48 protein-coding genes (1 of these 48 running past the window's edge) are annotated in these 57,671 nt (G+C 68.3%); 24 read left to right on the forward strand and 24 right to left on the reverse strand.

Annotation, left to right across the window (positions count from 1 at the left end):
• Window positions 1-80: 80 nt before the first annotated feature.
• The 7 genes from S2M10_RS10835 (at window position 81) to S2M10_RS10865 (ending at window position 6,758) form a co-directional block, all read left to right on the forward strand.
• Entirely contained in the window at window positions 81-1,727 is a 1,647-nt protein-coding gene (locus S2M10_RS10835) for a carboxyl transferase domain-containing protein (RefSeq protein ID WP_211090991.1), read from the forward strand.
• Window positions 1,728-1,851: 124 nt separating this feature from the next.
• Window positions 1,852-2,379: a nuclear transport factor 2 family protein gene (locus S2M10_RS10840; RefSeq protein ID WP_168846066.1), complete on the forward strand. Its 528-nt coding sequence runs from the start codon at window positions 1,852-1,854 to the stop codon at window positions 2,377-2,379.
• On the forward strand, window positions 2,376-2,687 hold the full coding sequence (locus S2M10_RS10845) for a DUF3088 family protein (protein WP_168846067.1): 312 nt from the start codon (window positions 2,376-2,378) through the stop codon (window positions 2,685-2,687). The genes S2M10_RS10840 and S2M10_RS10845 overlap by 4 nt, the downstream gene beginning before the upstream one ends.
• The gene (locus S2M10_RS10850) at window positions 2,684-4,612 is read left to right on the forward strand and encodes an acetyl/propionyl/methylcrotonyl-CoA carboxylase subunit alpha (RefSeq protein ID WP_168846068.1); all 1,929 of its coding nucleotides are present in this window, start codon (window positions 2,684-2,686) and stop codon (window positions 4,610-4,612) included. The genes S2M10_RS10845 and S2M10_RS10850 overlap by 4 nt, the downstream gene beginning before the upstream one ends.
• Window positions 4,609-5,073, forward strand: coding sequence for a GNAT family N-acetyltransferase (locus S2M10_RS10855; RefSeq protein ID WP_348770578.1), 465 nt, complete (start codon window positions 4,609-4,611; stop codon window positions 5,071-5,073). The genes S2M10_RS10850 and S2M10_RS10855 overlap by 4 nt, the downstream gene beginning before the upstream one ends.
• Window positions 5,074-5,523, forward strand: coding sequence for a MaoC family dehydratase (locus S2M10_RS10860; RefSeq protein WP_168846069.1), 450 nt, complete (start codon window positions 5,074-5,076; stop codon window positions 5,521-5,523).
• A complete protein-coding gene (locus S2M10_RS10865) occupies window positions 5,484-6,758 on the forward strand; it encodes an NAD(P)/FAD-dependent oxidoreductase (RefSeq protein WP_247650749.1) in 1,275 nt (424 codons plus the stop codon). Before S2M10_RS10860 ends, S2M10_RS10865 begins: the two co-directional genes overlap by 40 nt.
• Here S2M10_RS10865 and S2M10_RS10870 read toward each other — a convergent pair.
• The 7 genes from S2M10_RS10870 to S2M10_RS10900 form a co-directional block, all read right to left on the reverse strand.
• Window positions 6,755-8,221: an NAD(P)/FAD-dependent oxidoreductase gene (locus tag S2M10_RS10870; protein WP_168846070.1), complete on the reverse strand. Its 1,467-nt coding sequence runs from the start codon at window positions 8,219-8,221 to the stop codon at window positions 6,755-6,757. The two genes, S2M10_RS10865 and S2M10_RS10870, sit on opposite strands and share 4 nt — an antisense overlap.
• 53 nt (window positions 8,222-8,274) lie before the next feature.
• On the reverse strand, window positions 8,275-12,492 hold the full coding sequence (locus tag S2M10_RS10875) for a translocation/assembly module TamB domain-containing protein (RefSeq protein ID WP_168846071.1): 4,218 nt from the start codon (window positions 12,490-12,492) through the stop codon (window positions 8,275-8,277).
• Window positions 12,492-14,693, reverse strand: coding sequence for a BamA/TamA family outer membrane protein (locus tag S2M10_RS10880; RefSeq protein WP_348770579.1), 2,202 nt, complete (start codon window positions 14,691-14,693; stop codon window positions 12,492-12,494). Before S2M10_RS10880 ends, S2M10_RS10875 begins: the two co-directional genes overlap by 1 nt.
• A 103-nt stretch (window positions 14,694-14,796) precedes the next feature.
• A complete protein-coding gene (locus S2M10_RS10885) occupies window positions 14,797-16,788 on the reverse strand; it encodes a malate synthase G (protein WP_168846125.1) in 1,992 nt (663 codons plus the stop codon).
• Window positions 16,789-16,911: 123 nt separating this feature from the next.
• Window positions 16,912-17,358, reverse strand: a complete 447-nt coding sequence (locus tag S2M10_RS10890; protein ID WP_168846072.1) for a MarR family winged helix-turn-helix transcriptional regulator — start codon at window positions 17,356-17,358, stop codon at window positions 16,912-16,914.
• Window positions 17,359-17,563: 205 nt separating this feature from the next.
• Window positions 17,564-18,361, reverse strand: coding sequence for an A24 family peptidase (locus S2M10_RS10895; RefSeq protein WP_168846126.1), 798 nt, complete (start codon window positions 18,359-18,361; stop codon window positions 17,564-17,566).
• A complete protein-coding gene (locus tag S2M10_RS10900; protein ID WP_348770580.1) occupies window positions 18,357-18,617 on the reverse strand; it encodes a hypothetical protein in 261 nt (86 codons plus the stop codon). Before S2M10_RS10900 ends, S2M10_RS10895 begins: the two co-directional genes overlap by 5 nt.
• A 90-nt stretch (window positions 18,618-18,707) precedes the next feature.
• Between S2M10_RS10900 and S2M10_RS10905 the strand changes: the two genes are divergently transcribed.
• Window positions 18,708-19,895 (forward strand): acetyl-CoA C-acyltransferase, encoded by a 1,188-nt coding sequence (locus tag S2M10_RS10905; protein WP_168846073.1) that lies wholly within the window; start codon window positions 18,708-18,710, stop codon window positions 19,893-19,895.
• Between the two features lie 132 nt (window positions 19,896-20,027).
• Here S2M10_RS10905 and S2M10_RS10910 read toward each other — a convergent pair whose 3' ends face one another.
• Window positions 20,028-20,510 (reverse strand): SH3 domain-containing protein, encoded by a 483-nt coding sequence (locus tag S2M10_RS10910; protein ID WP_168846074.1) that lies wholly within the window; start codon window positions 20,508-20,510, stop codon window positions 20,028-20,030.
• A gap of 73 nt (window positions 20,511-20,583) precedes the next feature.
• On the opposite strand from S2M10_RS10910, the gene S2M10_RS10915 reads away from it, so the two are divergent.
• Complete coding sequence (locus tag S2M10_RS10915; protein WP_168846075.1) at window positions 20,584-21,582, forward strand: D-glycerate dehydrogenase; 999 nt, start codon at window positions 20,584-20,586, stop codon at window positions 21,580-21,582.
• 131 nt (window positions 21,583-21,713) lie between these two features.
• Here S2M10_RS10915 and S2M10_RS10920 read toward each other — a convergent pair whose 3' ends face one another.
• The 3 genes from S2M10_RS10920 to S2M10_RS10930 form a co-directional block, all read right to left on the reverse strand.
• The gene (locus tag S2M10_RS10920; protein WP_168846076.1) at window positions 21,714-23,117 is read right to left on the reverse strand and encodes a nitronate monooxygenase; all 1,404 of its coding nucleotides are present in this window, start codon (window positions 23,115-23,117) and stop codon (window positions 21,714-21,716) included.
• Window positions 23,118-23,196: 79 nt separating this feature from the next.
• Window positions 23,197-24,330 (reverse strand): glycosyltransferase family 4 protein, encoded by a 1,134-nt coding sequence (locus tag S2M10_RS10925; RefSeq protein ID WP_168846077.1) that lies wholly within the window; start codon window positions 24,328-24,330, stop codon window positions 23,197-23,199.
• 186 nt (window positions 24,331-24,516) lie between these two features.
• A complete protein-coding gene (locus S2M10_RS10930; protein ID WP_168846078.1) occupies window positions 24,517-25,383 on the reverse strand; it encodes an alpha/beta hydrolase in 867 nt (288 codons plus the stop codon).
• 18 nt (window positions 25,384-25,401) lie between these two features.
• Here S2M10_RS10930 and S2M10_RS10935 point away from each other — a divergent pair, with 18 nt between their 5' ends.
• The 6 genes from S2M10_RS10935 (at window position 25,402) to S2M10_RS10960 (ending at window position 32,306) form a co-directional block, all read left to right on the forward strand.
• Window positions 25,402-26,751, forward strand: coding sequence for a protein adenylyltransferase SelO family protein (locus S2M10_RS10935; RefSeq protein ID WP_168846079.1), 1,350 nt, complete (start codon window positions 25,402-25,404; stop codon window positions 26,749-26,751).
• Between the two features lie 61 nt (window positions 26,752-26,812).
• Window positions 26,813-28,228 carry a succinylglutamate-semialdehyde dehydrogenase gene (gene astD, locus S2M10_RS10940; protein WP_168846080.1) on the forward strand — a complete coding sequence of 472 codons (1,416 nt, stop codon included), beginning with the start codon at window positions 26,813-26,815 and terminating at the stop codon, window positions 28,226-28,228.
• A gap of 89 nt (window positions 28,229-28,317) precedes the next feature.
• Window positions 28,318-29,259, forward strand: a complete 942-nt coding sequence (locus S2M10_RS10945; RefSeq protein ID WP_247650750.1) for a PilZ domain-containing protein — start codon at window positions 28,318-28,320, stop codon at window positions 29,257-29,259.
• Window positions 29,260-29,300: 41 nt separating this feature from the next.
• Entirely contained in the window at window positions 29,301-30,482 is a 1,182-nt protein-coding gene (gene glp / locus S2M10_RS10950) for a gephyrin-like molybdotransferase Glp (RefSeq protein ID WP_168846082.1), read from the forward strand.
• 57 nt (window positions 30,483-30,539) lie between these two features.
• The gene (gene lexA / locus S2M10_RS10955; protein ID WP_168846083.1) at window positions 30,540-31,217 is read left to right on the forward strand and encodes a transcriptional repressor LexA; all 678 of its coding nucleotides are present in this window, start codon (window positions 30,540-30,542) and stop codon (window positions 31,215-31,217) included.
• 180 nt (window positions 31,218-31,397) lie between these two features.
• Complete coding sequence (locus S2M10_RS10960; protein WP_168846084.1) at window positions 31,398-32,306, forward strand: hypothetical protein; 909 nt, start codon at window positions 31,398-31,400, stop codon at window positions 32,304-32,306.
• A 14-nt stretch (window positions 32,307-32,320) separates the two neighbouring features.
• Here the strand turns inward: S2M10_RS10960 and bla are convergent, their stop codons facing one another.
• Window positions 32,321-33,181 (reverse strand): subclass B3 metallo-beta-lactamase, encoded by an 861-nt coding sequence (bla, locus tag S2M10_RS10965; RefSeq protein ID WP_168846085.1) that lies wholly within the window; start codon window positions 33,179-33,181, stop codon window positions 32,321-32,323.
• Entirely contained in the window at window positions 33,178-35,292 is a 2,115-nt protein-coding gene (locus tag S2M10_RS10970) for a ComEC/Rec2 family competence protein (RefSeq protein WP_211090996.1), read from the reverse strand. Before S2M10_RS10970 ends, bla begins: the two co-directional genes overlap by 4 nt.
• A 79-nt stretch (window positions 35,293-35,371) precedes the next feature.
• On the opposite strand from S2M10_RS10970, the gene gltX reads away from it, so the two are divergent.
• Both gltX and S2M10_RS10980 read left to right on the forward strand, forming a co-directional pair.
• Window positions 35,372-36,796, forward strand: coding sequence for a glutamate--tRNA ligase (gene gltX / locus S2M10_RS10975; protein WP_168846086.1), 1,425 nt, complete (start codon window positions 35,372-35,374; stop codon window positions 36,794-36,796).
• 27 nt (window positions 36,797-36,823) lie between these two features.
• Window positions 36,824-38,107 carry a citrate synthase gene (locus S2M10_RS10980; RefSeq protein WP_168846087.1) on the forward strand — a complete coding sequence of 428 codons (1,284 nt, stop codon included), beginning with the start codon at window positions 36,824-36,826 and terminating at the stop codon, window positions 38,105-38,107.
• 138 nt (window positions 38,108-38,245) lie between these two features.
• On the opposite strand, the gene S2M10_RS10985 is transcribed toward S2M10_RS10980, so the two are convergent.
• The 5 genes from S2M10_RS10985 to S2M10_RS11005 all read right to left on the reverse strand — a co-directional run bounded on the left by S2M10_RS10985 (window position 38,246) and on the right by S2M10_RS11005 (window position 44,986).
• Window positions 38,246-38,716, reverse strand: coding sequence for an RICIN domain-containing protein (locus tag S2M10_RS10985; RefSeq protein ID WP_168846088.1), 471 nt, complete (start codon window positions 38,714-38,716; stop codon window positions 38,246-38,248).
• Window positions 38,717-38,882: 166 nt separating this feature from the next.
• Window positions 38,883-40,736 carry an ABC transporter ATP-binding protein gene (locus S2M10_RS10990; protein ID WP_168846089.1) on the reverse strand — a complete coding sequence of 618 codons (1,854 nt, stop codon included), beginning with the start codon at window positions 40,734-40,736 and terminating at the stop codon, window positions 38,883-38,885.
• Window positions 40,737-40,896: 160 nt separating this feature from the next.
• Entirely contained in the window at window positions 40,897-42,849 is a 1,953-nt protein-coding gene (locus S2M10_RS10995; RefSeq protein ID WP_168846090.1) for a glycoside hydrolase family 97 protein, read from the reverse strand.
• A complete protein-coding gene (locus tag S2M10_RS11000; RefSeq protein WP_168846091.1) occupies window positions 42,846-43,571 on the reverse strand; it encodes a GDSL-type esterase/lipase family protein in 726 nt (241 codons plus the stop codon). Before S2M10_RS11000 ends, S2M10_RS10995 begins: the two co-directional genes overlap by 4 nt.
• Before the next feature lie 86 nt (window positions 43,572-43,657).
• Window positions 43,658-44,986 (reverse strand): MFS transporter, encoded by a 1,329-nt coding sequence (locus tag S2M10_RS11005; protein ID WP_168846092.1) that lies wholly within the window; start codon window positions 44,984-44,986, stop codon window positions 43,658-43,660.
• A gap of 159 nt (window positions 44,987-45,145) precedes the next feature.
• Between S2M10_RS11005 and S2M10_RS11010 the strand changes: the two genes are divergently transcribed.
• Together S2M10_RS11010 and S2M10_RS11015 are read left to right on the forward strand one after the other, a co-directional pair.
• The gene (locus tag S2M10_RS11010; protein WP_168846093.1) at window positions 45,146-46,789 is read left to right on the forward strand and encodes a L,D-transpeptidase family protein; all 1,644 of its coding nucleotides are present in this window, start codon (window positions 45,146-45,148) and stop codon (window positions 46,787-46,789) included.
• A 22-nt stretch (window positions 46,790-46,811) separates the two neighbouring features.
• A complete protein-coding gene (locus tag S2M10_RS11015; RefSeq protein ID WP_168846094.1) occupies window positions 46,812-47,135 on the forward strand; it encodes a hypothetical protein in 324 nt (107 codons plus the stop codon).
• A 25-nt stretch (window positions 47,136-47,160) separates the two neighbouring features.
• Here S2M10_RS11015 and S2M10_RS11020 read toward each other — a convergent pair whose 3' ends face one another.
• Window positions 47,161-47,547, reverse strand: coding sequence for a hypothetical protein (locus S2M10_RS11020; RefSeq protein ID WP_168846095.1), 387 nt, complete (start codon window positions 47,545-47,547; stop codon window positions 47,161-47,163).
• A gap of 309 nt (window positions 47,548-47,856) precedes the next feature.
• On the opposite strand from S2M10_RS11020, the gene S2M10_RS11025 reads away from it, so the two are divergent.
• Both S2M10_RS11025 and S2M10_RS11030 read left to right on the forward strand, forming a co-directional pair.
• Complete coding sequence (locus S2M10_RS11025) at window positions 47,857-49,359, forward strand: DUF885 family protein (RefSeq protein ID WP_168846096.1); 1,503 nt, start codon at window positions 47,857-47,859, stop codon at window positions 49,357-49,359.
• 82 nt (window positions 49,360-49,441) lie between these two features.
• Complete coding sequence (locus tag S2M10_RS11030) at window positions 49,442-49,714, forward strand: hypothetical protein (RefSeq protein ID WP_168846097.1); 273 nt, start codon at window positions 49,442-49,444, stop codon at window positions 49,712-49,714.
• A 4-nt stretch (window positions 49,715-49,718) separates the two neighbouring features.
• Here S2M10_RS11030 and S2M10_RS11035 read toward each other — a convergent pair whose 3' ends face one another.
• The 5 genes from S2M10_RS11035 to S2M10_RS11055 are packed head-to-tail and all read right to left on the reverse strand — an operon-like array spanning window position 49,719 to window position 55,122.
• Complete coding sequence (locus tag S2M10_RS11035) at window positions 49,719-51,143, reverse strand: ATP-binding protein (protein ID WP_348770581.1); 1,425 nt, start codon at window positions 51,141-51,143, stop codon at window positions 49,719-49,721.
• Entirely contained in the window at window positions 51,140-52,204 is a 1,065-nt protein-coding gene (locus S2M10_RS11040) for a DUF2336 domain-containing protein (protein ID WP_168846098.1), read from the reverse strand. Before S2M10_RS11040 ends, S2M10_RS11035 begins: the two co-directional genes overlap by 4 nt.
• A 35-nt stretch (window positions 52,205-52,239) precedes the next feature.
• A complete protein-coding gene (locus S2M10_RS11045) occupies window positions 52,240-53,433 on the reverse strand; it encodes a hypothetical protein (RefSeq protein ID WP_168846099.1) in 1,194 nt (397 codons plus the stop codon).
• 11 nt (window positions 53,434-53,444) lie between these two features.
• On the reverse strand, window positions 53,445-54,641 hold the full coding sequence (locus tag S2M10_RS11050) for a DUF1343 domain-containing protein (RefSeq protein ID WP_168846100.1): 1,197 nt from the start codon (window positions 54,639-54,641) through the stop codon (window positions 53,445-53,447).
• 1 nt (window position 54,642) lies between these two features.
• Window positions 54,643-55,122: a DOMON-like domain-containing protein gene (locus S2M10_RS11055; RefSeq protein WP_168846101.1), complete on the reverse strand. Its 480-nt coding sequence runs from the start codon at window positions 55,120-55,122 to the stop codon at window positions 54,643-54,645.
• A 155-nt stretch (window positions 55,123-55,277) separates the two neighbouring features.
• On the opposite strand from S2M10_RS11055, the gene S2M10_RS11060 reads away from it, so the two are divergent.
• From S2M10_RS11060 to S2M10_RS11070, 3 genes are all read left to right on the forward strand, one after another.
• On the forward strand, window positions 55,278-55,994 hold the full coding sequence (locus tag S2M10_RS11060) for an MgtC/SapB family protein (RefSeq protein WP_168846102.1): 717 nt from the start codon (window positions 55,278-55,280) through the stop codon (window positions 55,992-55,994).
• A gap of 49 nt (window positions 55,995-56,043) precedes the next feature.
• On the forward strand, window positions 56,044-57,273 hold the full coding sequence (tyrS, locus tag S2M10_RS11065; protein WP_168846103.1) for a tyrosine--tRNA ligase: 1,230 nt from the start codon (window positions 56,044-56,046) through the stop codon (window positions 57,271-57,273).
• A gap of 85 nt (window positions 57,274-57,358) precedes the next feature.
• On the forward strand, window positions 57,359-57,671 hold the 5' portion of the coding sequence (locus S2M10_RS11070) for a PilZ domain-containing protein (RefSeq protein ID WP_348770582.1). The gene runs 8 nt beyond the window's last position; the window shows 313 of its 321 coding nt (coding positions 1-313); it begins with the start codon at window positions 57,359-57,361; its stop codon lies off the right edge, out of view.

Consider the following 57,671-nt stretch of genomic DNA (forward strand, 5'->3'; position numbering starts at 1 on the left):
AGATCGACAAGCTGGGCATGCGCGGCTCGCCCACGTCGGAGCTGGTGTTCACCGATTGCGAGGTGCCCGAGGCGAACGTCATGGGCCCGCTCAACGGCGGCGTCGCGGAGGAAGCGTTCGACCGGCCAGTCCTTGGTATAGCCCCCACCGCCGTCAACCCGGACAGCGACCCGTTCCGCGCCCAGGCCGCGCATCACCGCGCGCTCGCGGAGAAGCTCCGCGCGGATGTGGCGCAGGCCGCGCTCGGCGGCAGCGAGTCCGCGCGTGCCAAGCATGTCGCGCGCGGCAAGCTGCTCCCCCGCGAGCGGGTCGAGCGGCTGCTCGATCCCGGTGCGCCTTTCCTCGAGATCGGCCAGCTCGCCGCCTGCGACCTCTATGACGGAGAAGTCCCCGGCGCGGGCGTGATCGCCGGCATCGGCCGCGTCTCGGGCCGCATGGTGATGATCGTCTGCAACGACGCCACCGTGAAGGGCGGCACCTATTACCCGATGACGGTGAAGAAGCATCTCCGCGCGCAGGAGATCGCCGAGGCCAACCGCCTGCCCTGCATCTATCTGGTCGACAGCGGCGGCGCCAACCTGCCCCACCAGGCGGAGGTGTTTCCGGACAAGGAACATTTCGGCCGCATCTTCTTCAACCAGGCCAATATGTCGGCCAAGGGCATCCCCCAGATCGCCTGCGTGATGGGCAGCTGCACCGCCGGCGGCGCCTATGTGCCCGCCATGTCCGACGAGAGCGTGATCGTCCGCAACCAGGGCACGATCTTCCTCGCCGGCCCGCCGCTGGTGAAGGCGGCGACGGGCGAGGAGATCAGCGCCGAGGATCTGGGCGGCGGCGACCTCCATGCCCGCCGCTCGGGCGTGGTCGATCACCTGGCCGAGAATGACGAACATGCGCTGACCATCGTTCGCGACATCGTCAGCCACTTGCCCGCCGATCGCGTGCCCGATGTCGCGCTGAAGAATCCGCGCCCGCCCAAATACGCGGCCGAGGAGCTGTACGGCATCCTCCCCACCGACGTCCGCGCGCCCTATGACGTGCACGAGGTGATCGCGCGTCTGGTCGACGGTTCGGAATTCCACGAGTTCAAGGCGCTCTACGGCAGCTCGCTGGTCTGCGGCTTCGCGCATATCTGGGGCATGCCCGTGGCAATCCTCGCCAACAACGGCGTGCTGTTCTCCGAAAGCGCACAGAAGGGCGCGCATTTCATCGAGCTCGCCTGCCAGCGGCGTATCCCGCTGCTCTTCCTCCAGAACATCTCTGGCTTCATGGTCGGTGGCAAGTACGAGGCGGAAGGCATTGCCAAACATGGCGCCAAGCTGGTGACGGCAGTGGCGACGGCTACCGTGCCCAAGCTCACCATCCTGATCGGCGGCAGCTTCGGCGCGGGCAATTACGGCATGTGCGGCCGCGCCTATTCGCCGCGCTTCCTGTTCAGCTGGCCCAACAGCCGGATCAGCGTGATGGGCGGCGAGCAGGCGGCGAGCGTGCTGGCGACGGTCCACCGCGACGCGGGCAAGTGGTCGCCCGAGGAAGCGGAAGCCTTCAAGGCGCCGATCCGCCAGAAATATGAGGACGAGGGCAATCCCTGGCACGCCACCGCGCGGCTGTGGGACGACGGCATCATCGATCCGGCGCAGACCCGCGACGTGCTGGGCCTCGCGCTGGCAGCAACGCTCAACGCGCCGATCCCCGAGCGGCCGCAGTTCGGCGTGTTCCGAATGTGAGCGGGTCCCAGTTTCCTTCCGCCGGCGCCCGACACCCGCGCTTCGCGCGCCCCTCCACCATGCTACGCATGGTCCCTCTCCCCCCGCCAAGCTGGGGGAGGATCTAAACGCCGAAGGCTGAACCATGCTCCTCTCTCTCCTCGCCCTCACGTTCATCGCGCAGACCGCCGGCCTGCCCCCGCCCGCCGCCAATCCGACGCGCAGCGTCCCCGCGCCGGCCAAGCTGCCGCCCGCCAATCCGCTCGCCCCGCCCGACGGCAGCGACGAGCGCGCGGTGCTCGCGACGGTCGACAAGCTGCTGGGCGGGATCAACACCCGCGATGCCGCTGCGATCGGCGCGACGCTTCGCGCGGCGGGCAGCGCTACCGTGGTCACCGAGGCCGAAAGCGGCCCCGCAACGGTGCGCACCCTGCCCTGGCCCGAGCTGCTCGCCCGCTTTCAGCCGGGCCCGGAGACGTTCGATGAGGGCATCTCCAGCCCCGCAGTGGAGATCGACGGCGACATGGCGATGGTCTGGGCGCCCTATGTGTTTCGGCTGAATGGCAAGGTCCATCACTGCGGCACCAACCATGTCAGTCTGGTGCGCGAGAACGGCGCCTGGAAGATCGCCAGCCTCGCCTGGACCTCGCGCACTATCGGGTGCCCGGCATGACCCGCGACACGCTGTTCGTGCTCGACACCGACTGGGCCGATCCGGCCTATGGCGGCACGCGCCGCTTCTACTGCAAGGACTGCATCACCGTGGAGGGCCTGCTCGCCGCCTTCCCGGAGCGCGCCACAAAGATCGACGTAGTCCGCATTCCCTGGCCCCGCCCCCGCGCCGCGGTGGTGGCGCGGCTGGGCGCGGAAAACCAGAACCTCCCTGCGCTCGCCTTTGCCGAAGGCGGCTTCGCGAACGACATCGAAAGCGTGCTCGCCGCGCTCCACACCCGCCACGGCTTTCCGGAGCGCCACCCGTGATCCAGTCCCTGCTCATCGCCAATCGCGGCGAGATCGCCTGCCGCATCATCCGAACCGCCCGCGCGATGGGCATCCGCACCGTCGCGGTCTATTCGGACGCCGATGCGAATGCACTGCACGTCCGCCAGGCCGACGAGGCCGTGCATATCGGTCCCGCCCCGGCGCGCGAGAGCTATCTGCTCGGCGAGAAGATCATCGCCGCCGCGCATGCTACCGGCGCCGAGGCGATCCACCCTGGCTATGGGTTCCTCTCCGAGAACGCAGAGTTCGCCGAGGCGGTGATCGCTGCGGGGCTGGTCTGGGTCGGGCCGAAACCGGACAGCATCCGCGCAATGGGCCTCAAGGACGCCGCCAAGGCGCGGATGATCGCGGCGGGGGTGCCGGTCACCCCGGGCTATCTGGGCGAGGACCAGTCGCCCGAGCGGCTCCAGGCCGAGGCGGATGCGATCGGCTATCCGGTGCTGATCAAGGCGGTGGCCGGAGGCGGCGGCAAGGGCATGCGGCGGGTGGAAAGCGCCGCCGAGTTTGCTGATGCACTCGCCAGCTGCAAGCGTGAGGCCGCCTCCTCCTTCGGCGACGATCGGGTGCTGCTGGAGAAGTATATCCTCTCGCCCCGGCATATCGAAGTACAGGTGTTCGGCGACACGCACGGCAATGTCGTCCACCTGTTCGAGCGCGACTGCTCGCTCCAGCGCCGCCACCAGAAGGTTATCGAGGAAGCCCCCGCCCCCGGCATGGACGCCGAGACGCGCGCGGCGATCTGCGCGGCGGCGGTGCGCGCGGCCAAGGCGGTCGACTATGTCGGCGCAGGCACCATCGAGTTCATCGCCGATGCCAGCGAAGGCCTGCGCGCCGACCGCATTTGGTTCATGGAGATGAACACGCGGCTTCAGGTCGAGCATCCGGTGACCGAGGAGATTACCGGGCAGGACCTTGTGGAGTGGCAGCTCCGCGTGGCGAGCGGCGAGCCGCTTCCCCGGCGGCAGGAGGAGCTGGCCATCCATGGCTGGGCTATGGAAGCGCGGCTCTATGCCGAGGATCCGGCCAAAGGGTTCCTGCCAAGCGTCGGGCGACTGGAGATTTTCCGTCCCTCGCCGGACGTACGGTATGAAACGGGCGTGTACCAAGGCGCGGAGATTACCGGCTTCTACGATCCGATGATTGCCAAGATCGTGGTGCATGCCGATAGCCGCGACGAAGCCTGCGAAGCACTGGCACAAGCCTGTGCCGCAACGGACGTCTTCCCTGTCAAGACCAACGCGCCCTTCCTCTGGCGGGCGCTGGATGACGAGGATTTCCGTGCGGCGCGCATCAATACCGGCTTCATTGCCGACAAAGGCGATGCGTTGCTCCCGCCGACAGAGCCGTCGGACGACATGATCAAGCAAGCCGCCGCCGCGCTGCTCGTTCAGGAATATCACGGGCACCCTACGATGCTGTCCGGCTTGGATGACGACCTGTTGGGGGCATCCCAGCCAAATCCGTGGCGGGGCGCCCTTGGCTTCCGGTTGAATGCCCCGCAGAACTGCCGCGTCGCCGTCTCCGTTGACGGGAAGGTTCACGTCACCGAATTGCCGGCCAACTGGCGGAGAGCCGCGGTCGTCGCCGAGCCGGTCGCCGATGGGGTTGCGGTGAATGATGACGGTTTGTCCTTCCTGGCATCGCTGCCGCGCGTCGGCCCGACCATCGGTGGCGCCGCCGCCGACGGCGCCTTGCTCGCCCCCATGCCCGGCCGCATCAGCGCGGTGGACGTCGCCCCCGGCGCGCAGGTCACCAAGGGCCAGCGGCTCGTCACGCTGGAGGCGATGAAAATGGAGCATGCGCTTACCGCACCGTTTGACGGCACTGTCGCCGAACTGCCGGTGGCCGCCGGCGGGCAAGTCACGGAAGGCGCGCTACTCGTCCGCGTGGAGAAGGCCGCGTGATCTTCCGCGACGCCAGCTTGGCCGACTTGCCCGAGATCGTGGCGATGCTCGCTGACGACGATCTGAGCCGCGGACGCGAGAACGCCTCGCTGCCGCTCGATCCGCGCTACGAAATGGCATTCGCCGACATCAATGCCGATCCCAATCAGCGGCTCATTGTCGCAGAACGGGACGGCGCGGTGATCGGGACGATGCAGCTGAGCTTCCTACCCGGCATCGCCTTTCGCGGTGCCTGGCGCGGGCAGATTGAGGCCGTGCGCATCGCGACTTCCGTGCGTGGCCAAGGGCTTGGCGGCCAAATGATAGATTGGGCTGTAGCAGAATGCCGTGCGCGCGGCTGTCGGTTGGTGCAGCTCACCTCGATGCGTGACCGCCTGGATGCGCATCGCTTCTACGAAAAGCTCGGCTGGACCAAGAGCCATTTCGGCTTCAAGCTGAAACTGGATCAGGACGAAGGCTGAATGGCACGCTTTTTCGACGAATGGCAGCTTGGCGACCGTATCGAGCATGCGCTGCGGCGCACCGTGACGGAAACCGACAACCTTCTGTTCACCACCCTCACGCACAACACCCAGCCGCTGCACCTCGATGCAGAGGCTGCCCGTGCCTCCGAATTCGGCCAGATCCTGGTCAACGGCACCTATACCTTCAGCCTGATGATCGGCATCACCGTGGCGGATACCACTGCGGGTTCGCTGGTCGCCAATCTCGGCTATGACAAGCTGACGATGCCCAAGCCGGTCTTCCTGGGCGATACGCTTCGCGCGAGTTCGGAGGTGGTGGAGCTCCGTCCCAGTAAGTCGCGGCCCAGGCAGGGCATCGTTAGCTGGCGCCACCAGATGCACAATCAGCGCGACGAGATGGTGTGCGAATGCCTGCGATCGGCGTTGCTGCGCAGCCGTTCGGCCTGACGCGCGTTTCGCGACGGATGCAACAGTTCGACGTGATCGTCATCGGCGGCGGCGCCGCCGGTATCGGCGCGGCCCACAGCCTTGCGGAGGCCGGCCGCGAAGTTCTGCTGGTCGAAGCTGACGCCCGGCTGGGTGGCCGCGCGCGCACCGAACACGTCGACGGTATGGCGCTCGACCTGGGGGCCGGCTGGCTGCATTCGGCCGAGCATAATCCATGGGTCGAACTCGCGGCGCTGCACGGCTTCGAACTCGACCGCACCCTGCCGCGCTGGCGGGAGCAGTGGCGCGAACTCGGCTTTTCCCCCGCAGAACAACGCGATGCGGCCAAGGCCTACGAAGCGTTCGAAAACCGGTTGCGACAGGACCCGCCCCCAGGCGATCGCGCCGGCGCGGCCCTGCTGCCGGGCAGCGCGTGGAGCGTGTGGATCGACACCATCAGCGGCGTCGTCAACGGCGTCGATACCGCCAAGCTCTCGATTGCTGACTATCTCGCCTATGAGGATGCCGCGACCGAGACCGACTGGCGGGTGCCGGCCGGCTATGGTGCATTGGTGGCTGCGCAGGCGAGCGGGCTGCGCACCGCCATGTCGACCCCGGTAACCGCGATCGACAGCACGGGCTCCCGGCTGAAGCTGGAGACGCCGCGCGGAACCTTGGAGGCGGCGCACGCGATCATCACCGTGTCGACCGACATTCTCGCCCGCGGCGACATCACGCTTACCGGACATGACGAGATATTCCACACCGCCGCCGCGCTGCCGCTGGGCTTGGCGGACAAGCTGTTCCTCGCGGTCGACCAAGGCGTCGATGAACTCGAGGCCAACGCCCATCTGCTCGGCGATCCGCGCAACACGATCACCGCAAGCTACACGCTGCGGCCCTTCGGCCGCCCGATCATCGAGGCGATGTTCGGCGGCGAAGGCGCACGCGAAATGGCAACGCGCGGGCTGCACGGAGCGGCGGATTTCGCTATAGAGGAGCTGTGCGGCCTGCTCGGCGGCAAGTGGCGGCGGCGGCTGCGACTGCTGGCCGGCTCGTCGTGGAGCCGCGAGACGCATGTGCGCGGCGGGTACAGCCACGCGCTGCCTGGTCGTGCCGCGGCACGGCAGGTGCTGGCGACGCCGGCCGATCCGCGCATCCGCTTTGCCGGCGAGGCCTGCTCGCAGCATGAATTCTCGACCGTGCACGGCGCTTACAAGACCGGCGTCGCCGCCGCCCGCGCCCTGCTCGGCTAGGCAGCCTGCGGCACGGCGGGCTCGGGATTTGAGAATATCATCTCATCATCGATGCTTCCGAACTTCAGCGCAAGCAGATCGCGCGTGTAGCTCTGGTGCACCCGCCAAGGCTTGCGATGTCCCTGCCGGGGCAGCAGGCGAAGCGCGCGCTGCACATAGCCCGAGGTAAAATCGAGGAATGGCTCCGGCTCCACGGGCCCGACGGGCTGCGGCGTCACCTGTCGCATGCCCCGCTTCGCCATCGCCCCCAGCAGCCGGGTGACATAGGCGGCGGTCAGGTCGGCCTTCAGGGTCCAGCTGGCATTGGTGTAACCGAAGGCGATCGCGAAGTTCGGCACGCCGGAAAACATCATTCCCTTGTAGGTGAGGCGCTCCGACCAGTCGACGGTCTCGCCATCCACCGCCACCGGCACGCCCCCCATGAGTTGGACCTCCAGCCCAGTTGCGGTGACAACCAGATCCGCGTCCAGCGCGCGGCCGGATTGGAGCTTTAGGCCGGTCGGGGTAAAGTGGTCGATCCGATCGGTAACCACCTCCGCCCGGCCGTCGCGTATCGCGGCGAAAAGATCGGCATCCGGCACCAGGCACAGCCGCTGGTCCCAAGGATCATAGCGCGGCGTAAAGTGGGTCGCGACGTCATAGTCGTGGCCGAGCTCGCACCGAACCATCTCCACCAGGCGCGCCTTCGCCTTGGCCGGATGCTTACGGGCAAGCGCATAGAAATACTGCCCGATCAGCACGTTCTTCCAGCGGGTGAGCGCATAGGCCGCCTTGGCCGGCAGATGGCGTCGGAGCCAGTTGGCGATGCCGTCCTGCGAGGGGCGGGCCACGATATAGGTGGGAGAGCGCTGTAGCATGGTGACGTGCGCCGCCTGCCGGGCGAGTTCGGGCACCAGCGTCACCGCCGTCGCGCCACTGCCGATCACGACCACGCGTTTGCCGGCATGATTAATATCGGGGGTCCAGAATTGCGGATGGACGATACGGCCCTGGAAATTGGCGCGGCCGGGAAAGTCCGGCAGATGACCGCGCTCATAGTTGTAATAGCCAGCGCACAGAAACAGAAAACTGCAGCTGAACTGGCGCGTGCGACCTGCCGCCTCTACCGTAACTGTCCACAACGCCTCGCTGCTCGACCATTCAGCACCGATGACCTTGTGGCGATAGCGGATATGGCGATCGATTCCGAACTCGTGCGCGGTGTCTTCCAGATAGCGCAGGATGGCGTTGCCGTCCGCAATCGCCTTAGCGTCCGTCCAGGGGCGGAACGAAAATCCCAGCGTGTACATGTCCGAGTCCGACCGGATGCCGGGGTAGCGGAACAAGTCCCAGGTTCCCCCCAATCGATCGCGGCCTTCCAGGATCGCATAGGTGCGCCCGGGGCAATGCGTCTGCAGGTGATACCCCGCACCGATCCCCGACAGCCCCGCGCCCACGACGAGAACGTCGAAATGTTCGCGCATCTTCTTTGCCTCTCCGGGAGGCATGGTTGCACGACTATTAGGCGGACGCCACCTTAATAATCCCGCGAGTAGCGCAGCGTCGCACCCGAGCCACCGAACGAACTCGTCTGCGAAAGCACGCTCAATGCGCGCGAGAGCGACACTTCCAGCTGTGTCGCAGTGAAGCCGCGGGCATCGGTGATGATCTCGATATAGATGTTGTTGGTGATGTACTTGCCCGCCGCAAGCGAAGTGCCGCGCCCGGTAGTATCGTCGGCGCCCAGCACGCGGAGACGATCGATGCCCGTCGCCGATTTGAGCTGGCCGAGCGGGTTGAGCCCGCCACCGGTTGCGCGCAGCGAATTGAGTGCTGCCGCGAGCTGGATCGCCTCCGTGGCGGAGAGATTGGTCACGTTGGTGCCGAAGAACAGGCGCGACAGTACCTCGTCCTGCGGCAGCGCCGGGTTCGAGGTGAAGGCGATCTGCGGCTTCTGCGCGGTGCCGGTGATGTTGAGGATCGCCGTCACGCCCTCCGCCGTGGTGTTCGCCGAGATGTCGATCGTCGGGTTGGTCAGCTCCGCGCCCTGGAAGCTGATGATGCCCTTGGTGAGATCGAACCGCCGGCTCGCAAAGCTGTAGGTGCCGCGCACCACTTCCATCGTGCCGCGGATCTGCGGCGCCAGCGTGGTGCCGCCGATATTGATGTTCGCCTGCCATTCGGATTCGAGGCCCATGCCGCTCACCATCAGGCGGTTGTCCGCGCGGACGCGAATGGCGAGATCGAAATTGCCGAACGCACGGGCCGGCTTCTTCGCCTGCGCCTGCTGGTTGGGATCGACATCACCTTTACGGCGCACCCCCGTAAGCTCCGGGATCTCCGCCGCGCCCTGGCGGATGATCTGATAGTTCGCCTCGGGGATGTCGATCTGGCCCTCGATCTTCTGGACGTCGGCGCTCTTGGTGATGGTGAGCGTGCCGCTCGCCGTCGCCCCCAGCGCCTCGCTGCGGGCGAGCCGCGCATTGTCCAGCTTGACGTTGATCGCCATCGGAAAGCTGTCCGCGGAAGACAGGCCGACCCGGCCGCTGGCGCTGACGCTGCCGTCGCCCGCGCGTGCCGTGGCCTGATTGAGGACGAAGGCGTCGTTGGAAAACTGGCCGTCGATCTTCAGGTTGGTCAGCCGCGTACCGGTGCCCTCATTATCGTAGGTCAGGTTGTCGGCGCGCACGACGCCGTTGAGCAACGGCCGGTCGACGCGGCCGGTGAAGTCCGCCGCCATGCCGATAGCGCCAGTAAGCTGCTGGTTCGGCAGACCCGCAAAGGCGAAGGGAAGTGCTGCGGGACCGTTGTAGCGGATGCCGCCCGATAGCGGTGCCGCCATCAGCCGTTCGGTCCAGCTGCCGGCACCCGGGCCCAAAGGTCGCAGCGTGGTGACGACGCGGCCGATCGTCGCGTTGCCGCGGCGGATCAACGCGCGCAGATCACCGCCGTCGGGCAGCAGCTTGCCGACCATGCTGATGTGTACGGGCGTCGATACGCGAGCGAGGCTGGAGCGCGTGAGGTCGTCCACCTCGAGCCGGAGATCGGCACTGGGGAACGCTTCGGGTGAGGTTTGCGCGAAGTCCAGACTGCCGGTCGCGGTGCCGCCAATGCCGAGGTCAGGCACGAAGGCGTTGGTAATGGCAAGATCGAGCTTGTCGAGCCGCGCCTGCAGCACGATGCCGTCGCCATAGCGCCCGGCCAGCCGCACGCTGCCCTGGTCGAAATTGATCAGCGTCGGCAACAGGCGGTACACGCCCTTGTCGATCGCAATCCGTGCCGCCTGCGGTGTGCGGAACTTTACGCCGCTGGCTTGGCCCTGCAGTGCCGCCGTCCACAAGCTGGGCGTCATGCGGCCGTTGAGGGCAATATCGAACGCCACCCCCGAGGAACCGCTTGCCACCGCCTGCACGGTGCCGTTGCCGCCGCGATAATCGAGCTTGGCGCGCGCGGTGCGCAGCAGGAACTCGCCGCGCTTCAGATTGGCGATCTGGACGTCGGCGACGATCTGGGGCTGTTCGGCGAGCACGATGCTTGCATCCGCGATGGCGCGCCCGATGGTGAGCTCGGCAACGCCTGGAATGGCCGCATTGTCAGCGGTCGCGCGCACATCGGCGCGCTGGAATTTGCCTTCGGCGCCCAGCGTGGCGATGCCGTCGACACCGGAGCCCCGGAAGCTGAGCTGCCCGGCGAACGGGCCGGCGGAGGTCTGCTGAAGCTGGCCGGCGATGTTCATGCCCGCAAACCGCGCGGCGTTCACCTGAAACGCCAGCGCCTTGCCGGTGCGGACCAGCACATCCGCGTTGAACGGCCCGTAATTGCTCTCGCCGGTCGCGGTCACCGCATAGGCATCGCCGCGGCCGACCACCTTCGCCTCGACCTTGGCGAGACCGACGCCCAGCCCCGGCTTCTCGGCGCGCAGCACCAGCTGCGGCGCATTGAGCGTGCCGGTCACGCGCGCGCTGAGCGGCCCATATTGATCGGAGACCGCATCTGCGGTGATCCGGATCGGGCCGGCGGGATCATAGGTCCCTTGCCCGCGCAGCACGCGGAACTGTGGCGCGCGCACGCGTACATCGGCGATACCGATCACGCCTTTCGGATCGAGGTTGAGCCGTGCAGAGGCAACCGTGTTGCCGCCCAGGAAGTTGCGGATGCCTTCGTTGAACAGCTTCCGCGTGCGCCCGGCGACCTTGCCGCGAATGCCCCAGCCGCCGCCGGGGGCGGTGTAGAGCTCCGCATCGGTATTGACGTCGACAACGCCGACACCCGCTATGGTGTAATCGTTGATCCGGCCCTTCAGCGCGCCGGTATAGCGGCCTGTGCCCATATCGGCCGCCACGATCGCGGTCGCGTCGATTTTGTCCGATTTCAGCCGGAGATTGTCCGAGAGGATACGCGTGCCGGAGATGGCGATGTCGCCGTTCACGGTGACGTTGGTCACCAGACCGCCCGCCGCCGCATTCAGCCCGGAAATCCGCGCCGCCTTGGCGCGCACCGGCACCAGGATGCGATCCGAATCGACGCGCGCGCGGCCCTCGGCATAAAGCTGCTCGACCACTGTCTCACCAAAGCCGATCGCACCCGCGGAGAGCTTGTAATCGACCATCGGCGTCGCAAAGGCGCCTTCCAGCGCGAGCGACGCGCGCACCGAACGACCGACCAGTTGCGGCGCGATCGTGCCGGGCTTGAGCAGCAGTGCATCGACATGGACGCCGCGGAACTGGTTGTTGGCGAGATCGACCAGGCCTTGCGCCTGCGCCGACAGCCCATCCGACTTCAGCTTGATGATGCCATCGGCCTTGCGGTCCGCCCAGCGGAAATCGGTGTCCAGTCGAAGCCCCGGCGCGGTCAGCCGCTCGACAGGGCCCTGCAAGTACAGACCGGGATGCGTCATGCCGCGGATCTGGAACCGACCGTTGTCGGCGGTCACGTCGAGATCGGCAAGGCTATCGCCGCCCAGCCTCGCGATGCCCTTGCCGGCCCAATGCTTCCAGTCGCCCGCGCCCTGCACCGTCGCTACCAGCGGCGCCTGCAGCTTCGCAAGTCCCGCGACGAGGCCGCCCTTCGGGGCGTTCAGCCGCAGATCGATGTCGAGCCGGTTTGCCTGCGGCACCGCGTCGAGCTTGAGAGTCACCCGGTCGCCGCCGGCCACGCCACGCGCCGCGATCGTGCCTGCGTCGGCATTCAGCTGCGCGCGCCCGTCCGACAGATGCGCCGAGCCGCTAAGTCGTGCGATGTGCCGCTGCCCGTCCACTGCAGGTGCGATGTCGATCCGCGCGACGTTGAGGCGAGCGACGTCGATGTTGAGGTCGGGCAGCAGTGGCGCATTCGGGTCGCCCGAAGGCTTCAGTTCGGGCAATCGCGCGAGCCGGATCTCCGGGCTCTCCAGATTGCGAATGTCGATGCGGTTGTTCAGATAGGAAAGCGGCCGCCAATCGAGCCGAATTTCCTGCGCCGTCGCGAACACGCCCTTGCTGTCGCTCACCCGAATGTCACGCAGCACCATGCCGCCATAGATCGACCCGTCGATCCGGCCGATCCGGAAGCCTAGCCCCGACTCGAGCTTCAGCTTGGCGAGCTGGTCGGCGATCAGCCGGCGCCCGGGCTGGGTGTCCAGCCCCAATACCGCGAGCCCCGCCAGCGCGACGAGCGACACTAGCCCCAGCGCCACCCATTGCGCAATCTTCACCCAGAGCGGCTTGCCGGTGCGCACGACCGTCACGGTCCCGGTTTCAGGCACATCGTCCGCCATCAGAATGCCTGTCCGATCGAAATGTAGAGCGCGATTTTGGATTCGCCCTTCTTGCGCGCGATCGGCGTCGCCACGTCGATGCGCAGCGGGCCGAAATTGGTGTAGAGACGGCCGCCGATGCCCGCGCCGAAGCGGAGGTTTCGGCCGGTAGGCGCAGTGCCTTCGTAGACTTGGCCGGCATCAAGGAACGGCACGATGCCGTAATTGCCGAAGCGATAGCGCGCCTCGATCCCGAACTCGTTGAACGCGCGGCCGCCCACCGGCTTGTCGTCCGGTGAGCGCGGCCCGAGCTCCTGATAGCCGAAGCCCCGGACCGATCCGCCGCCACCGCCATAATAACGCCGCGAGGGCGGAAGATCGTCACGCGATACGCCACTGATCGAGCCGACCCGGGCCCGGCCAGCAAGCACGATGCTGTTGGTGATCGGGTAATAGCCGTCCACCTCCAGCATCATCCGCGCATAGGGCCGTACCGATCCGCGCACCGAGGTTTCGGCGCTGAGGTTGCCCTTGATGCGATAGCCGCGCGTCGGGTTCAGCAGGTCGTCGGAGGTGTCATAGCCGAGGAAGGTCGGGATCGCCGCGATCAGCCAGGTACCGCGATCGCGCCTGCCCAGGTCGAAATTATACCGGTCCTCGTTCGATCCGACCAGCTCGGCGCCATAATAATAGGTCCAGCGTTTCTGCCAGATCGGCGTGGAATCGCGCGAGATGCGGGCGGACAAGGTCGTGGTGAACGCCTCGAACGCGTCGTAATCCTGGTGATTGAGGGATGCGGTGACGAGGAAGGTGCGGTCGCGCTTGCCGGCGTTGGAACGGCGGAAGGTGGTGGTCAGCGCCTGTTCCTGCGTGCCGAGGATGCCGCTGACGGTCAACGCGCCCTCGGGCGGGAACAGGTTGCGATGGGTCCAGCTCGCCTGCGCCTTGATGCCCTGCCCGGTGCTGTATCCCAGTTCGCCGGCAAGCGTGCGCGCCTTGCCCGCTACCTGCCGCACCAGCAGATCGACCTGCTCGGTCCCATCCGGTCCCGGCTTGCCGGTGCGCTGCGGCTCGACCGAAACGGTGGAGAAGAGCCCCGTCGCTATCAGCGCCTGGCGGAGATCGTCCACCTTGCGGCTGTCATATACCTGCCCCTCGCGATAGCGACGGAAGATGTTGATGTGTTCCGGCGCGAATACCTGGCGCCGGCCGGCCGTCTGGATCTGGCCGAAGCTGGCGCGCGGGCCAAGCGTGACCGGCAGGGTATAGTCGCCGGTATGCGTCGCATCGTCGAGAACAATGTCGCGCTGCCCGAGTTCGATGAACGGATAGCCCTGCTGCGGCATGCGCAACGACACATTGGCCTCGGCACCAAGCACGCGATCGGCCTGGATCGGATCGCCGGGGTTCAGGTTCAGCTCGCGGTCCAACAGGCCCGGCGGCACCGTCGGATCGCTGGCGATCCGGACGTCGCCGAGCCGGTAGAGCTTGCCCGGCGACGCCGTGATCGTCGCGCGGAGGTTCCCCGAATTGGGCGGATTCTGCGCGATCGAGGACGATGCGGTAGCGTCGTAATAGCCAATCGACTTCATCAGCCGCAGCGCGAGCTTTTCGTCCTCGCGGGCGCGGGCGGAGACCATGGCGGCATTGGCAGCCTTGCCCTTGCCGTGCTGGAGCGCCGACAGGCTGCGGAATTGGCCGTCCAGTCGAAGCGCGTCGAGGCCCACCAGTTCGGTAGTGTAGCGGATAGTGGGCGCCTTCTCGTCCTCCTCCGCCGTGTCGGCGACGGGCTCTACCTTGAACGCCGCGAGCGGAGGCAGCGGCGCCAGCATCTCGGGCGTCTCCGGCCCCGCCGGTGCGAAGCCCTGTTCGTCCAGAGCAGGCGCCGCCTGCTGTTGCGTTCCGACCGGCGCGGGAGCCGCAGACACGGTGGGCGCGGCCGGCACCTGCGCCGGCTTCTGGAAGCCGCCCACCGGCTCCAGCGGCGCGTTGATGTCATCGCTCAGCTTGGGCAGCGCTTCTTCAAATGCCTCGTCCGGGACGATGGGCGCGGCCTGCTGCGCCGCCGCGTCCGCATCCGCAGGCTGTTCGGGCGCCGGGGCGGCCGACTGGGGGGCACCCTGCCCCGGCTTGGGATCGTTCAACTGGGCGTGTGCAAGTGCGGGCACGAACCCCGCCCCCGCCAACGCGGCGACCCAAACCACCCGAACCCCTTTACCCACGCGCCTCCTTCGGGAGCCGCGATGTCTTCCGGCCCGCCCTGTAGCGTAACGGCCGGTTGCGGATTTTGCTCCCCTGATGCGTCGCTCCAAGCAATGCGTGCGATCAAACGCAAGGCTCGAGCGCTTTTGCGCGTGCGCGAAAACGATGCAGCAGCGGCTCGGTATAGCCGTTCGGCTGGTCGATGCCCTCGAAGATCAGGGCACGCGCCGCCTGATAGGCGAGGCTCTCCCCCTCCCGGCCGGCCATCGGGAAGTACAGCGGATCCCGCGCGTTCTGCGCATCCACCTTCGCTGCCATGCGCCGCAACGCTGCGTCCACCTGCTCGGGCGTGGCGACGCCGTGCAGCAGCCAATTGGCGATGTGCTGGGAGGAAATACGCAGCGTCGCGCGATCCTCCATCAGACCGACATCGTGCATGTCCGGCACCTTGGAACAGCCGACACCCTGATCGATCCAGCGCACGACATAGCCGAGGATGCCCTGGGCATTGTTGTCGAGCTCGCGCTCGATTTCGTCCGCGCTCCAGTTGCGTCCCTCCGCGAGCGGCACGGCCAGCAGATCGGCGAGCGGCGCGACCTCGGCGGGCAGGGCGCGCTGGCAGGCGGCGACGTCGACCGCATGATAATGGGTGGCGTGCAGCGTCGCCGCGGTCGGGCTCGGCACCCAGGCGGTGGTGGCGCCGCTCTTCGGATGCGCGATCTTCTGGGCAAGCATGTCCGCCATGCGATCGGGCGCCGCCCACATCCCCTTGCCGATCTGCGCTCGCCCGGCGAGACCGCAATCGAGGCCGATGCGGACATTGCGCACTTCATAGGCTGCGATCCAGCGCGCAGCCTTCATCTCGCCCTTGGGCACCATCGCGCCGGCGCGCATGCTGGTGTGGATCTCGTCGCCGGTGCGATCCAGGAAGCCGGTATTGATGAAGAACAGCCGATCCTTCAGCGCATGGATGCACGCGGCGAGATTGGCGGAGGTCCGCCGCTCCTCGTCCATCAGGCCGATCTTGATCGTGTTCGGCGCCAAACCGAGTATCCTCTCCACCGCGCCGTACAGCCGGTCGGCAAAGGCGCATTCCTCCGGCCCGTGCATCTTGGGCTTCACGACATAGATCGAGCCCGCCCGGCTGTTGCGGAACCGGCCGAGGCCTTTTAGATCGTGCAGCCCGATCACACTGGTGAGGATGGCATCGAGGATGCCTTCCGGCGCCTCGCTTCCGTCCGGCAGCAGCACGGCGGGAGTCGTCATCAGATGCCCGACGTTGCGGACGAGCAGCAGCGCCCTGCCGGGCAGCGTCGTGCCGTCCGCAAATTCCAGGTCCGGTGCGAGCGTCCGGGTCAAGTGACGCCCGTTCTTCTCGAAGCGCTCCGCCAGATCGCCGCGCATCAGGCCCAGCCAGTTGGCATAGCCGAGCAGCTTGTCCTCGGCATCCACCGCAGCGACCGAATCCTCCAGGTCGATGATCGCCGTCAGCGCGGATTCGAGCAGGACATCGGCGATATGCTCGGGATCGTCCTTCCCGATCGGGTGGCCGGGATCGCGCACGACGGCGAAGTGCAGCCCGCTCGCGCCGCGATAATAGACGGTGTGTCGGGCGCCCTCGGCCGTGCTGGCGATCTCGATGGCGCCGGGCAAAATGCCCGCGAGGAAGTCGCGCGCCCAGGCGATCACCTGCGCGCCGCGTGCGGCGTCATATCCTCCGGCGGCGGTCTGCCCCGGAATGGCGTCGGTGCCGTAAAGCGCATCATAGAGGCTGCCCCAGCGGGCATTGGCGGCATTGAGCACGAAACGCGCATTGAGCGCCGGCACCACCAGCTGCGGCCCGGCGAGTGCCGCGATCTCGGCATCGACATGGTCGGTGGCAATGGTGAAGGGCGCAGGCTCGGGCACGATATAGCCGATCTCGCGCAGAAAGGCCTCGTCCGCCGCGTCCCCGCGCGCCAGGCGGGCGTCGATGGCCGCCTGCAGCGCATCGCGTGTCGCAAGCAGCGCCCGGTTCACCGGCGCATATTCGGCGAAGATCGCGGCGGCGCCCGACCAGAAGGCGTTGGGATCCATCGACAGCGGCGGCAGCACCGCTTCTTCGACGAAACGCATCAGCGTCGTGGCGACCTGCAACCCGGCGCGATCGGCATAGTCAGTCAACGGAGTCCTCCTTGCGGTTCTTCGCTACACGCCTGGGGAGGGCCTGCCCTGCTTACGCGAGGGCGCGCGCCGCGATCAACCCCCGTCGAAAGCCGTAGCCGCCGCTTCGATCCGCTCCAGCATCGCGGCAAGCTGTTCCTTCTCCGCATCGGAGAAGCTTGCAAACAGCCGCCGCTCCAGCTCCAGCGCCTTCGGCGCGACCTGTTCGTACAGCTGCCAGCCCGCCGCAGTCAGCGCGACGAGGTGCGAGCGCTGGTCTGTCGGATTGGCAGCCCGGGCAATGAGACCGCGCTCGACCAGCCCGATGGCGGCGCGACTCACCGTCACCTTGTCCATCCTCGTCCGCCCGCACAGCGCCTGCTGGCTCATCGCCCCGCCTTCGGCGAGCACCGCCACCAGGCGCCATTCCGGGATACGCAAGCCGAATAAGGTCCGATAGGCGCTCGCGACGGCATCGGACACCGCGTTCGAAGCGATGGACATGCGATACGGCAAAAAATCGTTCAATTTCAACGCGGTCATCTATACCTCTGAGCTTCGATTAACCGTGACGCATGTGACAACGCTGGCAGGTTGCAATTTTTGCAATGATACCGGTAACAGTTCGCACTTGCAGCAGATGGGGCCGCAGTGCAGAAAGATCGGGCCTTTCAGGCATCCTCTCCTAAGACTTTCAAAGGCCGTCCTTCGGGGCGGCCTTTTTTTTGGGGCGGGATGTCGGCCTGCATCAATATGCCGTGCGTGCGATTTGCAATATGCCCTCCGGCGACGCCGGCGCCGGATACAGCTGGTGCCCGAACCATATGGCCCAGGCACCGGCCGCCAGCATCACGCCGAACGGCAGTCGATCGGTCGCGCGGACCCGGCGCCCGACGCTCATCATCCCCAGCACCGCCGCGAGCCCGATCAGACTGGCCGAGAGCAGCACCATCGGCAGGTCCTGCCAGCCCAGCCAGCACCCGATCGCGCCGAACAACTTCGGGTCCCCGCCCCCAAGCCCCTGCCGCCCGCGCGCGGCCTTGTATCCGCGCGCGACCAGCCACAGGACGGCATAGCCTGCGCCCCCGCCGATGAGCCGGTCGAGCAGCGGCGGCGCCTGGCCGGTTGCACCGGTGATCAGCCCCGCGGCCGCCAGCGCGGCGTTGAGCGCGTTGGGGAGCCAGAACGCCACGAGGTCCAGTGCCGCGAGGGTCAGCAGCAGCCAGCCGAATATCGCTCCCGCCGCGCCCGCCCATCCCGGTGCTATCAGGCCGGCGGCGAGGCCGATCGCCAGCCCGGCGACTTCCGTTCCCCAATGGCTGGCGGCGATGCGCGCGCGGCAATGGCGGCATCGACCGCGCTGCACGAGGAAGCTGAGTACCGGCACCAGTTCGGCCGCCCGCAGCGTCGCGCCGCAAGCATCGCAAGCCGAGCGCCCCCGGGCGACACCTCGGCCTTGCGGCCAGCGGATCGCGATGGTGGCGATGAAGCTGCCGAACACGGCGCCCAGCACGCCGAGCAGCGCCGGCCACCCCCAGGAGTCAATCGGCGTCACGCGGCGGCCGCTTGCGGATCAGATAGCGGTACACGCCAAACAGGTTGATGCAAAACAGTACGAGGTTCTGGGTCCAGAGCGGCTCGTCCCCGGTCATCAGCGCGCCGCTGATCCAGCAGATGCTGGAGGCGACGAACAGCGCAAACCCCCAGCCGGTCAGCCGTCGTCCCAGATCGAGCGAAACCATGAACGCCGCGATCATGCCGCTGATCGAGGCGCCCCATTTCAGGATATCGACAAGGTTCACGCACGGCTCCCTTCCTGCGGGAGCACGCGGGCTTTTGCAAACCCGTCGCCGACCCCCTAGATCACCGGCAAACACCCGAGAGGAGCCTTTATGTCCGCCGACCCCATCGTGATCCTGTCCTATGCCCGTACCCCGATGGGCAGCTTCCAGGGCAGCCTTGCCGATGCGTCCGCCACCGACCTCGGCGCGACCGCCGTCGGCGCAGCGGTGGAACGCGCGGGCCTGAAGGGCGAGGCGATCGAGCGCATCTATATGGGTTGCGTGCTGCCCGCCGGGCTCGGCCAGGCGCCTGCCCGCCAGGCCGCGCTTAAGGCCGGGCTGCCCCAGCACATCGAGGCAACGACGATCAACAAGATGTGCGGATCGGGCATGCAGGCGACGATCATGGCCGCCGAGGCGCTGGCCGCGGGCTCGGTCGACCTGCTGATCGCCGGCGGCATGGAGAGCATGACCAATGCGCCCTATCTGTCGATGCGTCATCGCAGCGGTGCGCGGATCGGGCATGACGTGCTCAAGGACCATATGTTCCTCGACGGGCTGGAGGATGCCTATGAGCCCGGCCGCCTGATGGGCAGCTTCGCCGAGGAGACCGCCAAGGAATATCAGTTCACCCGCGAGGCGCAGGATGCCTTCGCCATCGCCAGCCTCGAGCGCGCCAAGGCCGCCCAGACCAGCGGCGCCTTCGATCGCGAGATCGTGCCGGTCGAGCTGCAGGGTCGCAAGGGCGTGGTGACGGTGGCGCTCGACGAGCAGCCGGCCAAGGCCGATCCGGCCAAGATCCCGACGCTCAAGCCCGCCTTCGCCAAGGACGGGACGATCACGGCCGCCAATGCCTCATCGATCTCGGACGGCGCGGCGGCGCTGGTGCTGACGCGCGCCTCGGTGGCGGAGACGCTGGGGCTGACCCCGATCGCCCGGATCGTCAGCCATGCCGCGCACGCCCATGCGCCCGCCCGCTTCACCACCGCGCCGGTGTTCGCGATGCGCAAGGCGCTGGCGAAGGCGGGCTGGGAAACCGGCGATGTCGATCTGTTCGAGGTCAACGAGGCGTTCGCCTGCGTGACGATGATCGCGATGCAGGAACTCGGCCTCGCCCATGACACGGTCAACGTCCATGGCGGCGCCTGCGCGCTGGGCCACCCGATCGGCGCGAGCGGGGCGCGGGTGCTGGCGACGCTGCTCTCGGCGCTGGAAGCGAAGGGCCAGAAGCGCGGCCTCGCGTCGCTGTGCATCGGCGGCGGCGAAGCGACCGCGGTGGCGGTGGAGCTGATGGATTGAGTGCCAAACACTTAGCCCCTCGTCCTGGGAGGAGGGGTTGGGGTGGAGGGATTCCAGAACGCAGGTGGGTCTCTGCGAGACACCGCCCCACCCCAACCCCTCCCCTGAAGGGGAGGGGCTTGAGAGCCGTATTTACCGCACCGTTTCGCCCGGCTCGGTACCCCAGATCCGCGCCTGCGCGACATAGCCGGCACGCCCGCCGGCATCGAACCAGCACCAGCCGCCGCTGCACGCGCTGATCTTGCCGACCACGCCCGGCGCCGCCCGCCAGCTGATGTGCGAATCCCCGGACGGGCTGCTGTGCAGTTCGGCCACGCCCCCCACCACGATCGCGCTGCGCTTGTCGTCGAGCAGGTTGGCCTGCATCCAGCCTTCGGCGCCGTCGGGATCACGGACCTTCACCCAGGCGCCGTAGCTGGCCAGCACCTTCATCGGCAGCCCGCGCCGCTGGTAGAACCAGCTGGTGGGATAGTTGCGCCCCGGCCCGCTGCGCATCCGCGCCTTGCTCGCCTTGAGCGACGCATAATAAGGCGGCTTGCGCTCCGCCTGTGCGGGCGTGGCCAGCGCGACGAGCGCCAGAGCCGAAAGTTCGATCGAGAGACGCCGATGCTGCATGCGCCGTCTATCGACCAGCCCGCCGCGCGCTTCAACCGTTGACTGCGCCGCCCGCACCCGCCAATCCATTGCCATGGCCGATCCCAAGCGACCGTCCCGCCCCCGGGTGATCCTCACCCGCGCGCTGCCGCATGCCAGCGAAGCGCGGATGGCGGAACTGTTCGAATCGGTTGCCAACCCCGACGATATGCCGATGGACGCCGCCGGGCTCGCCGCCGCGATGGCCGATGCCGATGTGCTGGTCCCCACCGTCACCGACCGGATCACCGCCGATCTGATCGCCGCCGCACCCGACCGCCTGCGCTTGATCGCCAACTACGGCGCAGGCGTCGGCCATATCGACCTCAAGGCCGCGCGCGCCCGCGGTATCATCGTCACCAACACGCCGGGCGTGCTGACCGACGATACCGCCGACATGGCGATGGCGCTGATCCTCGCGGTGCCGCGGCGATTGGTCGAGGGCGACAAGCTGGTCCGCTCGGGCGCGTGGCGCGGCTGGAGCCCGACCAGCATGCGCGGCCATCGGATCGGCGGACGCAAGCTCGGCATCCTCGGCATGGGACGGATCGGCCAGGCCGTGGCGCAGCGTGCGCGCGCCTTCGGGCTGCAGATCCATTATCACGGGCGGCACCGGGTCCATGAGGTGCTCGAGCACCAGCTGGGCGCCACCTATCACGACGATCTCGACGCGATGCTCGAAGCGATCGATATCCTGACGATCCATACACCGCACACCGCCACCACCAGCGGGCTGATCGACGCGCGGCGGCTCGACCTGCTCGGGCCGGAGGCTTGGCTGGTCAACACCGCGCGCGGCGAGATCGTCGATCCGGAGGCGCTGCTGACGGCGCTGCAGGAGCGCCGGATCGCGGGGGCCGGGCTCGACGTCTATGTCGACGAGCCCAGGGTCGACCCTGGGCTCATGGCGCTGGAGAATGTCGTGCTGCTGCCGCATCTCGGCTCGGCAACCTTCGAGGCACGCGAGGCGATGGGGATGAAGGTCATCGCCAATATCCGCAGCTGGGCCGATGGCCACCGCCCGCCGGATCAGGTGTTCGAGGGGTGGTTGTGAACTTCCCTTAAGCCCCTCCCCTTCAGGGGAGGGGTTGGGGTGGGGCAGAGTCTCGCAGAGACCAGCAGACGTTCCGGAATCCCTCCACCCCCAACCCCTCCTCCAAGGAGGAGGGGCTAGAAGTTCGCCCCTCAATCCCCGGTCAGGATCCGGTCGACCAGCTGCTTCACCGTCGGCACGAACCCGTTCGAATAGAAGGGATCGCGCTTGAAGTTGTACGCGGCGTGGCCGGCGAACATCAGGTTCTGGTCGGTATCGCCGCCATGGGCGATGTCCTGCAGCGTCTTCTGGATGCAGAAGCTGCGCGGATCGGCCAGGCGGCCGGTCGAGTTGGTCTCGCTATCCGCCCAGGACGAGAACTGGCACTGGCTGAGGCAGCCCATGCAGTCGGCCTGGTCCTTGCGGATGATCTGCTGGTCCTCGGAGGTCACGAACACCAGCGTGTTGTCCGGCGTCTTGAGCGCGCTGGTGAAGCCCAAGCCATGCCACTCGCGCGCGCGCAGCAGGTCGTTGCGCGTCACCCAGAAATTCTTGCCCTTCACGCCGACGTCGAGCTGGAAGGTGTGGTCGCCCGCCGCCTCGGTCGAATAGGGGATCTGGCGCTCGCTGCGCGCTTCGAGATGGCGCAGGAACGGGTTGCGCACCGCGCTGGAATAGAAGCCGGTCGGCGAGAAGCGATGCAGCAGCACGTCGCCTTCCTCGATCTCCATCAGCTTGGCCTTCCAGCCTTCGGGGATCGGGCTTTCCTGCGTCAGCAGCGGGCGCGTGCCGAACTGGAAGGCGATCGCACCCAGCTCCGGATTGTCGATCCAGTCGTTCCAGTCGCGCAGATACCAGACGCCGCCGGCCATCACGATCGGCACGCTGTCCGGCAGCCCGCCCTCGCGCATCACCTCGCGCAGCGCCTTGACGCGCGGATAGGGATCCTGCGGCGCGCGCGGGTCCTCGGCATTGGACAGGCCGTTATGCCCGCCGGCGAGCCAGGGATCCTCATAGACCACCGCTGCCAGCCATTGCTGCGCCTTCGAATAGGCCCGCTTCCACAGCGCGCGGAAGGCGCGGCCCGAGCTGACGATCGGCAGGTAGCTCACCTCGTGGTGCGCCGCGATCTCGCTGAGCTTGTAGGGCATGCCCGCACCGCAGGTGACACCCGCGACCATGCCCTTGGTCCGCTCCAGCACGCCCTGGAGGACGCGCTGGGCGCCGCCCATTTCCCAGAGCACGTTGATGTTGATCGCGCCCTTGCCGCCGGCGATCTCGAACGCCTTTTTCACCTGCTGGACGGCGCCTTCGATGGCATATTGGATCAGCTCTTCGTGGCGCTCGCGGCGCGTGAGGGCACGGTAGATCTGCGGGATGATCTTGCCATCCGCGTCATAGCTGTCGGCGTTGACCGCGCTGACCGTGCCGATGCCGCCGGCGGCCGCCCAGGCCCCCGCGCTCGCATGGTTGGTCGCTGCGACGCCCTTCCCACCCTCGACCAGCGGCCAGACCTCACGGCCGTTATAGTTGATGGGCGAAAGACCCTTGAACACATTGCCTCCACAAAAATTGCCGCGCGACGCTAGCCGGAACGGCCGCAACAAGCGAGTAACAAATCATGCCGGGCCCGCCTCAGCCCAGCGCGCCCGGCCGTCCCATCGCCTGGGCATAGAGCCGCGCATAGGCCGCGACCATCGCGGCTTCGTCGTACAACGCGGCAGCGCGCACCCGGTTCGCACCCCCCACATAGCGGCGTTCGTCGGGGTGCTTGGCGAGCGCGTCCAGCCGATCGCGCAACGATACCTCGGTCCGATCGGCGGAAAGATACCGGCGATTGGGCTCGGACACCATCGCCGCAATATCCCCTACCTCGGGCGCGACGATCGGCAGCCCGGCCGCCATCGCCTCCAGCACCGAAACCGGCGCCTGCTCGCTTCGGGACGACAGCGCGAAGATGTCGAACAGCCCCAGATAGCGCTGCGGATCGGGCAGGAAGCCGGGCAGGAATACCTGCTCTTCCACTGCCATGCTTTCCGCCTGATCGAGGATCGCCTGGCGTTCCGGCCCCTCGCCCAGGATCACCAGCTTGAACCGCGCGCTCATGCCCGCGACGGCGCGGACCAGCATCGGCAGGTCCTTCACCGGCCGCAGCCCGGCGAGGCAGGCGATGAACACTTCGCCTTCGCGGCGCTTGGCGAGCATCGGCAGCAGCGAGGGATCGAGCGGGCCGGCATAGCGCGCCACCGATACGCCGTTGTCGATGCGGACCAGTCGCTCGGCGGGCTGCTTCCAGAACTTGATCGCGACCTGTTCGAGCTTTTCGGACGGCACCACGAGCGCATTGGCGGCCGGCAGCGCCATGCGGCGGTACATGTTGCGGACGGTGCTCAGCTTCTCCGCCTCGTCGGCGTTGAACCCGTCCTCGTGGTGGATGATCGGCGGCAGGCTCTTGCCGAACACCCGCGCCGCCATCACGCCGTCGATCGCGCCCCAATTATAGGTGAGCACCAGATCGAAGCGCCGCATGAACCGCGCGATCGCCTCGTACCGCTTGACCGAAGGCCTGCCGGTGAGCGGCGGCGGATCGAGCGCGATCTCGTATTTGATGTGCTTGTCGATGGCCTCGCGCGCACCGAGCTGGTCGGGCATCGCCGAGACGATGGTGTGCCGCGCGCGGTCCCCAAAGGCGTTCATCAGCTGCACCGCCCGCGCTTCCTTGCCGCCGAGCGCGAAGGTCGAATGAAGATGGAGGATATGGATCGACATGGGGCCCGGGATGTAGCGGGCGATTGCGGCGGCGTCATCGGCTAAAGATCCTCCCCGGCACGGGGAGGGGGTCCAAGACGCGCAGCGGCTTGGTGGAGGGGGAGTGCGGCAATCGACATCCCTTGTGGCGAGCCCCCTCCACCACCGCCTTCGGCGGCGGTCCCCCTCCCCGTTCCGGGGAGGATCTCAGGCGATCTCCGCCAACAGCCGCTCGATCCCCGCCACCGCTTCCGGTTCATCGAGCGTCGGGGCATGGCCCACCCCGGCCACCGTCACCAGCTCGGCGCCCGGAACCCGCGCGACCATCTTCTCCGCCGTCTCCGCACGCAGGATGTCCGATCGCTCCCCGCGCACCACCAGCAGCGGGCGGCCGGCGAGCGCGTCGATCGTCGGCCACATGTCCGGCCCTGCCTCGTTGCCCGGTACGCGGAACGGCTCGGCGATCTTCATGTCATAGTCGAGCACGATGCGGCCCTGGCTGTTCACCCGGAGGAGCCGCTTGGCCATCGCCAGCCAGTCCTCGATCCGGTAGTCCGGGTAGACGTCCGCATTCGCTTCGGCGACGCCGCGCGCCGCGTGCATCCAGGTCGGGTACCAGACCTGCTTGCCGACATAGGTGCGGATCCGCGCGAGGCCCGCCGGGTTCAGCTCCGGCCCGACATCGTTGAGCACCGCGCCGGCCAGCTTGCCGCCGTCGGTCGCCGCGAGCAGCATCGTCACGATGCCACCAAGCGAGGTGCCGACCGCGACGAACTTCTCGATCTTGAGCTCGGCGAGCAGCGCCTCGACATCCTGCAGATAGACGAGCGGGACATAGCTCATCGGGTCCTTGGCATAGGCGCTCTCGCCCCGGCCGCGAAACTCGACGCAGAGCACCCGCCACGCGCCCGAGAAACGCGCGGCGAGGTCGGCGAAGTCGCGCGCATTGCGGGTGAGGCCCGGGAAGCAGATCAGCGGCGGGCGGTCGTCGCGCCCCGGATAGTCGCGATAATGCAGCCGCAGGCCGTCTTTCGACCACCAAACGCCATCGGAGTAGTTGCGCCGAGCATCCATCGCGCCCCATATCGCCGCATGGCCTTTGCTCCGCAACAGGCGATCCTCGAACTAGGGGATGGCTTCTACGATCCGGTGGCGCCCGCGCGCTTCCCCCAGACGATCCTCCGCTTCCGCAACGACCGCGCCGCCGCGACCGTGGGGCTGGCGGGGCTGAGCGATGCCGAATGGCTCGCCCATTTCGCGCGGTTCGAGCCGCTCGCGGGCAGCCTGCCGCAGCCGCTGGCGCTGCGCTATCACGGCCACCAGTTCCGCGTGTACAATCCCGAGATCGGCGACGGCCGCGGCTTCCTGTTCGCGCAGATGACCGACGATGCCGGCCGGCTGATGGACCTCGGCACCAAGGGATCGGGGCAGACACCGTACAGCCGTTTCGGCGACGGGCGGCTCACCCTGAAGGGCGGCGTGCGCGAGATCCTCGCCACCGAGATGCTGGAAGCGCTGGGCGTCGAGACCAGCCGCACCTTCTCGCTGGTCGAAACGGGCGAATCGCTCCATCGCGGCGACGAGCCCTCCCCCACCCGCTCCGCGGTGCTGGTGCGGCTCAACCATGGCCATATCCGCATCGGCGTGTTCCAGCGCCTCGCCTATTTCCAGGACGAGGAAGGGCTGCGGAAGCTCACCGGCTATGTGCTGCGCCACTATTTCGGCGAGGACGACGGGCCGGATGCACCGGAGCGCCTGCTCACCCATGTCGTCGCCCGCACCGCGCGGCTGGCGGGGCAGTTCATGGCGGCCGGCTTCGTCCACGGGGTGCTCAACAGCGACAATATCAACGTCACCGGGGAAAGCTTCGACTATGGCCCCTGGCGCTTCGCCCCCAGCTGGGCGGCGAACTTCACCGCGGCCTATTTCGACCAGAACGGCCTCTATGCCTTTGGTCGCCAGCCCGAGGCGATCTATTGGGACGTGATGCAGCTCGCCATCTCGCTGCGGCTGATCGCCGAGGAAGCGCCGCTGATCGTCGCGCTGGAGGGCTTTGCCCCCGCTTATCATCGCGCGGAAGCCGAGGCCGTGCTCTGGCGCCTCGGCGTCCAGCGGCGCGACGAGGCCAGCGACCGCGCGCTGACCGAAGCGGTGGAGGTGGCGCTCAACCAGACCGGCACGCTGCTCCACCGTTTCTATTTCGACGCATTCGGCGGCAGCCTGCCCGCAAGCTATGGCGCAGAGTTTGCCGAGGTCCGCAGCCGCCTCGCCGACTATCGCCCGCGCAAGCCCCGCGACCATGGCTATTGGCGCGGCGAGCCCTGTTCGATGCTGATCGACGAGGTCGAATCGCTCTGGTCCGCCATCGCCGAGCACGACGACTGGGCGCCGCTCCACGCCAAGGTGGCGGCGATCCGGGTGATGGGCGAGGCTCTGGCCTAGCGCCGCGAAATCGGGCAAAGCGATCGTAACAGGGGCAACGAACCAGAAATACAGAAGGCCCATGCCGGACCAGGAACTCCTTTCGACCGAACCCGCAACCGGCGCCGTGCTGTGGCGCCACCCGATCGGGGATGCGGATACCGAAGTTGCCATCGCCCGCGCCAGCTGGGCCGCCTGGGCGGCGCGGCCGCTCGCCGTACGGATCGAGGCGCTGCGCCGCTTCGCCAATGTCGTGCGCCAGCGCGCCGACGCCTTTACCGACCTGCTCGCCCGCGAGACCGGCAAGCCGCTATGGGAAGCGCGCACCGAGGTCGAGACGGTGATCGCCAAGGTCGACATCTCGGTCACCAGCTATTCGGAGCGGACCGGCCAGCGCCGGATCGAAGCGCCGATGAACACCCGCCTCGCGCTGCGCCACAAGCCGCACGGCGTGCTGGCGGTGCTGGGCCCCTATAACTTCCCCGCGCATCTGCCCAACGGGCATATCGTCCCCGCGCTGCTCGCCGGCAACGCGGTGGTGTTCAAGCCGTCGGAGAAGACGCCCGCCAGCGGCGCCTTCCTCGTCGAATGCTTCCACGCCGCGGGCATTCCCGAAGGCTGTATCCGCCTGCTGATCGGCGGCCCGGACCAGGGCAAGGCGCTGGCCAGCCACCCGGACATCGACGGCCTTCTCTTCACCGGCTCGGCCAACACCGGCATCGCGCTCAACCGCCAGTTCGCCGCGCGCCCCGAGAAGATCCTGGCACTGGAGATGGGCGGCAACAACCCGATCCTCGTGTGGAATACGCCGGACCTCTATTCCGCCGCGGTGCTGGTGGTGCAGTCGGCCTTCACCACCGCTGGCCAGCGCTGCACCGCGGCGCGCCGGCTGATCGTCGACGAGAAACTGTTCGAGCCGCTGATGGCCGAGCTCAACAAGCTGATCGGCCGGCTGATCATCGGCGAGCCGCATGCCGATCCCCAGCCCTTCATGGGCCCGGTGATCGACAACAACACCGCCGACATGCTGACCGAGAGCTTTCTCACCCTCTCCACCATGGGCGGCCGTCCGCTGCGCCATATGGAAAGGCCGATCGAGAACCGCCCGTTCCTCACCCCCGGCATGGTCGACATGACCGAGGCGCGCGAGAAGGTGGATGTCGAGCTGTTCGGCCCGATCCTCCAAGTGTTCCGCAAGACGAGCTTCGAAGAGGCGATCGCGGAGGCAAACGACACCCGCTATGGCCTCTCCGCCAGCCTGGTGAGCCAGGATCCCCGGCTCTACGACCAGTTCTGGGCGAATATTCGCGCGGGTATCGTCAACTGGAACAAGCCGACCAACGGCGCCTCCTCGGCCGCGCCGTTCGGCGGCGTGGGCTGGTCGGGCAATCATCGGCCCAGCGCCTATTATGCCGCGGACTATTGCGCCTATCCGGTCGTCTCGTCCGAGTCCGAGCAGGCGCGCGCGGCGATGGGCGTGGGGCTGCGCGACGCCTGAGCCGCCGTTAGGCTTTTCGCAACCCTTCCGCTTAACGACCATTTCAGCCCCCCGCCCGCATGGTATCCGCCTTCGGACGGGATAATCAGATGGATACGGGGCGCACGTCCGCGACGATCTTCAGCCTCACGCACGACCTGCCGGCACCGCGCGCACCGCTCGCGGTGCTGGGGGACGGGCTGGATACGGGCCAACTCGCCTCGGGCGGCGAGCTTGTCGACTGCGGCATCCACTGGATCGGCCGCGCCGGCGCGCGGCTGCGCATCGAGCGGGAATTGGCCGAGTCCGTCCCGATCCAGCTACATTTCGGCACTGCCGAGCCGCTGATCGGCCGGACGCTCTGGTCCGATGGCGTCGAAGCGGGGCTCGCGTTCGACACGCCGGTGGACGTGCTGGGCATGGTCGCCCGCAATCTCGCCCGCGCGACGGCCGAGCGTCGCCGCCTGCCGCGAATCGAGTTGCGCCACACCGTCGGCGTGCATCGCGGCGGCGAGGTCGAGCAGCTCCGCACGCGCGACATCTCGCAGGGCGGCGTCGGCGTCGAGGCACGCGGGCTTGGCGTCGACGAAGCGGTGCAGCTCACCTTCGACGGGCTGCGCCCGCTCGACGGCACGGTGCGCTGGATCGCGGGCGAGACCGCCGGCATCGTCTTCAGTGAGGAGCTGGGCTGGCAGACGCTGTTCCCCTGGCTGCGCGGCATCCAGCAGGCACCCGGTTCCCAGGCGGGCGGCAGCGAGCTGGACGGACTGCTGCAGGACAAGCTGGCGCTGCGGCTCGATCTGCCCGGCCGGGTCCGCGAAGGCGTGCGCTGGTGGAACTGCCGTATTCATGCGCTCACCGCGCAACAGGTGGAGTTCGAGGCGCGGCAGGACTTCGGTGCCGGTGCCGCGCTCTGGATCGCCCTGCCCGAGATCGGCGGGGGTCCGGCGCGGGTCGTGCGGGCCCGACACGGCCGCACGCTGGCCGAATTCCGCATGCCGCTGCGCGACAGCGACCTCCGTCTGCTCACCGCAAGCCGTCGAACCGGCTGAAGCCGCTTGCATCGGCGGCCGCACGCCGCCAAGCGCGGGCCATGGCACTTCTCCCCATCGCCGATGCCCAGGCACGGCTGCTCGCGCTCGCCGATCGCACGCCTGTCGAACGGGTGCGCCTGGCGAAGGCGATCGGCCGCTGGGCGGCGGAGCCCGTGGTGGCGCGCCGCACCCAGCCCGAAACCGATCTGTCGGCAATGGACGGCTATGCGCTCCGCTTCGCCGACCTTCCGGGCCCCTGGACCGTGATCGGCGAGAGCGCGGCAGGCGCCGGCTTTCCCGGCAGCGTCACGCCCGGCGCAGCCGTCCGCATCTTCACCGGCGCGCCGATGCCGCCCGGCGCGGACACCGTGCTGATCCAGGAAGAAGCCGCGCGAGAGGGAGACCGCCTGATGCTCGCCGGGGAAGGCCCGGCATATCCCGGCCGCAACACCCGCCGTCGCGGCCTCGATTTCGCCGAGGGCGAGACGCTGATCGCCACGGGCGAGCGCCTGACGCCCGCGCGGATCGCGCTCGCCGCGATCGGGGGGCACGCGACGATCCCGGTGCACCGCAAGCTCCGCGTCGCCATCGCCGCGACCGGCGACGAGCTGGTAGCACCTGGGGCCGCCATCGGCCCCGCACAGCTTCCCGAATCGAACCGCACCATGCTCGCCGCGCAGTTCGCCGATCTGCCGGTGGAGATCGTCGATCTCGGCATCCTGCCCGACGACCTTGATGCGCTGACCCGTACCTTCGCCGACGTGCAGGCCGACCTGCTGGTGACCAGCGGCGGCGCCTCGGTCGGCGATCACGACCTGGTCCGCCCGGCGCTGGAAGCCGCCGGCGCGACGATCGACTTCTGGCGAATCGCGCTGCGCCCGGGCAAGCCGATGATGGCGGGTCGACGCGGCGACATGGTGGTGCTCGGCCTGCCGGGAAACCCCGTCTCGGTCTTCGTGACCGCCCTGCTCTTCGCCAAGCCCTTGATCGCGCACCGTTCCGGCGCCGCGGACCCGTTCCCGCCGCTCCGCGCCGCGATCCTGGCCGAGCCGCTCCCTGCCAACGGCCCGCGCACCGATTACCTTCGCGCCGCGGTGATCGACGGTCGCGTCCATGCCTCTGCGATCCAGGACAGCTCGATGCTCCGGACCCTCGCGCGCAGCACCTGCCTGATCGTCCGCGCCCCCCATGCGCCAGCCGCAAATATCTCCGACTCGGTGGAAATCCTCGACATCGCTTGACACGACCTCGGAACATTGCATAAACGTTCCCAGTCTGTTCTGGACCCGGAGGATTGGATGCTCACGCGCAAGCAGCACGAGCTGATCTGCTTCATTGCCGACCGCCTTGCCGACACCGGCGTGTCGCCCTCGTTCGAGGAAATGAAAGAGGCGCTCGACCTCAAGTCGAAATCGGGTGTGCACCGCTTGATCAGCGCGTTGGAAGAGCGCGAGTTCATCCGCCGCCTGCCCAACCGCGCCCGTGCGCTCGAGGTGCTTCGCATGCCCGAGCGCGGCGAACGCAAACCTGCGGCAAAGGTGGCAAAGCCCGCTGCGACGGCGGCCGCACCGGTAGCGCCGCCCGCGCCCGCCAATGACGTGGTGGAGATCCCGCTGCACGGCCGTATCGCCGCCGGCACCCCGATCGAGGCGCTCGAAGGCTCGACGATGCTGCCGGTGCCGGCGGCGCTGCTCGGCGCGGGCGAACATTATGCGCTCGAAGTGGCCGGCGATTCGATGGTGGAGGCCGGTATTCTCGACGGCGACTATGCGCTGATCCGCCGCACCGAGACCGCGCGCGATGGCGAGATCGTGGTGGCGCTGATCGACGATGCCGAAGCCACGCTGAAATATTTCCGCAAGGAAGGCGCGATGGTGCGGCTGGATCCGGCGAACCGCGATTATTCGCCGCAGCGCTATCGCCCGGACCAGGTGCGGGTGCAGGGCCGACTGGCCGGTCTGCTGCGGCGTTATTGATCCTTTGCCCCGGTGCGGGCGAACTTGCGCGATGTTCGCCCGCCCGCGACCCGTCTTCGCTGATCTTGTGAAGATTGAGATGCAACATATCTGATTCAACAGGTCGTACGGATCGACGATCTTCCCTGATACCGCTTCTTGTGACAATCTTCACCGGCTGCGGCGTCGGGGAGGGATCGGATGCGCGTATCTTTTCTGGCACTTCTTGCGGGCGTGCTGCTGCCGCACTCGGCGATGGCCCAACAGACCGCCCCGCCCGCGGGAAACACCCCAGCGCCAAAGGGGGAGACGCCGGCGGCGGATCCCATCATCGTCACCGGCCGCCCATTGCCGTCCAAAGACGAGATACGCGCGCTGACCCGCGCGATCACCCCGGCCAATCCTGCCGGTGACCCGCTTTCGCGCTTCCACGATCCCGTATGCCTCGGGAGCATCGGGTTCGACCGGGCAACGCTGCTGGCGATCGGCGACCGGTTCGCGGCGGATGCCGAGCAGGCCGGGCTTCAGCTCGCGGGCGGCGGTTGCAGGCCGAACGTGCTCGTCCTGTTCGTGGACGATGTGCAATCCGAGATTGACCAGCTGGTGAAGCGGAAATGGTGGATCTTCGGCGATCGCACCCCGAGCGAGATCCGCAGGATCGTACACGAACGCGGGCCGGTCCGCGCATGGAGCAACAGCGAGATCCGCTCCCGAGACGGTGACCGGATCAATAATGACGGCACGCTGCGCATCGCCAGCGCCTCCCGGATCGTCGCGCCCATCCGGAAAGACACGCTGGCCGCCATTGTGCTGATCGAGCGATCGGCGGCAGTCGGCAAGACGACGCACCAGCTTGCCGATTATGTGGCGATGCGCGCGCTTGCCGGGGCCCGTCCTGGACAGACGAGCGACACCGACACGATCCTCGCCCTGTTCGCCGCTAATGCCACACAGGCGCCGGGCGAGCTGACCGCCTTCGATCTCGGCTATCTGCGGGGCCTGTATGCGGGACCGGCCAATGCGTTCGCCCGCAGCACGCAGGCGCAGATCGTCCGGACGATCGTGAAGGCCAAGGACGCGAAGGCTATCGGCGCTGCCGCGAAGCCCTAAACCGCGGCGCGGCGTTATCGCGCCTGCTCGGCCTTCAGCGCCGCCTCGAATGCCTTTTGGGCCGCGTCCACCCGGCGCCCGAGTTCGCCGGGATCGACGAACGCTTCGGAGTCGCCCGCCAGTTGCCGGGCGCGCTTGGCCGCCAGGTCGAACTGCTCGGCATGGAAGCTCAGGAACACATCCGCCTGGGTCGCGCGCAGCTTGGCAAAGGTCGCGCGGAAGTCGGCAGGCGCGGCGTCATAGCCATGGCCGGGCGTCAGCGGCTGATCGGCGACGCTAAGGCTGCCGGCGAACAGCACGGTCAGACTGTCGCCGCCCGACGGCACCTGCAGCGTGAAGCTGGTGCAGCCCTTGGTGTGCCCCGGCGTCAGATGTGCGACCAGCGTGTTGGTGCCGAGGCGGATCTCCTCGCCGTCCTTGATTTGGCCATCCACCTTCACCGGGGGCGCGGCGATCGAGATGTCCGGGCGATAGTCGGACCTGCCCGCCTCCAGCGCCGGCGTGTCCGCTGCGCTCGCCAGCAGTCGGGCGCCGGTACGCCGCTTGAGCTCGGCAAGGCCGCCGTCATGGTCCCAATGCGCATGGTTGATCAGCAGGATCTTCACGTCGGTCAGCTTGAAGCCCAGCTTCTCGATATTCGCGGCGATCAGCGCTGCGCTCTCGGGCATGCCGCCGTCGATCAGGATATGCCCTTGCGGGCTGGTGATCAGATAGGCGGCGATACCGGCCGTGCCGACATAGTGGACGTTGCCGAGGATCCGGAACGGGGCGACCGGCTGGTTCCATTCGGCGCGGACCTTTGCCCAGTCGGTTCCCTGCGCCAGCGCCGGGGACGCCAGGCCAAGTGCCGAGGCCGCAAGCAATATCCGGATCATCGTCGATCTCCCTTCGCGGCGCTGAATGGGGGCTGGACGGTGGGCGGGTCAAGCCATGGGTGACGGCCCCGCCCGCGGACGCGACGCACCGATCCATCCGGGAAAGTCACGGCGATGCCCCCGGTCCGGGCGAGAGTCTCCCGGTCGAGCCGCAGCCAGCGCGGGTGGCAGGCGCGCGGCAGGCGGCGTTCGCTGATCATCACGTCGCTCGCCGCGCAGACCGCGACCAGATCCCGCCACGCGACCGGATACGCGCTGCGGGTGGCGGCAACCCGCCAGTGCCGACCGCGCCGGGCAAGTGCCGCCACGCACAGATCGGGGCTGCATCGTGCGTCCGGGCGATCCGTCAGCGCCGCCAGCGCGTCCGCCTCCACGCCGCCATTCTCTCCTAGCACCTGGCGCGTGAAGTCGCCGGCGCGGTCCCGCAGCAGCGCGAAACTGCCATCCGCCATGCGTAGCGCGGCGTGCCGGCCGTCGCCGGTCACCAGCAGGTCCGGCCCCGGCGTGGCCGCCGCCCAGAGCGCGCCGAGGCATAGCGGCACCAGCCCCAGCATCCGCGCCCGCGTGCGCCACAGGCCGATCCACAGCCCGCCCGCGACCATGGCCGCGAACGCACCCGCCGGCATGATCGGAAGCGCCGCCACCGCCCCCGGCGCGTCTGCTACGGCGTGCGCGATCCCCAGCAGCAGCGCCATGGCCTTGGCGGTAAGCCACCAGAAGGGCGCGCCCACTCCCGCCAGATCGGCAACCAGCGCCAGCGCCTCCAGCGGCATCACCACGAAGGTGGTCAGCGGGATCGCGACGATATTGGCCAGCGCGCCGTACACGCCGGCCTTGTGGAAGTGGAACAGGCCGATCGGCATCAGCGCCAGCTCCACCACGATGCCGGTGAGCAGCAGCGACCCCGCCCCGCGCGCGATGCGCCGCGCCACGCTTTCCTCCCGCGCCTCGAACCAGCGGCGCATGCGCGGGCTTTCGTGCAGCGCGACGATCGCCGCGACCGCGGTGAAGCTCAGCTGGAAGCTGGCGCCTGCCACGGACTCGGGCCAGAGCAGCAGCACCAGCAGCGCCCCCGCCGCGACCAGCCGCAGCGTCAGGGCCTCACGCCCCAGGCTCAGTGCTACCAGCACCAGCAGCGCCGCGACGCAGGAGCGTATCGTCGGCACCTGCCCGCCGGTAAGCCAGGTATAGCCGATCGCGGCCAGCGCGCCCGCCGCCGCGGCGACCAGAGGCAGCCGCACGCGCAGCGCCAGCCAGGGGCTGAGCGCGAGCAGCCGCAGCACCGCCAGCATCGCCGCGCCGGTCACCGCCGTCACGTGCAGGCCGCTCACCGACAGGAGATGCGCAAGGCCTGCCCGCCGCATCGCCTCGCCGTCAGCCTCGCTGATCGCGCCCTCGTCGCCCGTGGCAAGCGCGCTGGCGATGCCACCGGCGCTTCCGGGGAGGCGCGACTCGATATGGGCGGAGAGCGACGCCCGCAGGTCCCGCCCGGCCTGGGCGGGCACGCGCAGCACGCGGATTGCATCCAGCGCCTTGCCCGTCGCCCCGATGCCGTCGAACCACGCGACCCGGCGAAAATCATAGGCACCAGGCACCGACGGTCCAGGCGGCGGCACCAGCCGCGCCCGCAATGCGATCCGCGCACCCGCCACGATTCCGGCAGGCGCGCCCGCCTTCTCCACGTTCACGCGCAGCTTGGGCGGAAGGTCGTCGCGCCCGAGCGGGGCAAGGACAAGGCGCACCAGCCCACGAGCGGTCAGCGTGTCGACCCGCAGCACATCGGCATCGAACACCGCCACCACCGGTCGCGCCAGCACGGGGGCGGCGACGCGCTCCGCCCGCCACCAGATCGACCCGCAACCGCCGGCGAGGAGCAGGCCGCCCACCAGCAATGCCCGCCCGGCCCTGCCCGGGAGCAGCGCGCCGATCATCCCCAGCCCCAGCGCGGCGAACAGAAACCCGGTCCATTGCCGCGGATCGTCGAGGAGGAACCAGGCAGCGACGCCGGCCCCGAACGCGATCGGCAGCCACAACGGCAATTGCCCCCGCTCCGCTTCCAGCCAATGCTCGATCCCACCACGGCCCTTGGGGAATCCCCAGCCCGCCCCCATTTGAAGGCCCGGAAACCCCGTGCTAGGGGCCTCGGCGGCTGAACTGGCCATCGAGACAACAGACTGGGAGCATGCGCGCTTGAGCGCAACACAAGAAACCACCCCCGCCAAGCCCGTCGTCACGCGCTTCGCCCCCTCGCCGACCGGCTTTCTCCACATCGGCGGGGCGCGCACCGCGCTGTTCAACCTGCTGTTCGCCCGCCACCATGGCGGCAAGTTCCTGCTGCGCATCGAGGATACCGATCGCGCCCGCTCGACCCAGCCGGCGATCGAGGCGATCCTCGACGGCCTGCGCTGGCTCGGCCTCGATTGGGACGGCGACGAAGTCTATCAGTTCGCCCGCGCCGCCCGGCACGCCGAAGTGGCGAACGAGATGATCGCGCGGGGCGCCGCCTATCGCTGCTATCTGACCCAGGACGAACTCGCCGCGATGCGCGCCGAGGCGGAAGCCGCCAAGAAGCCGCTGCGCATCCGCTCGCCCTGGCGCGACCGCACCGACGGCGATCTGTCCGCGCCGCATGTCGTACGCCTCAAGGCGCCGACCGAAGGCGCAGTGACGATCCGCGACCAGGTGCAAGGCGAGGTGACCGTGCAGAATGCCGAGATCGACGATCTCGTGCTGCTGCGCTCGGACGGCACGCCCACCTACATGCTCGCCGTGGTGGTCGACGACAACGACATGGGCGTGACGCACGTGATCCGCGGCGACGACCATCTCAACAACGCCTTCCGCCAGTTGCCGATCTACCGCGCGATGGGCTGGGACGAGCCGGAATATGCCCATATCCCGCTGATCCACGGCGCGGACGGCGCCAAGCTTTCCAAGCGCCACGGCGCGCTCGGCGTCGACGCCTATCGTGACGAACTCGGCCTGCTGCCCGAGGCGGTCTCCAACTATCTCCTCCGTCTCGGCTGGGGGCATGGCGACGACGAGATCATCAGCCGCCAACAGGCAATCGAATGGTTCGATCTGGCCGGCGTCGGCAAGTCACCAAGCCGGTTCGATCTGAAGAAGCTCGAGAACCTGAACGGTCATTATATCCGCCAGTCGGACGATGCGCGACTGGCCGAGCTGGTCGCCGCAAGGCTGCCGTTCGAACCCAGCGACTCGCAAGCCGACCTTCTGCGCCGCAGCATGGCAGCGCTGAAGCCGCGCGCCGCAAATCTCCTCGAACTGGCGGACGGCGCAGGCTTTCTTTTTCGCACCCGCCCACTGGAAATGGACGAGAGCGCGGCCGCTCTGCTAGAGGGCGACGCGCGCACCCTGCTCGCCCAGTTGCACGCCGCGCTTGACGGATTGGCAACGTGGGATACGGAGGCGCTCGAAGCGGCGGTACGCACCGTCGCCGATGCTGCGGGCGTGAAGCTCGGCAATCTGGCGCAGCCGCTGCGTGCGGCGTTAACCGGCCGCCGAACTTCTCCGGGTATCTTCGATGTCCTGGCGCTGCTGGGACGCGAGGAGAGCCTCGCCCGCATCGCAGATCAGATGCGTACGCCCGCCTGAAAACGGGTCGAAGGAAAGGACGACACTATGAGCGATACCGCCAAACTGCATGTTGCGGGGAAAGACGTCGAATATCCGGTCCTCAAGGGCAGCACGGGCCCGGACGTCGTCGACATCCGCAAGCTCTATGCGCAGACCGGCGCCTTCACCTACGATCCGGGTTTCACCTCGACCGCGAGCTGCGAATCGGGCCTGACCTTCATCGACGGCGACGAAGGCGTGCTGCTCCATCGCGGCTATCCGATCGGCCAGCTGGCCGAGCAGTCGAGCTTCATGGAAGTCTCGTACCTGCTGCTCAACGGCGAGCTGCCGACGCAGGACGAGCTGACCAAGTTCGAGAACACGATCACTCGCCACACCATGCTGCACGAGCAGCTGGCGACCTTCTATCGCGGCTTCCGTCGCGATGCGCACCCAATGGCGGTGATGTGCGGTGTGGCCGGCGCGCTTTCGGCCTTCTACCACGACTCGACCGACATCACCGATCCGACGCAGCGCATGATCGCGTCGCACCGCCTGATCGCCAAGATGCCGACGATCGCCGCGATGGCGTACAAGTACAGCGTCGGCCAGCCGTTCCTCTATCCGAAGAACGACCTGAGCTACACCGGCAACTTCCTGCGCATGACCTTCGGCGTCCCGGCCGAGGAATATGAAGTGAATCCGGTGGTGGAGAAGGCGCTGGACCGCATCTTCATCCTCCATGCCGATCACGAGCAGAACGCCTCGACCTCGACCGTGCGCCTCGCCGGTTCGTCGGGTGCCAACCCCTTCGCCTGCATCGCGGCCGGCATCGCCTGCCTGTGGGGCCCGGCGCATGGCGGCGCGAACGAAGCTGCGCTCAACATGCTGCAGGAAATCGGTCGTCCGGAGCGCATCCCCGAGTTCATCGCCCGCGCGAAGGACAAGAACGATCCGTTCCGCCTGATGGGCTTCGGCCACCGCGTGTACAAGAACTACGATCCGCGCGCGACCGTGATGCAGAAGACCGTGCGCGAAGTGTTCGCCGCGCTCAACGTGACGGACCCGGTGTTCGAAGTCGCGCTGCAGCTCGAGGAAATGGCGCTCAAGGACGATTATTTCGTCGAGAAGAAGCTGTTCCCGAACGTCGACTTCTACTCGGGCGTGATCCTGTCGGCGATCGGCTTCCCGACGACAATGTTCACCGCGCTGTTCGCCCTGGCCCGCACCGTCGGCTGGGTGGCGCAGTGGAACGAAATGATCTCGGACCCCGAGCAGAAGATCGGCCGTCCGCGCCAGCTCTACACCGGCCCGACGCAGCGCGACTACGTGCCCGTCAGCCAGCGCTGAGCCCCGGACCCGGGGCTTCGGCCCCGATCGCTATCAAGAAAAACGGCGCCCCGCTCTCGCGGTGGCGCCGTTTTCCGTTCCTGGCGCGAAGCGGACCAGGACGCGGCGAGCGCCGAGCATCCGCCGCGTCGCCAGCGATCAGGCCTCTTCGATTTCGGCGAGGTCCTCCTCCAGCGCCTTCATGCTGGCCTGGAACAGGATCCACTGCTGCGCCGGCGAACCGTTGTTCGGGTACAGCCAGACCGGATTGCCGTTCTGCAGCACCCGGTTCTTGTCATCGACGACCATGCCCGGTGCGCCGACCGACGAGATGAAGCTCTGGTTGCCGAAGAACGTCCATTTCTGCAGATCATTGGCCAGCTGACGATTGCTGACGACGAGCTGCGTCTGGGCGGCCGCGGTGGGCGCCGTCAACGCGAGCGGCGTCGGGCTGGACAGGGTGGCAACCAGGGTGATGTACTGGTTGAACATATTGATGTCCCACAGGATCTGCGCCGGATTGGTCACCATCGAACGCTGCAGGATCACGACCGACGCGCCGGCCTGCACATTCTGCACGCCGAGCACATAATTGGGGTCGAACGCATATTGAATGATCGCCTGAGTCATTGCCCTCTCCTTTGGATTGGAACACGGCACCATTGACGCCGCAGTGCGTGGGCGACCCTTTTCCACAGGAGCGCTGTAGCGGCATCGGCCCTGGTCTGGCGACCACGACACCCTCCGTTCCGGCGGCGATGTCGCCCAGATCGCTCTGGAGCGGAGCGTTCCCAGGTCAGCCGGCGGCCTGCCGCTCCACGACCCGCAACGCCGGGCGCGGGCTGAGCCCGAACATCCGCAGCGCGGTACCGGCAACGAAGCGAGGAAACTCGCGGCGTTCGACCGGAGCGTCCAGCCCTTCGGCCTGCAGCGCCCACAGCCGCTGGAACGCACCGCCTGCGCGCAGCAGCGACAGCGGTGCCCCGTCCTCGACGATCCGGCCATGCTCGACCACGATCACGCGATCGAACCCGACCACGGTCGACAGGCGGTGGGCCACCGCCAGCACCGTGCGGTGCGCCATCAGCGCGTCGAGCGCCTGCTGCACCTCGATTTCCGAACCCGTGTCGAGCGCCGAGGTCGCCTCGTCGAGCAGCACGATCGGCGCCTTGCTCAGGAAGGCGCGGGCGATGCCGATGCGCTGGCGCTGGCCACCCGACAGGTTAGTGCCGCGCTCGCCGACGATCGTGTCATAGCCCTTGGGCAGCAGGGCGATGAAGCCCGCGCAATGCGCCGCCTCGGCCGCCGCACGCACCTCCGCATCGGTCGCGTCGGGACGGGCGAAGCGGATATTCTCGAGGATCGAGCGGTGGAACAGCAGCACTTCCTGCGGCACCACAGCGACCGCCTGGTGCAGGCTGTCCTGCGTCACCTGGTCGATCGGCTGTCCGTCGATCAGCAACCGGCCGCCCTGCGGATCGTGCAGGCGCTGGACGAGCTGGAGGATCGTCGACTTGCCGGCACCCGAGGGGCCGACGATGCCGATCTTCTCGCCCGGGGCGACGGTCAGCGAAAGCTCGTGCAGCACGGGCCGATCCGGGTGGTGGCCAAAGGTGACGCCGTCGATCCGCACCTCGCCGCGCGTGGCGACCAGCGGTGCCGCATCCGGGGCATCGTCCAGCGCGTGGGGGGCGCCGACGATCTCCAGCGTCTCGCGCAGATAGCTGAACTGCTGGCTGGTATCGATCAGCGCCATCGCCAGATCGCGCGAGCCGTTAAGCATGCGGAAGGTCATCGCGCTGACGACGACGACGTCACCCGCGGTGATGCCGCCCGCGATCCAACGCTCGACCGCCCAGACCAGCGCGGCGCCGACCAGGATCACCAGCGCAACGTCGTGGAGCACGCGGATGCGCTCGACGAACATCCAGCCGCGCTTCTGCGCCGCCGCCTCGGTCTTGAAGAAGCCGGCGAGACGCTCGGATTCGCGGCGGCGGGCGCCGAACGACTTGATCGCGGCGATGTTGCCGACCAGGTCGACCAGCTCGCCGCCGCTCTCGCTGGCGGCGCGGGCGAAGGCCTTGTGGTATTTGTCGCCGCGCATGCCGAGGAACACCAGGCCCGTGCTCGCCGCGACGAAGATGCCGGTGATCGCCACCGCCATCCGCCAGTCGATCGCGAGGAAGATCAGCAGCGCGCCGCCGAACGCGATCAGCGGCGGCGTGATCTCCATCAGGATGCGGTGGGTGAGCGCCTGGAACGAGCCGGTCAGCGCACCGACGCGGTGCCCCAGCGAGCCGCCGCGCTGGTTCTGGAAGAAGCCGATATGGTGGCCGGTCAGATAATGGAACATGTCGAGCCGGATGCGCACGCCGCTCGCCACGGTGATGTTGCACAACAACATCGCCGCGCCGCGGACCAGCCCGTTCTCGAGCGCCACCAGGCCGACAAAGGCCGCGAGCGCGACATAGACCGCCATGTGCGACGGTGCTGCAACCGTCATCGAGTCGATCAGGAGCTTCATCGCATATTGCACGCCCACCGCGCTGGAGGCGCCGCCCACGACGAGCAACGCCAGTAGCGCGAAGGCGAGCGGCCGTCGCGTGACATAGTGGAGCAGGAACCGAGCCGGGCTCTTCAGAAACGGCATGTCGTTCCCCTTCGGGGTTTTCGGGCGCTGCATTGCAACAATCATGCGCCCGAAAAGACCCATCCGCGGATGAACCCTTTGTGAACTTTCCGGAAAGGGAAGATAAGCGGTGGAGATGCGTCGATGAATTGCGGCCAAATCGGGGCAGGCTTGCCTTGGCTCAGCGATCCTCGAAGATGGCGGCTGCGCCCCCTGTCGCCGCAAGGTTCAGCGTCAGCACCGTGGCGGCGTCAACGCGGCGGCGTTCCACCTGCACCGCGTCCGGCGCAGCGCCATCGGTCCAGATCCGCGCGTCGGCACCACGGGGGCCGAGAAATGCGAGCGGAACCGTAATGCTGCGCGCCTTCTCGGCGTTCATCGCGCCGAGGTACCAGCTTCTGCCCTTACGGCGGGCGAGCACGATATATTCGCCGGTTTCACCGGCCAGGAAGCGGGTCTCGTCCCAACTCGTCGGCACCGCCTTGAGGAACTCGAACCCTGCAGGGCTCGCCGCATAGGTGTCCGGGCTGTCCGCAACCGCCGCAAGCGGCGACAGATAGACGACGTACATCGCCAGGCCGTGCGCGCGGGTGGTCTGCACCAAAGGCAGGTCGTTGCGGATCTGGAAGCGCCCCGGCGCCACGTTGCGGAAGCCGCCCGGGGTATAGTCCATCGGTCCCAGCAGGCCTCGCGTATAGGCGAGCATCACGTTGTTGCTCGCCGTCGCCCGCGCGCTCCACTTGTTGTACTCGGCGCCCATCACGCCTTCCTGCGTCACGAAATTGGGCCAGGTACGGGTGAGCCCGCGCGGCGGGAATGCGCCGTGCAGGTCGACCATCAGGTGATGGCGCGCAGCCGCGCCCAGCAGCTTCTGGTACCAATTGACCATCCATTGGTCGTCGCGGTCCATGAAGTCGATCTTGATGCCGGCGACGCCGAGCTTCTCGTAGAGCGCGAGGGCATCTTCCATCTGCTCGTCGAGCGCCTGCCAATGCGCCCACAGCCACAGCCGAACCTTCTTGGTACGCGCATAATCGGCGACTTCTTGGAGATTGATCGCATCGGCCCATCTGGTGATGTCGACGCCGGGGCGTCGCACCCCACCGCCGCCGGCACCGGCGTACCAGCCCTCGTCGATCATCGTGTACGGGAAGCCGCTCTCGGCGGCGAAATCGATGAACGCCTTGGCCACCGCCGTCGTGGTGCGCTGCCCCGGGAGCTTGGCGAGGACCGGCCCGTTCCACCAGTCCCAGCTGGTCAGGCCCGGCTGGATCCAGCTGGTGTCCTCGATCCTGCTCGGCGTGGCGAGATTGGTGAGCAAGGTCGACTCGTGCAGCTTGCCCAGCTGATCGGCCAGCATCACCACGCGCCACGGGGTCACGATCGGGCTGCCGATGCGGGTGTGGACGGCGACCCGCGGATCGTCGAGCGAGGGCGAAAGCTTGATCTGCAGACCCGGCCCGCCATCGCCGCGACCGGTGAGATACATGCCGGCAAAGTCGATCAGATCCGCCTCGGCGAGCGCGAAGGCGGCCCTGCCCGTCTCACAGGCAAAGGGCAGATCGTACAGATTGTGGTCGCGCAGCCTTGTGGTGTCGACGGGATCGAACTCGCCCTCATGGCTGGAGCCGAAATGGCCTACGTTGAAGCCCCAGCATTTCCATGCCTGCGGGAAATAGAAGCCGGTCCGCTCGTAGCGGACGATCGCTGCCGCCGTTGCCGCCTGCACCGGCACCACGGTGCGGAACGCGACGCCGTCGTCATAGGCGCGAACCACCAGGTCCATCCGTCGCTTGGCGCCACCGCGCTCCTGCAGATGGATGGTCAACTGGTTGTAATGGTCGCGGCCCGCGTCGGCCTTGCCCAGCACGATCTTGTAGCGCGTGTCGGCGCTCGTCGCCTCGCTGCCGGTGATCGCCATGGCGAAGCCGAGCGCGTCGCGATCAAGGTCCAGCGCGATCGGAGACGGCGCGAGGATCATCTCCCCGCGCCGCTGGACCATGTAATTCGGCGTCCCCTGGCGATCGAGCGCGACGACGATGCGGTTGGTGCCGTTTGGCGACACCGCTTCCAGCGTCTGCCCGGCGGCCGGCGCCGCGATCAGCAGCGTGGCGGCGCCGAGCGCGCCCTTCATGCGCCCCGCGCCTTCAGCAACGGTTCGATCACGGTCGCCATCGCGTCATAGCCCGCCTCGGTGGGGTGAACGCCATCATAGGCAAGGCCCGGCTTCATCGCGCCGTTGGCATCGCCCAGCGCCGCGGTGTAATCCACCCAGGTCAGCCGTTCGGCCTTGGCATAGCCCTGCAGCCAGGCGTTGATCTCGCGGATCGGCCCGACCACGTCGAGGCCCGGCCGCCAGGGGAAATGATCGGCCGGCGGCACCGAGGCGAGGATCACGCCGATCCCGTTGGCCTTGGCGATCTGCGCCATCATCCGGAAATTGTCGTAGCTTTGCGCGCGCGTCATCTTGCCGGTGTTGCCGGCGATGTCGTTGGTACCCGCCATGATGTGGACGAAGCGCGGCTTCAGATGGACGACATCGGCCATCATCCGCAACACCATCTGCGGCGTCGTCTGGCCGCCGATACCGCGGCCGACCCGGCCGGGGGTGAAGAAGCCGGGGCGCTTGCTCTTCCAGCCTTCGGTGATCGAATCGCCCAGAAAGACGATGTTGACCTTTTCGCGGGCCGCCAGGATGCGGGCATTGTCCGCGGCGTAGCGGCTCAGTTCCGGGAAATCCTCGTGCAACAGGCGCTCCTTGCGCTGCTCCCAGGTCTCCTGTGTCTGCGCCTGGGCGCGGGCGACGAACGGGAGCGCGAGTGCGCCGGCAAGCAGCGAACGGCGGCGGACGGACATCTCGATTCTCCCTGGGAAGGCTCTGGTCTGGAGGGCCGAGCGTGGCGCAACGCCGCGAGAGCGTCAAACCCCGCCCGGCCTCCCGGTCAATGCAACGAAGCGGCCCCGCCCGCGCGCACCGGGGTCGCGCGGCCGGCGGCGATCGCGAAACCGCACAGCACCACGTAGCACAGCGCCGGCACGATCAGCGCAAAGCCATAGCCGTGCAGATCGGCCACCTTGCCGACCAGCAGCGGCAGCACCGCGCCGCCGACGATGGCGGTGCAGAGCAGGCCCGAGGTCGCCTCCTCGCTCGCGCCCGAGCGCTCGAGGGTGAGCGTGAAGATCACCGGGAACATGATCGAGTTGAACAAGCCGATCGCCAGCGCGACAAAGCCTGCGGTGACGCCGCCGACCGCGACGACATAGAGGCACATCGCCGCGGCGATCACGGCGAACAGCGCCAGCAGCTTGTCGGCGCGGACGCGGGTGAGCAGCAGCGAGCCGAGCGCACGGCCGACCATCGCGCCGCCCCAGTAGAAGGCGACGGCCTTGCCGGCCTCCTGGAGCGAAACGCCGGGCACGCCGTCGCTGCCCATCAGCGTGCCGAGCAGCGGCACCCCGAACGGCGCATCGGACTGGCCCCAGATGCTGTTGTCGTTGAGGAACAGCGCCATCTGCGTGCCGATCGACACTTCGGCGCCGACATAGAGGAAGATGCCCATCGCGCCGAACAGCGCCCAGCGCGAGGAGAAGGCGTCGAACAGGCCGGAGGTGCCCTTGTGCGCAGGCGCGGCATCGCGGACGACGCGGCGGCTGACGAAGAAGAACAGCGCAAGCGCGAGGATCAGCCCGCAGATCCACAGATAGGCAGTGTCGATACCCGCCAGCGCCTCCGCGCGGACCGCCGGATCGACCACCGCGCCCGACTTCACCTCGACGCCCTTGAGGAAAAGATGCGCGCCGAGCAGCGGGGCAAGGAAGGTGCCGAAGGAATTGAAGGTCTGGCTCAGCACCAGCCGGAAATGGCTGCCCTTGGGGTCGCCCAGCGCGGCGGCGAGCGGATTGGCCGCCACCTGCAGCACGGTGATGCCGCTGGCGAGCACGAACAGCCCGAGCAGCACCAGCCAGTAATTGGCGAGATTGGCCGCGGTGAGCATGATCAGGCACGCCGCCGCCATGGTGCACAGCGCGAGCAGGATGGACGGCACCGCCTTCAGTCGCGAGACCAGCGCTGCGGCGGGCAGCGACACCACGAAATAGGCGAAGAAGAACGCGAAGGCGCTCGCCTGTGCCTGCAGATTGGTGAGCGTGAAGATGCCCTTCACCGCCGCGACCAGCGGATCGACCAGCGAGGTGATGAACCCCCAGGCGAAGAACAGCGTTGTTACCGCGGCAAATGCCAGCGTGGTGTGCGTTGAACGTGCGGTGGCCAAGCGATCCCTCTCCTGCCCCAATGGCTTAATCGGGCGCGACGCTTCCCGACAACGTTGGCAAAAGTCAAGCAGGACCGGGTTTTCGCGCTCGCATCGTCGCGCAGGCCTCGCCTATAGGCCGATGCGTTGATAAACGACGCGGCGAGTGGAGTATTGCGCGTGGACGAAGTGAAGAAGCTGACGGTAACCAAAGTGGCGTTGACGAAGGGGGTTGCGGCACTGGCGCTGGCCGGCGCGATCGCGTCTCCCGCAACGGCCCAGTTCCGGCTGATTCCCAAGCCCAAGCCCAGCCCGACGCCGGTCGTCCAGCAGCAGGCCACCCCCGCCAGTCAGGCGCAGGGACAGGCGCCCGCGCGCGCGCAGACGCCGCGCGCGTCGCAGTCCCCGTCACCGGCGGTACAGACGCCCCGGCCGACTCTGGCGCCGCCGCAGGTGCAGCCGACCCCGCTCACGCCCGCACCGGTGGTGCAGGCGACGCCGCTGCCGACGCTGAGCGGCAAGCAGATTGCCGAACTGCGGCAACTGCTCACCGATGCGGGGCTGTCGCAGGGTCTCCGCCGGATGACGAGCACGGTCACGCTCCCGAACGACAGCGACGGCATGGCACGCGCCGCGCTCGATTATGCCCGTGCGGTTCATGCCGGCCGGCTCGATTCGAGCGATTTCATCAACGACTGGGGCCTGCGCCCCGCCGCGTTCGATCCGGCGCCCGGCTTCGCCGACGCGGTGCGGCGTGATCGCCTCGCCGCCTGGGTTCGCTCGCTGCCGCCGCCTTATGCGGGCTATGACGGGCTGGAAAAGGGACTGGTCACCTATCGCGCGATCCTCACATCGGGCGGCTGGGCGAAACTCGCGCCGGGTCCCGATCTCGCCAAGGGGGCCAGCGGGGCGCGGGTGAAGGCCCTGCGCAAGCGCCTGGCGGTGGAGGACAAGCAGGTCTCGTCGACCGGCGACATGTTCGATCAGGACCTGCAGGACGCGGTGCTCCGCGCCCAGCGCCGCTACGGCCTGCGCCCGACCGGTGTCGTCTCGACCGGCACGCTCGCTGCGCTCAACGTCCCGGTCGAGGCGCGCGTACGCCAGATCATGGCGAACATGGAGCGCTGGCGCTGGCTGCCGAAGCAGCTGCCCGCCAAGCGCATCCAGGTGAACATCGCCGCCGCGGTGATGACCATGTTCGAGGGCGACAGCCCGATCGCCTCGATGAAGGCGGTTACCGGGCGCCCTGGCAACGAGACGCCGATGCTGCAATCGCGCATCCATTCGATCGTGCTCAATCCGCCGTGGAACGTGCCGAGCGGCATCGCCGCCAAGGAGCTCTGGCCGAAGGGCGCAGGCTATTTGAAGGCGCATGGCTATCGCATCATCGGCACCGGACCGGATCGCCGCCTGCAGCAGGAATCGGGGCCGCGCAGCGCGCTCGGACGCTTCAAGTTCGACTTCGACAATCCCTATGCGGTGTATCTGCACGACACTCCGGTGCAATCGGGGTTCAACAGCTACAGCCGGCTCGACAGCCATGGCTGTGTCCGCCTGGAGAAGCCGGGCCCACTGGCCGAACTGCTGCTCAAGAACGATCCGGAATGGCAGCCCGAGGCGATCGCCGCCCAGCTGGAAGGCACCAAGACGGTCCGCGTGCGCTTGGCAGAAGCAGACCAGGTCGCGGTCTATCTGCTGTACTGGACCGCCTTTGCCGGCGCCGACGGCTCGATGAACTTCCGCGACGATCCGTACAGCTGGGACAAGCTGCTGGCTGAGAAGATCGAAGCGCGCGCGGCGGTCAGCGCCGCCACCGCCTCCTGAACCCATCGCAAAGGAACCCACGATGAAGCTCCGCACTTTCGCGATCCTGGCCGGTGCCAGCCTCACCCTCGCCGCTTGCGGCAGCGACGACGAGGCCCCCACCCCGCCCGACGCCAATGTCACGGAAATCACCGTGCCGGAAACGCCGGCCGATGTGAACATCTCCACCCAGGAGCCCGTCGCCGCCCAGCCCGCCAACGTCGCACCGGAGCCAGAAGTGACGCCGAGCGAGACGCCGACGCCGTTCAGCGACCGCGAGCAGACCGAGTCCGACGCGGCCGCCACCGGCATGACGTCGCGCATCGATCGCAACGCCGACAGCGAAAATCAGGAAAAGAAGCAGTAAGCGCGACGTTGGGGCGCGCCGCGCGTCAGCGCCCGCGCCCCTCGTTCAATGCAGCGCGGCCCTGGCTGACGCGGGCGAGCAGCACCTCGAGTTGGTCGAGCGAATAGCCCGAGGCGTGGAAGGCGGCGATTTCCTGCTTCGGTAGCGCATAGCCCTTGTGCCAGGCCAGTACGGCGACACGGCGCAGCGCCTCGAGCTTCGAATCCGCGAGCCTGGGGCTCGCGCGATCGCCCCCGAAAAACAGGGCAAACAGGCGGGACCAGCGGCCGGGCGCCTCCAGCGACGACAGGCGGTCACGTTGCGCGATGGCGACGACCTGCCATTCCAGCGCCGTCAGCGTCGCGGCCGTCTCCACCATCCCGCTCGCCGCGAGGGGCTGGCCGTTGAACCCGGAAAAATCAAGATACGCCATCGCCTGCACTCCCTGTACATGCGGATGCAGGCCACCCCGGGCGCGCCGATCGAAAGCGCTGCCTTGGCCGTTCCGCCAATTCGTTCCACCTTGCCCGCGGGCGGCCGTCCGGGTCTCCCCTTCGTCCCGCCGCCGGGCCTGCCGGTATATGCCGGCTCCCTGAACCCACGCTGTCTCTCTGCGCAGATCGTTTCGCTATGGTGTTCCATGTACGCCTGCACGCCGTAACGCCAAGACGAAATCGTACTAGGCAGTACTATAATTTTGAGAGGGTCGCGCCGGTGGGCGGTTTGTCGCATGGTGCGGGCCATGATCCCGCTTTCCCGCCGCTCGCTGCTTGTCGGCTCCGCCGCTGCACTCGCCCTCGCCGGGCGCGCGCGACCGGACCCCGGCGAGGAGGAAAAGGGGTTGCGGGCGCTACTCGATCGCGCCCAAGAGAATCCTGCCGGTGCGTTGACCGCGCTGTCTGCATGGGATGCCGACGCCCTGTCCGCAGGGCGCAGATTCGACCTGCTTGCCGCGCGGTCGGGATTGGCGGTCGATGTCGAACTCGCCCGCCGCTTCCCGTTTGGCAGGCCCGGCCGGAGCCCATATCGCGTCACCCCCACCAGCGGCGCCTGGCTTCGCAGCGATGCGTCCGCTCTCGCGATCGCCGATGAGACACAGGCGCTGCTCGCCGATGCCGGCGCGGGCGTGCGCCTGCCGCGGGGCATGGCGGAACGGACGATCGCGGCGCTGGAGGCGGCGCAGCGGCGGGCGACGGGGCCGCGCGCGGTGGCGATCGGCGACCAGCTCGTCGCGTTGCGCAGGCTCGCCATCGAGGCGCCGCGCCCCGGAATGGTCGCGCTGCCCGAGGGCGCGCGCTATTACACGCTGCTGCTCCGCCGCACGAGCGGTGACGACGTGGATGTCGATGCGCTGCACCGCCGGCTGCTGCGCGAACATGCGGCGGTGCGTGCACAGGCCGACCGGTTGTTCGCACAGATCGGCCTGCGCGGCGGCAGCATCGGCGCGCGCTATCAGGCGCTGTGGCGCGTTGCGCGCTGGCGCTACCCGGACGATGACGCAGGCCGCGACCGCGCGGTGGCGGACATGAACCGGACCCTAGCCACCGCCGCCCTGCACCTGCCCCGCTGGTTCGAGCCGCTGCCGGCGCAGGTGCACGCGGTCCGCGCCGCGCGCATGTCGCCCGCGGAAGAAGCGGCCGGCAAGCAGGGGTACCGCGTGCTGCCGGCGGGAGATCGCCCCGGCCGCTATGTCGTTGATCTGCGCGAGATCGGCCGGCGACCCGCCTGGACCCTCCCGGCCGTCGTTCACCACGAATTGTTGCCCGGCCACATGGTGCAGATGCCGCTCGAGGTGCTGGCAGCCCCCCACCCCCTGCGGCTCGACTATGCCCAGGCCTTTCTCGAGGGATGGGCAATCTATGCGGAGGGCCTCGCCGCCGCCGCGGGACTGTATCGCGGCGACCCCCATGGGGCGCTCGGCTATTGCCATTGGCGACTATTCCGCCTGTGCCGGGCACTGGCCGATCTTGGCATCCATCTCCACGGATGGAGCAGCGATCGGGCGCTCGCCTTCTGGCGAGAGGAGATGGGAGAGCCCGCCTATTTCGCTCCGTTCGCGTCCGATCTCGATCGCATCGTGGTGGAGCCCGCCACGCGTGCAGCGGAAGCGGCCAGCTGGCTGACGATCGAGGATCTTGCCCGTGGGCGACCGCTGGTCGCCTTTCACGCGGCACTTCTCCAGCATGGCCGGATGCGGACCGACATGCTGCATCCGGCCGTCATGGATCGCATGGCGCCAAGATGAACCCCCGCCTACGATCCGGTTCAGGCTGCGGATGCGTCTAGCCGGTTAGTCCTTCTGCATCGAAACGAGGAAGGACTGATCGATGAAACTGGTTCAATGGATTGCCGCCGCCGGCTTCGTCGCGACGGGCCTGGTGGGTGCCACCGCAGCCCAGGCGCAGGATTGGCGCTACCGCGACCATCACGAGCGCCGTTGGGATCGCCACGATCGTCACGATCGCTGGGACCGTCATCGCGGCTGGGATCGCGGCCGCCACTATGGCCGGGGCGGCTATGGCTATGGCTATCGCAGCCGCACGGTGTGCTGGAACGAATGGCGCCACGGCCGCCGCATCGCGGTCTGCCGCCGCCGCTGACCGCTCAGGGAGCGCCCGCAGGAGGAGGCGGGCGCTCCGGCTGCTCCGGAAGCGGAAGCATCAGCACGAAGCGCGCGCCCATCCCCGCTGCGCTGTCGACGATCAGATCGCCCCCCATCGCACGCGCAAGCCGCCGCGCGATGTAGAGCCCCAGCCCGCTGCCGCCGGGCTCCCCGGGATCCATGCGGACGAATTTCTCGAAGATCCGCGCCTGATAGGCCGTCGCGATGCCCTTTCCCTGATCGGCGACGATGACGCAGCCCATGCCGGCTTCGCTTTCCAGGCGGATCCACACCACCGCATCCCGGGGGCTGTAGCGCACCGCATTGCCGAGCAGGTTGACCAGTATCTGCAGGGCGCGCCGGAACTCGCCCCGCACCCGCAGTACCTCGTCGGCTGCCGGCCGATCGATATGTACGCCCGCCTCGCCGGCCCGCACCGATAGCAGGCTGGCGGCGCGCCGGGCGACGTCAGCCAGGTCGATGGTCTCGCGGGCGGTCTTGAAGTCCTCCCCCTCGATCGCCTGAAGGTCGACCAGATCCTCCACCAGCCCGAGCAGGTGCCGGCCGGCGCTCGCGATGTCGCCGGCATAGCCCGCATAATCGCCCCGGATCGGACCTTCGGCCTGCGCACCGATCGCATCGGCATTGGCGATGATCCGTGCCAACGGGCCGCGCAGCGCCCGCTCCAGCCGTCGGCCGAAGGCACGCGGGAAGCCATCGCCCCGGCGCGACGGCGTGATCGGCGGCGTCTCCGGCAGCGCCGGATCCAGCATCCGCGCGGCGCCGATGAATCCCGCGAACCGCCCCAGCGGATCGCTGCGCGGCGTTGCCGAAAGCCGCACCATCCGGCCGGTATCGCGCAACTCGGCGCGCTGCCCGTCGAACCGCGCGCGCGCCGACATAGCCGAAAGGATCGGCAACTGGCCCCCTTCGTCCTGGGCGAGTGCGAACAGGCGGGTGAGCGGCTGCCCCAGCATGTCCCGGATGTCGAAGCCGTAGCGCTGCCCCGCCTCCGGAGACAGGAAGGTCAGGCGCAGGGCCCCATCGGTCTCCCACAGCCAATCGCCCGTAACGCGCAGGAAGTCGCCGTCACGTTCGGGATCGGCGACGGGGCGCCAGGCGGGCCGCGCACGCCAGCCGCTGACCTCCAGCCGCACGCCGCCGCGATCGGGCCCGGCGCGTACCCAGAGATCGAGTTCCTCCTCGCCGTCGGCCGCCACCACGCTGCGCGACACCGAAATGCCCAGCCGATGCGCCAGCTGCGCGATGGCGGCGACGCCGGGCAGCGCGAGCGGCGCGCCGATGCCGCCCCCGGCGCGGTCGTTCAGCGCCCGCAGCCGCGGCTCCGCATCGATCAGCCGACCATTGGCATCCAGCCGTGCCACCGCCAGCGGCACCACCGGATCGAGCGACTTGATCGCGGTCACCGTGCACCCGTCCCGTGCAGCGCCATGCGCAGCGCGCGATACTCCGGGGGAAGCCGCAGCAAGGTCAGCTGGTCGCGCGCGGCCTGCACCTCCACGCTCGCCAGCATGTCGATTGCGTCGGCCAGCGCGGCCAGGTCACGCGCAGGATCGGCGTTACACAGGGCGAAGCAGAGTTCCGCGATGCCTTCGCGCGACAGCTCCAGCGCGTGAAGCACCAGCAGCAGCCGCTCGGCACCGGGATCCAGGAGCAGCGCCCGCGCGGCGGCCATGTCGATGTCGGCAGCGCGGGCGAGCAGCGCCAGGAACAGCGGCACGCGGCGGTCACGCATCGCTTCCAGCAACACGCGGGCATGCTCCTGCGGGGCCGGGTCGATCGCGGCGGCGAGGCGGGATGCCGCCGCCTCCACCTGGTCCTCGGCGCAGCGCTCGGCGAGCGCGCACTCCGCCCGTACCGCCGCGCAAAGCGCCGCGTCCAGAGCCACGCCGGCCATTGATCCCGCTTGTTCGCGCATGGCGGCTGCAACCCACCAAAGCAGGCGTGTATGCAAGATTAACGGCAGCCGCCAGCGTCCCGCTTCAGGACTCCGCGCCCTGCTCTCCGCCAGCAGCAGCGCGCGCGCAGGTTCGGAAAGCGCCGGCGCCGGGTGTTCGGCCAGACGGTTGAGCAGACTCGGCCGGGCGGGATCTTCCGGGGCGTGGTGCGGCAGTCCGGCAGCGAGCTGGTCCAGACGGACCCCTGCCAGAAGCTCGCCCGCAAGCGCCGGATCCGCCGGCAGGCCGGCGGCGTGCAGCAGCGGCAGCGTCGGCCCCATACCCGGGAAGCCCTCCGGCGCCACGGCCCGACGCAGGCTCGCCTCGATCGCGCCGACGATCTGTTCCAGCCGCGCCCGCACGCCGGCACGGGTGCGCTCGTCCAGCCGCAGCGCTTCCGGGACCGCGATGTCCCGCGCGGTGGCCGCGTGCAGCGCGCGATCGTGCATCTCCGCCGCCGCTGCGCGGGCCAGCAGGTCCGGGGCGCCGGGGGCTGGGCCACCGCGCGGATCGGGAGCGCTTTGCGCCATATCCAAAGACATAGCGCTGCAAGCTTAATCGGAGGCTAAGACTTGCCGCGCAGGCTTTCGATCGCGGCGGTCAGCGTGGCGAGCGCGTACAGCGATACCGCCGCCAGACCGATCGTGGCGTGCCCCAGGAGCGCGAAGGGCGTGAGGATCAGCATCTGCGCCGCCGCGTTGGCCCACCAGCGGCGCCGCTGCACGGGCACCCGTTCGGCCAGCAGTTGCAGCACCACGCCGCTCGCCGCGAGCAACAGCGAGGCAGGATTGCCGATCGCCCTAACTTCGTGCCAGCCGGTCGCTGCCACCAGCAGCACGAACAGCCCGAGAATGGCGAGTTCGATTCCCCGCGCGCGCGGCTCCTCACCGCGCAGCGCGGCATGCGACGCGGCCGTTGCGAAGGCCAGCGTGGCGAGCAGCGCAACCAGCGTGCCGATCCCGCCCCAGCCCGCGAGCACCGTCAACAGCGCCGTGATCGCCACCACGCCGCCGATCGCCAGCGGCGCCCAGTCGGGAATGTTGCGCGCCATCATCTGCGGCAGCACGAAGCGCGACGCGCGGCTGAACACCCAGCGATCGGCCCACAGCGTCCGCCGGTCGCTCAGCGCGGCGAGTACCGCGTCGTTGCGCGCCGCCAGCCCGTCGCCGCTCCGCTCCACCGCATGGCCCGCGCGCGCCCAGCCCGGCGCGAGCGGCACCTGCAGCGCCCCCGATTGCGCCGCCACCCGCAGCAGCGCCGACTGGAAATCATAATCCTCGGGCATCGTCGCGATATGGGCGAGATGCCGCGTCTCGATGCGGGCGATGCCCGCCCAGCAATGGCGCATGTCCAGCCGCTCGATCGCGGCGGGGGATTCGGAATCATCGGTGACGAGCAGTGCCGCATGCGGTTCGGCCGCCATCCGCTCCATCACCGGGTCGATGGTGACGAGCCCGTCGGCCAGCACCAGCACATCGGCGTCGCGCAGCACCTTCTCGGCGGCTTCCTCGGCCGAGCGGACGATGTCGACCTTGAGCCGCCCGCGCCCCGCCCGCTCGATCGCGGCGAGGAACTGGGGCGTCACCTTGCCCACCGCGACCAGCACCTGGTCGGCACCGATGCCGGCGAGCAGGCGGATCTGATATTCGAGCAGGGTCATCCCCCCGAACGGCAGGCTGGCAACGAGCGTGCCGGGACGATCCTGCGCCTCCTCCACCGCGAAGATCAGGCCGCAGAGCGCGCGTTCGGGTGCCACCATCATCCCCTCCATCAGTAGAGCAGATGCGGCCGGCGCGCCGCGATCCAGGCGGCCTCGTCGGGTAGGGTCAGCGCGTCGAGATCGCCCGGCGTGGCGGCAAGATCGTCGACCCATTGGCGAAGGCCCGGTCCGCCGTTGATCACGTCGATCGCCAGCTTGTCGAACACATATTCGTAGGGGAAGTCGCGCCAGAGGTCGTATGTCGGGTAGAGCGTGCGAATTGCCTTGAACGCCAGCGCCTGCACCCGCCAGGGACGGAAGGCGGCATGGTCATAGGCGCGACCCTCCGCATGGAGGAACACGCCGGCACAGAGCTGGCCGACATGCTTGTGGAAGGTCGGCTGGAACCACATGTCGCGCAAGGTACAGCCGGCGAGCCATTCGGGAACGAGGCGCTGCATTTCCGCGATGACCGCGCGCGCATCGATATCCGGCGCGCCGAACAGCTCCAGCGGCCGGGTGGTGCCCCGCCCTTCGGAAAGCGTCGTCCCTTCCAGCATCACCGTCCCGGCATAGGCCCGCGCCATGTTGACGTTGGCGGCATTGGGGCTTGGGTTGATCCAGGGGCGCTCCACCGGCCAGCCGAAGCCGGGTGCAGCCTCGGGCTGCCAGCCCTGCATGGCGACGACGCGATACTCCACGTCGAGGCCATAGTGCGCGATGAACCAGTGGCCGAGCTCGCCCAGCGTCATGCCATGGCGCATCGGCATGGGCCCGGCGCCGACAAAGCTCTCCCAGCCCGGCAGCAGCGTCAGCCCTTCGACAGGCCGGCCGGCCGGGTTGGGGCGATCGAGCACCCACACCGCCTTGCCATGCTTCGCGGCTGCTTCGAGCACGTAGAGCAGCGTCGTCACGAAGGTGTAGATGCGGCAGCCGACGTCCTGCAGGTCCACTAGCATCACGTCGAACGTGTCCATCGACGCGTCGGTCGGGCGACGGACCTCGCCATAGAGGCTGAATACCGGCACGCCATATTGCGGATCGGTGAAGTCGGGCGACTCCATCATATTGTCCTGCAGGTCGCCGCGCACGCCGTGCTGTGGGCCGAACACCGCCGAGATGTTCACGCCCGCCGCCACCAGCGCATCGAGGCTGTGCGTCAGGTCGGCGGTCACGGAGGCCGGGTGCGCAAGCAGCGCCACGCGCTTGCACTGCAAGGGCGCGCGCAGATCGGGTTCGGCGAGGAGGCGATCGATTCCGAAGAGCATGTCAGTCTGCTGGCGGCAGTTGCGCGACAAAGCAATCCGGATCGTGGAAATCCGGCGCATCGCCGCCATGACGCAGCGCCCAATAGGATTTCGTGCCGTCCCTTTCCTCCATCACCGCAGTGATGCCGAGCCGCAGGGCGCCAGTGCCGACATCGCACAGATGTACGGCCACGACGAGCGCATCTTCCTGCGCAGCGAGGCCGATCTTGGGCGTCTCGTCCACTACCAGCGGCGCCATGCCCGCCCGGCGCCCGGTGAAAGCGTAGGCCGCCCATGGGCCCGACGGCGCGAAGTTGAATTCGCGATAGTCGCTCGCCTCCCCCGCCACGAACAGTTCGAGGCAGGTTGTCCGCCACAGTCCATCCGTGCGCTCGGGCGCTGCAGGCGCGGGCAGCACCAGCGCCGCCGGGTCCACCAAGATCCGATAGTGCAAGGCGATATCGGCACCCTGCCGCCGAACGTCGCAGACGACCGCGGTCACGGCAATTGGCGGGGTTGCCGGGTGGGGCAGCAGAGAAAATTCCATGCGGCCGACCCTAATCCTAAAGCGGTCGACAGGGTAGCGGCAGCGCTTGCCACGCGCCTGGCGGCAGGCGAAAGGCGCCGCGTCCGCAACGACTCCAGAGGCCGGCCGCCGTGAAGTTCCTCCACACCTTCCACCTCGCCGCCTATGCCGACACGCTGCTGAGCTACACGCTGGCGCTGATCCTCGGCGCCGCGATCGGCGCGGAGCGCCAGTTCCGCCAGCGCACCGCTGGGCTGCGCACCAATGCGCTGGTGGCGCTCGGCTCGGCGGCGTTCGTTGACCTCGCCCAGCGCATCGCCGGCGATCTCGAGGCGGTGCGGGTGATCTCCTACGTCGTCTCCGGCATCGGCTTTCTCGGCGCGGGCGTGATCATGAAGGAGGGGATGAACGTCCGCGGGCTCAACACCGCAGCGACCCTGTGGTGCTCGGCGGCGGTGGGTGCCTGCGCAGGCAGCGACATGGCGGCGGAGGCGGCGACGCTGGCGGTGTTCGTGATCGCCGGCAACACGCTGCTGCGGCCGGTGGTCAACGCGATCAACCGGGTGCCGCTCGCCGGCGGACAGGTGGAGGCGACCTATTTCGTTACGCTCACCACCGTGCCGGCGGAGGTCGACCGGCTGCGCGACCTGCTCACCGATCACCTGGAACTGATGCGCTATCCAGTCGCCGAGATCGAGACCATCGAACGCCCCGACGATCGCATCGAGCTGCGCGCGCGCCTCGTCTCCACCGCCGCGCTCGATGCCGAGCTCGACAGCATCATCGCGCATCTCGAGAAGCGCCACGACGTCCAGCACGCCAGCTGGGAACTGCAGACGCAGGACTGAGCGGCCGGGGATGACGCGGGCGCGCGCATTGGCTATGCGGCCTCGCACCATGACCGAATACAGCTCCGATCTGCTCCGCCTGCTCGCCTCGCGCGGGTATATCCACCAGGTGACCGACGCCGAGGGCCTCGACGCGCTCGCCGCCAAGCAGATCGTGCCGGGCTATATCGGCTTCGATCCCACCGCGCCGTCGCTCCATGTCGGCAGCCTGGTGCAGATCATGCTGCTCCGCCGCCTCCAGCAGGCGGGCCACAAGCCGATCGTGCTGATGGGCGGCGGCACCGGCAAGATCGGCGACCCGAGCTTCAAGGACGAAGCCCGCAAGATGCTGACGCTCGACACGATCAGCAGCAACATCGCCTCGATCAAGACGGTGTTCGAGAATTTCCTGACCTTCGGCGACGGCCCCACCGACGCGGTAATGGTCGACAATGCCGACTGGCTCGACAAGCTCGAATATATCCCGTTCCTGCGCGACATCGGCCGGCACTTCTCGATCAACCGGATGCTGAGCTTCGATTCGGTCAAGCTGCGGCTGGATCGCGAGCAGTCGCTGAGCTTCCTCGAGTTCAACTACATGATCCTCCAGGGCTATGACTTTCTGGAGCTGTCGCGCCGCGCAGGCTGCCGCCTGCAGATGGGCGGGTCAGACCAGTGGGGCAACATCGTCAACGGCATCGAACTGTCGCGCCGCGTCGACGGCACCGACGTCTACGGCGTCACCACCCCGCTGATCACCACGGCGGACGGCGGCAAGATGGGCAAGACCATGTCCGGCGCGGTATGGCTCAACCCCGACCAGCTGCCGCATTACGACTATTGGCAGTTCTGGCGGAACACCGACGATCGCGACGTCGGCCGCTTCCTGCGGCTGTTCACCGACCTCCCGCTCGACGAGATCGCCCGCCTCGAAGCGCTGGAAGGCGCCGAGATCAACGAGGCGAAGAAGATCCTCGCCAACGAGGCGACCGCGATGTGCCGCGGCCGCGCCGCTGCCGAGGAAGCCGCCGAGACTGCGCGCAAGACCTTCGAGGAAGGTGCCGCGGGTGGCGCGCTGCCGACGCTGGCGGTCAGCGGCGGCAGCATCAGCGTGGTCGACGCGCTCGTCGGCCTGGGCTTCTGCGCGTCGAAGGGCGAGGCGCGGCGGCTGATCAAGGGCGGCGGCGCGCGCCTCGAGGGCGAGAAGATCGACGACGAGGCCGCGACGATCGCCGTCGCGGGCGAGGTGCGCCTCTCGGCGGGTAAGAAGCATCACGGGTTGCTCACGCCACAGGCCTAACGCCGCGTTCACCACCTTCGTTCGGCACCTGTTCACTGCTGTGGGTTACCCTCTTGCCGACCCTCCAGTGTGTGATGAGGCGCGTGTGAGCGTACCGGGTGCCAAGCTGGCGAGCGCCGACGATCGTCTGGTGCATCGCGACGAAGTCGAGCACCGCACGCGTGCGGTTGGCCCCGATGCGAAGTCGGTCGCGTTCCTGATCGTCAACGTCTCGCCGCAGGGGCTGATGGCGCGCTGCGAGGCGCCGTTCGAGACGGGCGACCTTCTCCGCATCCAGTTGCCGATCCTCGGCGAAACCGGCGCGGAAATCCGCTGGGCATTGGGCGGACGGGTCGGCTGTCAGTTCCTGCAGCCGATCGCCGCCGGCGACTTCGGCCCGATGGTCACGGTGATGCGCG

This window comes from Sphingomonas sp. S2M10, assembly GCF_012650175.1.
GTDB lineage: Bacteria > Pseudomonadota > Alphaproteobacteria > Sphingomonadales > Sphingomonadaceae > Sphingomonas.

Coding starts and splice junctions, on each gene's coding strand:
- S2M10_RS10835 (WP_211090991.1), top strand. CDS start 81: ATGGGCCCGCTCAACGGCGGCGTCGCGGAGGAAGCGTTCGACCGGCCA.
- S2M10_RS10840 (WP_168846066.1), top strand. CDS start 1,852: ATGCTCCTCTCTCTCCTCGCCCTCACGTTCATCGCGCAGACCGCCGGC.
- S2M10_RS10845 (WP_168846067.1), top strand. CDS start 2,376: ATGACCCGCGACACGCTGTTCGTGCTCGACACCGACTGGGCCGATCCG.
- S2M10_RS10860 (WP_168846069.1), top strand. CDS start 5,074: ATGGCACGCTTTTTCGACGAATGGCAGCTTGGCGACCGTATCGAGCAT.
- S2M10_RS10865 (WP_247650749.1), top strand. CDS start 5,484: ATGCCTGCGATCGGCGTTGCTGCGCAGCCGTTCGGCCTGACGCGCGTT.
- S2M10_RS10870 (WP_168846070.1), bottom strand. CDS start 8,221: ATGCGCGAACATTTCGACGTTCTCGTCGTGGGCGCGGGGCTGTCGGGG.
- S2M10_RS10875 (WP_168846071.1), bottom strand. CDS start 12,492: ATGGCGGACGATGTGCCTGAAACCGGGACCGTGACGGTCGTGCGCACC.
- S2M10_RS10885 (WP_168846125.1), bottom strand. CDS start 16,788: ATGCGTTTCGTCGAAGAAGCGGTGCTGCCGCCGCTGTCGATGGATCCC.
- S2M10_RS10890 (WP_168846072.1), bottom strand. CDS start 17,358: ATGACCGCGTTGAAATTGAACGATTTTTTGCCGTATCGCATGTCCATC.
- S2M10_RS10905 (WP_168846073.1), top strand. CDS start 18,708: ATGTCCGCCGACCCCATCGTGATCCTGTCCTATGCCCGTACCCCGATG.
- S2M10_RS10910 (WP_168846074.1), bottom strand. CDS start 20,510: ATGCAGCATCGGCGTCTCTCGATCGAACTTTCGGCTCTGGCGCTCGTC.
- S2M10_RS10915 (WP_168846075.1), top strand. CDS start 20,584: ATGGCCGATCCCAAGCGACCGTCCCGCCCCCGGGTGATCCTCACCCGC.
- S2M10_RS10925 (WP_168846077.1), bottom strand. CDS start 24,330: ATGTCGATCCATATCCTCCATCTTCATTCGACCTTCGCGCTCGGCGGC.
- S2M10_RS10930 (WP_168846078.1), bottom strand. CDS start 25,383: ATGGATGCTCGGCGCAACTACTCCGATGGCGTTTGGTGGTCGAAAGAC.
- S2M10_RS10935 (WP_168846079.1), top strand. CDS start 25,402: ATGGCCTTTGCTCCGCAACAGGCGATCCTCGAACTAGGGGATGGCTTC.
- astD (WP_168846080.1), top strand. CDS start 26,813: ATGCCGGACCAGGAACTCCTTTCGACCGAACCCGCAACCGGCGCCGTG.
- S2M10_RS10945 (WP_247650750.1), top strand. CDS start 28,318: ATGGATACGGGGCGCACGTCCGCGACGATCTTCAGCCTCACGCACGAC.
- glp (WP_168846082.1), top strand. CDS start 29,301: ATGGCACTTCTCCCCATCGCCGATGCCCAGGCACGGCTGCTCGCGCTC.
- lexA (WP_168846083.1), top strand. CDS start 30,540: ATGCTCACGCGCAAGCAGCACGAGCTGATCTGCTTCATTGCCGACCGC.
- S2M10_RS10960 (WP_168846084.1), top strand. CDS start 31,398: ATGCGCGTATCTTTTCTGGCACTTCTTGCGGGCGTGCTGCTGCCGCAC.
- bla (WP_168846085.1), bottom strand. CDS start 33,181: ATGATCCGGATATTGCTTGCGGCCTCGGCACTTGGCCTGGCGTCCCCG.
- S2M10_RS10970 (WP_211090996.1), bottom strand. CDS start 35,292: ATGGGGGCGGGCTGGGGATTCCCCAAGGGCCGTGGTGGGATCGAGCAT.
- S2M10_RS10980 (WP_168846087.1), top strand. CDS start 36,824: ATGAGCGATACCGCCAAACTGCATGTTGCGGGGAAAGACGTCGAATAT.
- S2M10_RS10985 (WP_168846088.1), bottom strand. CDS start 38,716: ATGACTCAGGCGATCATTCAATATGCGTTCGACCCCAATTATGTGCTC.
- S2M10_RS10990 (WP_168846089.1), bottom strand. CDS start 40,736: ATGCCGTTTCTGAAGAGCCCGGCTCGGTTCCTGCTCCACTATGTCACG.
- S2M10_RS10995 (WP_168846090.1), bottom strand. CDS start 42,849: ATGAAGGGCGCGCTCGGCGCCGCCACGCTGCTGATCGCGGCGCCGGCC.
- S2M10_RS11000 (WP_168846091.1), bottom strand. CDS start 43,571: ATGTCCGTCCGCCGCCGTTCGCTGCTTGCCGGCGCACTCGCGCTCCCG.
- S2M10_RS11015 (WP_168846094.1), top strand. CDS start 46,812: ATGAAGCTCCGCACTTTCGCGATCCTGGCCGGTGCCAGCCTCACCCTC.
- S2M10_RS11020 (WP_168846095.1), bottom strand. CDS start 47,547: ATGGCGTATCTTGATTTTTCCGGGTTCAACGGCCAGCCCCTCGCGGCG.
- S2M10_RS11025 (WP_168846096.1), top strand. CDS start 47,857: ATGATCCCGCTTTCCCGCCGCTCGCTGCTTGTCGGCTCCGCCGCTGCA.
- S2M10_RS11030 (WP_168846097.1), top strand. CDS start 49,442: ATGAAACTGGTTCAATGGATTGCCGCCGCCGGCTTCGTCGCGACGGGC.
- S2M10_RS11040 (WP_168846098.1), bottom strand. CDS start 52,204: ATGGCGCAAAGCGCTCCCGATCCGCGCGGTGGCCCAGCCCCCGGCGCC.
- S2M10_RS11045 (WP_168846099.1), bottom strand. CDS start 53,433: ATGGTGGCACCCGAACGCGCGCTCTGCGGCCTGATCTTCGCGGTGGAG.
- S2M10_RS11050 (WP_168846100.1), bottom strand. CDS start 54,641: ATGCTCTTCGGAATCGATCGCCTCCTCGCCGAACCCGATCTGCGCGCG.
- tyrS (WP_168846103.1), top strand. CDS start 56,044: ATGACCGAATACAGCTCCGATCTGCTCCGCCTGCTCGCCTCGCGCGGG.